The organism is Acetobacter sacchari (assembly GCF_017377715.1).
Classification (GTDB): Bacteria; Pseudomonadota; Alphaproteobacteria; order Acetobacterales; family Acetobacteraceae; genus Acetobacter; species Acetobacter sacchari.
The window spans coordinates 1-57,067 of record NZ_JAFVMF010000004.1; the positions used below are offsets into that span (position 1 = coordinate 1).

General features: G+C 60.8%; 54 protein-coding genes and 2 tRNA genes. 27 read left to right on the plus strand and 29 right to left on the minus strand.

The genetic code is table 11. From position 1 onward, the window contains the following. Positions 1–77: 77 nt before the first annotated feature. From J2D73_RS04180 to J2D73_RS04190, 3 genes are all read right to left on the minus strand, one after another. Positions 78–1,052 (minus strand): polyprenyl synthetase family protein, encoded by a 975-nt coding sequence (locus J2D73_RS04180; protein WP_207879707.1) that lies wholly within the window; start codon positions 1,050–1,052, stop codon positions 78–80. A 7-nt stretch (positions 1,053–1,059) separates the two neighbouring features. Next, on the minus strand, positions 1,060–1,293 hold the full coding sequence (locus tag J2D73_RS04185; protein ID WP_086644806.1) for an exodeoxyribonuclease VII small subunit: 234 nt from the start codon (positions 1,291–1,293) through the stop codon (positions 1,060–1,062). Between the two features lie 157 nt (positions 1,294–1,450). Next, positions 1,451–1,681, minus strand: a complete 231-nt coding sequence (locus J2D73_RS04190; protein WP_207879709.1) for a sulfurtransferase TusA family protein — start codon at positions 1,679–1,681, stop codon at positions 1,451–1,453. 143 nt (positions 1,682–1,824) lie between these two features. On the opposite strand from J2D73_RS04190, the gene J2D73_RS04195 reads away from it, so the two are divergent. The 4 genes from J2D73_RS04195 (at position 1,825) to J2D73_RS04210 (ending at position 8,432) form a co-directional block, all read left to right on the plus strand. Next, positions 1,825–2,751 carry an ROK family protein gene (locus J2D73_RS04195; RefSeq protein WP_207879711.1) on the plus strand — a complete coding sequence of 309 codons (927 nt, stop codon included), beginning with the start codon at positions 1,825–1,827 and terminating at the stop codon, positions 2,749–2,751. Next, a complete protein-coding gene (locus J2D73_RS04200) occupies positions 2,718–4,028 on the plus strand; it encodes a DNA polymerase IV (RefSeq protein WP_207879712.1) in 1,311 nt (436 codons plus the stop codon). The genes J2D73_RS04195 and J2D73_RS04200 overlap by 34 nt, the downstream gene beginning before the upstream one ends. A gap of 239 nt (positions 4,029–4,267) precedes the next feature. Then, positions 4,268–6,883, plus strand: a complete 2,616-nt coding sequence (locus J2D73_RS04205) for a TonB-dependent receptor (RefSeq protein WP_207879715.1) — start codon at positions 4,268–4,270, stop codon at positions 6,881–6,883. Positions 6,884–7,445: 562 nt separating this feature from the next. After that, positions 7,446–8,432, plus strand: coding sequence for an ABC transporter substrate-binding protein (locus tag J2D73_RS04210; RefSeq protein WP_207879718.1), 987 nt, complete (start codon positions 7,446–7,448; stop codon positions 8,430–8,432). 44 nt (positions 8,433–8,476) lie between these two features. On the opposite strand, the gene J2D73_RS04215 is transcribed toward J2D73_RS04210, so the two are convergent. Both J2D73_RS04215 and J2D73_RS04220 read right to left on the minus strand, forming a co-directional pair. Beyond that, entirely contained in the window at positions 8,477–9,247 is a 771-nt protein-coding gene (locus J2D73_RS04215) for an ABC transporter ATP-binding protein (protein WP_207879720.1), read from the minus strand. Next, positions 9,244–10,080: an ABC transporter permease gene (locus tag J2D73_RS04220; RefSeq protein WP_207879722.1), complete on the minus strand. Its 837-nt coding sequence runs from the start codon at positions 10,078–10,080 to the stop codon at positions 9,244–9,246. The genes J2D73_RS04215 and J2D73_RS04220 overlap by 4 nt, the downstream gene beginning before the upstream one ends. A 175-nt stretch (positions 10,081–10,255) precedes the next feature. Here J2D73_RS04220 and J2D73_RS04225 point away from each other — a divergent pair, with 175 nt between their 5' ends. From J2D73_RS04225 to J2D73_RS04240, 4 genes are all read left to right on the plus strand, one after another. Beyond that, a complete protein-coding gene (locus J2D73_RS04225) occupies positions 10,256–11,206 on the plus strand; it encodes an aliphatic sulfonate ABC transporter substrate-binding protein (RefSeq protein ID WP_207879724.1) in 951 nt (316 codons plus the stop codon). Then, positions 11,203–12,849 carry an FAD-dependent oxidoreductase gene (locus J2D73_RS04230; protein ID WP_207879726.1) on the plus strand — a complete coding sequence of 549 codons (1,647 nt, stop codon included), beginning with the start codon at positions 11,203–11,205 and terminating at the stop codon, positions 12,847–12,849. The genes J2D73_RS04225 and J2D73_RS04230 overlap by 4 nt, the downstream gene beginning before the upstream one ends. Then, positions 12,846–13,187, plus strand: a complete 342-nt coding sequence (locus tag J2D73_RS04235) for a 4Fe-4S dicluster domain-containing protein (RefSeq protein WP_207879728.1) — start codon at positions 12,846–12,848, stop codon at positions 13,185–13,187. Before J2D73_RS04230 ends, J2D73_RS04235 begins: the two co-directional genes overlap by 4 nt. A 189-nt stretch (positions 13,188–13,376) precedes the next feature. Then, a complete protein-coding gene (locus J2D73_RS04240) occupies positions 13,377–14,537 on the plus strand; it encodes an acyl-CoA dehydrogenase family protein (protein ID WP_207879730.1) in 1,161 nt (386 codons plus the stop codon). 241 nt (positions 14,538–14,778) lie between these two features. On the opposite strand, the gene J2D73_RS04245 is transcribed toward J2D73_RS04240, so the two are convergent. Further along, positions 14,779–15,159 (minus strand): MerR family transcriptional regulator, encoded by a 381-nt coding sequence (locus J2D73_RS04245; RefSeq protein WP_207879732.1) that lies wholly within the window; start codon positions 15,157–15,159, stop codon positions 14,779–14,781. A gap of 80 nt (positions 15,160–15,239) precedes the next feature. On the opposite strand from J2D73_RS04245, the gene J2D73_RS04250 reads away from it, so the two are divergent. The 10 genes from J2D73_RS04250 (at position 15,240) to J2D73_RS04295 (ending at position 23,429) form a co-directional block, all read left to right on the plus strand. Next, positions 15,240–16,058, plus strand: coding sequence for an oxidoreductase (locus tag J2D73_RS04250; RefSeq protein ID WP_207879735.1), 819 nt, complete (start codon positions 15,240–15,242; stop codon positions 16,056–16,058). Between the two features lie 46 nt (positions 16,059–16,104). Then, positions 16,105–16,497 carry a VOC family protein gene (locus tag J2D73_RS04255; protein WP_243429638.1) on the plus strand — a complete coding sequence of 131 codons (393 nt, stop codon included), beginning with the start codon at positions 16,105–16,107 and terminating at the stop codon, positions 16,495–16,497. Between the two features lie 551 nt (positions 16,498–17,048). Further along, entirely contained in the window at positions 17,049–17,942 is an 894-nt protein-coding gene (locus J2D73_RS04260) for a LysR substrate-binding domain-containing protein (RefSeq protein ID WP_341535017.1), read from the plus strand. 97 nt (positions 17,943–18,039) lie between these two features. After that, positions 18,040–18,738, plus strand: a complete 699-nt coding sequence (locus J2D73_RS04265) for a peroxiredoxin-like family protein (protein WP_341535018.1) — start codon at positions 18,040–18,042, stop codon at positions 18,736–18,738. Continuing rightward, on the plus strand, positions 18,728–19,273 hold the full coding sequence (locus J2D73_RS04270) for a flavin reductase (protein WP_207879739.1): 546 nt from the start codon (positions 18,728–18,730) through the stop codon (positions 19,271–19,273). The genes J2D73_RS04265 and J2D73_RS04270 overlap by 11 nt, the downstream gene beginning before the upstream one ends. Before the next feature lie 20 nt (positions 19,274–19,293). Beyond that, complete coding sequence (locus tag J2D73_RS04275; RefSeq protein WP_207879741.1) at positions 19,294–20,340, plus strand: ABC transporter substrate-binding protein; 1,047 nt, start codon at positions 19,294–19,296, stop codon at positions 20,338–20,340. Beyond that, positions 20,337–21,329 (plus strand): ABC transporter permease, encoded by a 993-nt coding sequence (locus tag J2D73_RS04280; protein WP_207879743.1) that lies wholly within the window; start codon positions 20,337–20,339, stop codon positions 21,327–21,329. Before J2D73_RS04275 ends, J2D73_RS04280 begins: the two co-directional genes overlap by 4 nt. After that, positions 21,323–22,096 carry an ABC transporter ATP-binding protein gene (locus J2D73_RS04285; protein ID WP_207879744.1) on the plus strand — a complete coding sequence of 258 codons (774 nt, stop codon included), beginning with the start codon at positions 21,323–21,325 and terminating at the stop codon, positions 22,094–22,096. Before J2D73_RS04280 ends, J2D73_RS04285 begins: the two co-directional genes overlap by 7 nt. Before the next feature lie 579 nt (positions 22,097–22,675). Beyond that, a complete protein-coding gene (locus tag J2D73_RS04290) occupies positions 22,676–22,894 on the plus strand; it encodes a hypothetical protein (RefSeq protein WP_207879746.1) in 219 nt (72 codons plus the stop codon). A 235-nt stretch (positions 22,895–23,129) separates the two neighbouring features. After that, positions 23,130–23,429, plus strand: a complete 300-nt coding sequence (locus J2D73_RS04295) for a hypothetical protein (RefSeq protein ID WP_207879748.1) — start codon at positions 23,130–23,132, stop codon at positions 23,427–23,429. A 1,285-nt stretch (positions 23,430–24,714) separates the two neighbouring features. Here J2D73_RS04295 and J2D73_RS04300 read toward each other — a convergent pair. After that, positions 24,715–24,894, minus strand: a complete 180-nt coding sequence (locus J2D73_RS04300; RefSeq protein WP_207879750.1) for a hypothetical protein — start codon at positions 24,892–24,894, stop codon at positions 24,715–24,717. A gap of 694 nt (positions 24,895–25,588) precedes the next feature. Here J2D73_RS04300 and J2D73_RS04305 point away from each other — a divergent pair. Continuing rightward, positions 25,589–26,077, plus strand: a complete 489-nt coding sequence (locus J2D73_RS04305) for a DUF3828 domain-containing protein (RefSeq protein ID WP_207879752.1) — start codon at positions 25,589–25,591, stop codon at positions 26,075–26,077. Between the two features lie 378 nt (positions 26,078–26,455). Here the strand turns inward: J2D73_RS04305 and J2D73_RS04310 are convergent, their stop codons facing one another. Together J2D73_RS04310 and J2D73_RS04315 are read right to left on the minus strand one after the other, a co-directional pair. Next, a complete protein-coding gene (locus J2D73_RS04310) occupies positions 26,456–26,893 on the minus strand; it encodes a hypothetical protein (RefSeq protein ID WP_207879754.1) in 438 nt (145 codons plus the stop codon). A gap of 376 nt (positions 26,894–27,269) precedes the next feature. Continuing rightward, positions 27,270–27,345: transfer RNA gene (locus J2D73_RS04315), tRNA-Asn, on the minus strand. Positions 27,346–27,489: 144 nt separating this feature from the next. Here J2D73_RS04315 and J2D73_RS04320 point away from each other — a divergent pair. Continuing rightward, positions 27,490–28,536: an ABC transporter substrate-binding protein gene (locus J2D73_RS04320; RefSeq protein ID WP_207879756.1), complete on the plus strand. Its 1,047-nt coding sequence runs from the start codon at positions 27,490–27,492 to the stop codon at positions 28,534–28,536. Between the two features lie 47 nt (positions 28,537–28,583). Here J2D73_RS04320 and J2D73_RS04325 read toward each other — a convergent pair whose 3' ends face one another. From J2D73_RS04325 to J2D73_RS04365, 9 genes are all read right to left on the minus strand, one after another. Further along, positions 28,584–29,447: an aromatic ring-hydroxylating oxygenase subunit alpha gene (locus J2D73_RS04325; protein WP_207879758.1), complete on the minus strand. Its 864-nt coding sequence runs from the start codon at positions 29,445–29,447 to the stop codon at positions 28,584–28,586. A 131-nt stretch (positions 29,448–29,578) separates the two neighbouring features. Further along, the gene (locus J2D73_RS04330; RefSeq protein ID WP_207879760.1) at positions 29,579–30,517 is read right to left on the minus strand and encodes an ABC transporter permease; all 939 of its coding nucleotides are present in this window, start codon (positions 30,515–30,517) and stop codon (positions 29,579–29,581) included. Beyond that, positions 30,514–31,578: an ABC transporter permease gene (locus tag J2D73_RS04335; RefSeq protein WP_207879762.1), complete on the minus strand. Its 1,065-nt coding sequence runs from the start codon at positions 31,576–31,578 to the stop codon at positions 30,514–30,516. The genes J2D73_RS04330 and J2D73_RS04335 overlap by 4 nt, the downstream gene beginning before the upstream one ends. Next, positions 31,575–33,152, minus strand: a complete 1,578-nt coding sequence (locus J2D73_RS04340; RefSeq protein WP_408736820.1) for an ABC transporter ATP-binding protein — start codon at positions 33,150–33,152, stop codon at positions 31,575–31,577. Before J2D73_RS04340 ends, J2D73_RS04335 begins: the two co-directional genes overlap by 4 nt. A gap of 22 nt (positions 33,153–33,174) precedes the next feature. Continuing rightward, complete coding sequence (locus J2D73_RS04345) at positions 33,175–34,218, minus strand: BMP family ABC transporter substrate-binding protein (protein WP_243429661.1); 1,044 nt, start codon at positions 34,216–34,218, stop codon at positions 33,175–33,177. 255 nt (positions 34,219–34,473) lie between these two features. Continuing rightward, positions 34,474–35,055 (minus strand): nicotinamidase, encoded by a 582-nt coding sequence (locus tag J2D73_RS04350; protein WP_341535019.1) that lies wholly within the window; start codon positions 35,053–35,055, stop codon positions 34,474–34,476. Positions 35,056–35,128: 73 nt separating this feature from the next. Next, on the minus strand, positions 35,129–36,100 hold the full coding sequence (locus J2D73_RS04355; RefSeq protein WP_207879764.1) for a 2-hydroxyacid dehydrogenase: 972 nt from the start codon (positions 36,098–36,100) through the stop codon (positions 35,129–35,131). A gap of 127 nt (positions 36,101–36,227) precedes the next feature. Beyond that, positions 36,228–37,964 (minus strand): gamma-glutamyltransferase, encoded by a 1,737-nt coding sequence (ggt, locus tag J2D73_RS04360; RefSeq protein ID WP_207879766.1) that lies wholly within the window; start codon positions 37,962–37,964, stop codon positions 36,228–36,230. 127 nt (positions 37,965–38,091) lie between these two features. Beyond that, positions 38,092–38,310 carry a hypothetical protein gene (locus J2D73_RS04365; RefSeq protein ID WP_207879768.1) on the minus strand — a complete coding sequence of 73 codons (219 nt, stop codon included), beginning with the start codon at positions 38,308–38,310 and terminating at the stop codon, positions 38,092–38,094. 204 nt (positions 38,311–38,514) lie between these two features. Here J2D73_RS04365 and J2D73_RS04370 point away from each other — a divergent pair, with 204 nt between their 5' ends. After that, complete coding sequence (locus J2D73_RS04370; protein WP_207879770.1) at positions 38,515–39,345, plus strand: creatininase family protein; 831 nt, start codon at positions 38,515–38,517, stop codon at positions 39,343–39,345. Between the two features lie 118 nt (positions 39,346–39,463). Here the strand turns inward: J2D73_RS04370 and J2D73_RS04375 are convergent, their stop codons facing one another. The 3 genes from J2D73_RS04375 to J2D73_RS04385 form a co-directional block, all read right to left on the minus strand. After that, entirely contained in the window at positions 39,464–40,312 is an 849-nt protein-coding gene (locus tag J2D73_RS04375; protein WP_207879777.1) for an alpha/beta fold hydrolase, read from the minus strand. A 100-nt stretch (positions 40,313–40,412) separates the two neighbouring features. Beyond that, entirely contained in the window at positions 40,413–40,598 is a 186-nt protein-coding gene (locus tag J2D73_RS04380; RefSeq protein WP_207879779.1) for a hypothetical protein, read from the minus strand. A 49-nt stretch (positions 40,599–40,647) separates the two neighbouring features. After that, positions 40,648–41,469 (minus strand): SDR family NAD(P)-dependent oxidoreductase, encoded by an 822-nt coding sequence (locus J2D73_RS04385; protein WP_207879781.1) that lies wholly within the window; start codon positions 41,467–41,469, stop codon positions 40,648–40,650. A 118-nt stretch (positions 41,470–41,587) separates the two neighbouring features. Between J2D73_RS04385 and J2D73_RS04390 the strand changes: the two genes are divergently transcribed. Further along, positions 41,588–42,523 carry a GlxA family transcriptional regulator gene (locus tag J2D73_RS04390; RefSeq protein ID WP_207879783.1) on the plus strand — a complete coding sequence of 312 codons (936 nt, stop codon included), beginning with the start codon at positions 41,588–41,590 and terminating at the stop codon, positions 42,521–42,523. A 200-nt stretch (positions 42,524–42,723) separates the two neighbouring features. Here J2D73_RS04390 and J2D73_RS04395 read toward each other — a convergent pair. The 4 genes from J2D73_RS04395 to ypfJ form a co-directional block, all read right to left on the minus strand. Continuing rightward, a tRNA-Val gene (locus J2D73_RS04395) sits at positions 42,724–42,798 on the minus strand. 127 nt (positions 42,799–42,925) lie between these two features. Continuing rightward, entirely contained in the window at positions 42,926–44,893 is a 1,968-nt protein-coding gene (locus tag J2D73_RS04400) for a M61 family metallopeptidase (protein WP_207879785.1), read from the minus strand. A 146-nt stretch (positions 44,894–45,039) separates the two neighbouring features. Next, positions 45,040–46,344, minus strand: coding sequence for an MFS transporter (locus J2D73_RS04405; RefSeq protein ID WP_243429639.1), 1,305 nt, complete (start codon positions 46,342–46,344; stop codon positions 45,040–45,042). A 113-nt stretch (positions 46,345–46,457) separates the two neighbouring features. Further along, positions 46,458–47,345 (minus strand): KPN_02809 family neutral zinc metallopeptidase, encoded by an 888-nt coding sequence (ypfJ, locus tag J2D73_RS04410; RefSeq protein WP_207880052.1) that lies wholly within the window; start codon positions 47,343–47,345, stop codon positions 46,458–46,460. A gap of 628 nt (positions 47,346–47,973) precedes the next feature. On the opposite strand from ypfJ, the gene J2D73_RS04415 reads away from it, so the two are divergent. Beyond that, a complete protein-coding gene (locus J2D73_RS04415; RefSeq protein WP_207879787.1) occupies positions 47,974–49,269 on the plus strand; it encodes a hypothetical protein in 1,296 nt (431 codons plus the stop codon). Positions 49,270–49,309: 40 nt separating this feature from the next. Here J2D73_RS04415 and J2D73_RS04420 read toward each other — a convergent pair whose 3' ends face one another. From J2D73_RS04420 to J2D73_RS04430, 3 genes are all read right to left on the minus strand, one after another. Further along, positions 49,310–50,425, minus strand: coding sequence for a glycosyltransferase (locus tag J2D73_RS04420; protein WP_207879789.1), 1,116 nt, complete (start codon positions 50,423–50,425; stop codon positions 49,310–49,312). A gap of 21 nt (positions 50,426–50,446) precedes the next feature. Then, positions 50,447–51,115, minus strand: coding sequence for a glutathione S-transferase family protein (locus J2D73_RS04425; protein WP_207879791.1), 669 nt, complete (start codon positions 51,113–51,115; stop codon positions 50,447–50,449). Between the two features lie 291 nt (positions 51,116–51,406). Continuing rightward, on the minus strand, positions 51,407–52,336 hold the full coding sequence (locus tag J2D73_RS04430; RefSeq protein ID WP_207879793.1) for a helix-turn-helix domain-containing protein: 930 nt from the start codon (positions 52,334–52,336) through the stop codon (positions 51,407–51,409). Positions 52,337–52,413: 77 nt separating this feature from the next. On the opposite strand from J2D73_RS04430, the gene J2D73_RS21000 reads away from it, so the two are divergent. From J2D73_RS21000 to J2D73_RS04445, 4 genes are read left to right on the plus strand one after another with little or no spacing between them, the layout of a single operon-like run. Continuing rightward, positions 52,414–52,539 carry a hypothetical protein gene (locus J2D73_RS21000; RefSeq protein WP_279380889.1) on the plus strand — a complete coding sequence of 42 codons (126 nt, stop codon included), beginning with the start codon at positions 52,414–52,416 and terminating at the stop codon, positions 52,537–52,539. A 17-nt stretch (positions 52,540–52,556) separates the two neighbouring features. Further along, complete coding sequence (locus J2D73_RS04435; RefSeq protein ID WP_207879795.1) at positions 52,557–53,522, plus strand: thiamine pyrophosphate-dependent dehydrogenase E1 component subunit alpha; 966 nt, start codon at positions 52,557–52,559, stop codon at positions 53,520–53,522. 30 nt (positions 53,523–53,552) lie between these two features. After that, positions 53,553–54,581: an alpha-ketoacid dehydrogenase subunit beta gene (locus tag J2D73_RS04440; protein WP_207879797.1), complete on the plus strand. Its 1,029-nt coding sequence runs from the start codon at positions 53,553–53,555 to the stop codon at positions 54,579–54,581. A gap of 3 nt (positions 54,582–54,584) precedes the next feature. Next, positions 54,585–55,718 carry an acetoin dehydrogenase dihydrolipoyllysine-residue acetyltransferase subunit gene (locus J2D73_RS04445; RefSeq protein WP_207879799.1) on the plus strand — a complete coding sequence of 378 codons (1,134 nt, stop codon included), beginning with the start codon at positions 54,585–54,587 and terminating at the stop codon, positions 55,716–55,718. A 293-nt stretch (positions 55,719–56,011) separates the two neighbouring features. On the opposite strand, the gene J2D73_RS04450 is transcribed toward J2D73_RS04445, so the two are convergent. Continuing rightward, positions 56,012–56,791 (minus strand): acetoin reductase, encoded by a 780-nt coding sequence (locus J2D73_RS04450; RefSeq protein ID WP_026398214.1) that lies wholly within the window; start codon positions 56,789–56,791, stop codon positions 56,012–56,014. Positions 56,792–57,067: the final 276 nt, after the last annotated feature.

A 57,067-nucleotide genomic window follows, 5' to 3' on the forward strand; every position in this document is an offset into this window, starting at 1 on the left:
AAGGTCAACAGGAACGTCAACACGGTCCAGCAACGGAAAACGACCCACCGTGGGGCAAGACGACGCGTTCATGACTGCTAGCTCCTGCGCTCGACGACGTAACGCGCGAGATCGCGCAGGCGTTCAGCTTTTTCACCAAACGGGGCGAGAGCCTCCGCCGCTCGGAGCGCCAAAGCCTCGGCTTCGCGCCGGGCGCCGTCGACGCCGAGCAACGCGACGAAGGTCGATTTTTCGGCGGCGAGGTCCTTGCCGGCGGTCTTGCCGAGTTCTTCGGCGCTTGCCGTCGCGTCGAGCACGTCGTCGGCGATCTGGAAAGCCGCGCCGATGTCGCGACCATAAGCCGCAAGACGTTCCCGCTGCTCAGCCGTCGCCTGTCCGAGAATGGCGCCAGCTTCGGCTGAATACTGGATCAGGCGACCAGTCTTCAGCGCGTGCAGATGCCGGACTTCGTCAAGGGAAAGCGAACGCCCCTCCCCTTCCATGTCGATCATCTGCCCGCCGACCATGCCCGCCGCGCCCGAAGCGCGGGCGAGGGCCAGCACCAGATCGGTCCGCACCACGGCGTCGCTGTGCGTGGCCGTTTCCGCCAGAATTTCAAAGGCGCGCGTCTGCAGGGCGTCTCCGGCCAAAATCGCAGTCGCCTCGTCGAACTTACGGTGCGTTGACGGTTGGCCACGCCGCAGATCGTCATCATCCATTGCAGGCAGATCGTCGTGCACCAGAGAATAGGCGTGCAGCATCTCCACCGACGCCGAAACGCGGTAGGCGCGCGCATCGGCTTCCGCGCTTTCGGCGAACAGAGCCGCCACTTCGGCGACCAGATAGCCGCGCAGACGCTTGCCGCCGCCGAGCGTCGCGTAACGCATGGCGTCGACCACGCGCGCCTCCGGCCCCGGCATTGCGGGAATCAACGCATCCACGGCAGCTTCGATCGCCGCCGCCCTGTCGCGCAGGGAGGCGCGCAGGGCGACGCCGTCTCCCGCGCCGTTTCCTTCGAGGCCCTGACTGGCCACAGGGGAAGCTGTGCGCTGAACCGCGCCGGTGATGGTCATAACCCGTTCAATCCGCTATTTTTTTTGTATCGAGAGCGCCGTCCGTGCGCTGGACGATGGCCTGCACGCGCGCTTCGGCCGCACGAAGCTTGCTCTCGCAATGCTCGCGCAACGCGGCGCCGCGTTCATAGGCGGTGATCGCGTCTTCCAGCTTGAGCTGCCCGCCCTCGAGGCCCTTTACGATGCGCTCCAGCTCAGCCAAAGCTTCTTCGAAAGACATTGAGGCAATGTCGCCGCTCATTTCCGTCCAACCATTCCGGATTGCGCTCCGCCATTCGTCAAGCCGTTGCCCTTACTCCCCGCGATCCCTCAAACGCAACCCTGCGGGGGTGGGAAACAGTCCAGCCATGCGTGCTTCAGCGGCCGACGCCGACACCTGAACGGGCCACAGCTGGCTCTCAGTCCGGCTTTCTGCGAATTACAAAAGAAAGAACGCCGCCCTCTTCGCCAAACGCAACCAGCGCGTGCCCGCTCTCCCGACAAAACGCCTGAAAGTCGGACACGGAAGCGCGGTCCGTCGCAAGCACCCGCAGCCTGTCTCCAGCGCCGAGGCCACGAAGAGCCCGATTGGCTTTCAACACGGGCAACGGGCAGCTGAGGCCCCTTACATCCAGAATTGTCTCATTCACGACGCGCGATCCATCTGCGGCAGATTGCGGCAAAGGTAGACATAAGAACCATCCTGCGCGATTCCTTACAATCCGACCTCCCCAATTCATGTGAAGTGGCCGTGCGCGGCAGAGCTTCCTACAAAAAACGAGGCTGAAGAGCTATGAACGACTGGCGGCTTGGAATCGATGTTGGCGCCACGAAAATCGAAATCGTGGCCCTCGACCGCACAGGAGAGATGAAGTTGCGTCGGCGCGTGCCGAATCCGGGGCAATATGACGCACTCCTCACTACAATTCGCGACCTTTCGAACTCGGCCGCCGACGAACTGGGCGCATCTTCCTCAAGCACCCCGCTACCAATCGGCGTAGGCATTCCGGGATCGACGGATGCGTCGAGCGGCCTTGTGAAGAACGCCAACGCCACATGGCTTAACGGCAAGCCTTTCGAGCGCGACCTTCCTGAAGTCGCGGGCCGTCCTGCCCGCGTCGAGAACGACGCGAACTGTTTCGCGCTGTCGGAGGCCATCGACGGTGCGGCTGCGGGAAAGAACGTCGTGTTCGGCGTGATCATCGGGTCCGGCATGGGCGGCGGTCTGGTGGTGAACGGCAAGCTGGTTTCGGGCCTCAACCATATCGCCGGAGAATGGGGCCATACGCCCCTGCCCTGGCCACGTCTGGAAGAGTTCCCCATGCCAAAGTGTTTCTGCGGCAACGAAGGCTGTCTGGAGCGTTTCCTGTGCGGGTCGGCGCTGGCCGAAGACTGGCAGGGACCGGGCCATCGTAGCGTGGAAGGCATTGAAGACGCCGCTGCGAATGGAGACGCCAGAGCCGTCGCGGCGATCGACCGCTACGTTGATCGGTTCGCCCGCGCCTGCGCGATGCTGATCAATATCCTCGACCCCGACGCAATCGTCCTCGGCGGCGGCGTGTCCAATCTCCGCGCCGTGCGCGAGCGCACGCAGGGGCTGTTGCAGCGCCACGTCATCACCCCCGGCTGCAAGACTCCGATTCTCGGCAACAAGCACGGAGACAGCTCCGGCGTACGGGGAGCCGCGTGGCTGTGGGAGCCTGCCGAAACGACCCGCTGACGAGCGGAAGCGCTCCGGCGTTATGCCGGGATTGCGCCTCACTTCTGCCGCGCAACGCGCGTGTCGCGCGTTGCCCATCGTGTGGCTCGCGCAGAATTGTATCGCACCCGGATCTTGAGCGGCTGTCCATCGTCCATGTCGACTGCGACGCCTTCTTCGCCAGCGTCGAGAAGCATCGACGGCCGGAACTGGCGGGCAAACCCCTGCTGGTCGGCGGAACCGGCGATCGGGGCGTCGTCAGCACCGCCTGCTACATCGCACGTCTGAGCGGAGCGCGGTCGGCGATGCCGATGCGGCAGGCGCGGCAGCTTTGCCCTGACGCCATCGTTCTCGAACCGGACATCGCCGCCTATCGCGCGGTCGCGAAGACGATGCGCGAGATGATGAGTGCGCTGACGCCGCTGGTCGAAGCCAAATCGATCGATGAAGCCGTGCTTGATTTGTCGGGAACGATGCAGCTTCACGGGGCTCCGCCCTGCGTGGTGGCCGCCCGCCTTGCCCTGGCGGTTGAACAGGAGCTGGGCGTTTCGATCTCCGTGGGGCTCGCCGAGAACCCGATGATGGCCAAGCTGGCCGCCGAAATCGACAAGCCGCGAGGATATGGCGTCATCGGAGCCGAAGCGCCGGAGTGGCTCGCCCCGCGTTCAGTCCGCACCCTTCCAGGAGTCGGAGCCGCTCAGGAACGAGCTCTTGGCCGTGCAGGCTTCACCACGCTCGGCGCCATTGCCGCACTAAGCGACCACGACGCTGTGCGGCGGCTTGGCCCTCATGGTCCATCGCTCGCTGCGCGCGCACGAGGCGAGGATGCAAGGCGTGTGACCCCGTCTCGCCCCGCCAAATCGGTCAGCGTCGAAACAACGTTCGCAACAGATATCTCCGCTGTTGCGGAGCTGGAGCGCCGCCTGTGGCTGCTTTGCGAACGCCTCGGGGCGCGACTTCGCAAAGGCGAACTCTCGGCGACAGGGATTTCGCTGAAGCTCCGCACCAGCCGTTTCGAGACGCGGACACGCGCTGCGCAGCTTTTCACGCCTACGATCTTGCCGGAGCGTCTGTTCGCGCTCGCTCGCGAACTGCTGACGAAAGAAATCGATGGCTCGGCATACCGCCTGCTGGGGATAGGGACCAACGGGCTGGCTCCATTGGCCGCAGCGGACCCGCCTGACCTCGCTGACCCGAACTCAGGCCGCCGCGCCGCCATGCAGAACGCCATAGATTCGATTCGGACGCGCTTTGGCGACACGATGCTCAATCGGGGGCGAGCGCTGGACCGCAAGTGACCCCGGCCCGGCAATACACAATCTGGCCGCGCAGACGTCCACACCCGGAGCGCGCGCACGCCGCGCGTCGGAAAAAAACGATGCGAAAACGACACAATGCGAGCCTAACCGAAAAATTCACACTCATTTCGATACAATAACACTTGCGTGCGCCACTGCACGATTTCGATACTGGCGCGAGTCAGACACTGGCAGGCACACCCGCCAAGCGAAGCCGGTGAAAACGAAATGGAGTGTTCATGGTTCGCCGCCTTCTCCCGCGCAATAAAGTATCCCGCATAGCGTTGTGGAGTTCGGTATTTATCGGCAGTTCCACTTTGGGAGGGCTTGCGGCGAATGCTGCTGCCGACACTACGGCGGTGAAGCATGTCGCACGTCACGGCAAAACACGATCAACGCATGGCGGCGTGGTCACGCCTGCTGCGTCAACCGGTTCAGTTCAGCGTCAGGCAGGAGTCGCTCCGGCCAAAAGACCGGCGCACCTGGTCGCCAATGGCGACGAAGCTGTCGCCGTAACGGCGCAAAGACATATCTCGCACAATTCTGAAGTAGTGGTCGGACGAGCTGAAATCGAGCAGATGGTGTCCGGCTCCAATGTGCTTCGCATGCTGGCGCAGGTTCCCGGCGTGAGCTTCAGCGCAACCGACGCCCTTGGCATCGACACATGGGGCGCCAGCATCTACATGCGCGGCTTCTTCATGGACCAGTTGGGCGTAACCGTCGACGGAGTTCCGCTGAACGACCAGACATACACAAATATCAACGGGCTCAACGTCAACAACGCCGTCATTTCCGACGATATCGATCACAGCAGCATCTCGCAGGGCGCTGGCGCCGTCGATCTGCCGTCGAACACCAATCTTGGCGGGACGATGCAGTTTTTCATTACGCCCCCGAAAGACAAGTTTGGCGGCAAGGTGCTACAGGGCTTCGGCAGCTACGGCATGAAACGCACCTACGTTCGGATTGACAGCGGCATTCTCAACCCCAGCGGCACGAAGTTCTTCGTCGATTATTCACGGAGTTACGAGAAAAAATACGACGCGCCCAGCCCCGCCTTCATGCAGCAGACCGACGCCAAGCTTGAGCAGCCGATCGGCGAGCGCAGCAAGATGACGGCGTTTTTCAACTGGACCAATGCTCAGGTCTGGGGATATGCGGACAAATCTCTTGATATTCTGAACACGGTCGGATGGCGAACGGAATCGTTCTATCCGAACTACGCTGGCGCCTATGCGGCCGCGCAGTGGAACTGGGCCTGCTCCGGGCTTTCCAATCCTGGAAATTCCTGCGCCTCAAGCGGACCAATCACGAATCCTCTGACCGGGCAACCTCTGGCGCAACGCGGCCCGAACCAGTTGCCCGCTGGCTGGGAGAATACGAACGAAACCGCTGGCGTCGCATATTATGACGCAGGGCAGGCGTCGACGGATTATATCGGCGGCATGACATTCGATCTCGCGCTTACCGACAGGTTACGCTGGATTACGACGCTTTACGGACACAGCGACACATCCTACGCCACCTATGGCGACCCCTACGTACCGTCGTTGACCGGAGCGCCATTGTCCGAGCAGGTCTGGCAGTATCGACAGGAGCGTTACGGCTTCAATTCGGCGTTCGAGTACAAGATCGGAAAACATACGATCAACACCGGCGCCTGGTATGAAAACAACAATCAGTGGGCCGGACAATTCTGGTATAACGAACCTGTTCTGGGCGAAGGGTCGCCGCTGAAGACCGTTGGCCCTTACACAACCTACGGCCCGGCCTTCGCCCAGAATTATGGATTCCAGTGGAACACCAACACGTTTCAATATCACGTCATGGACACGTGGCGTCCTCTGAACAACCTGACTGTGCTGCTTGGGTTCAAATCCATGTTGCAAACCACGTCTGGCGGATCAAACTACACAAATCAGGAATCGTACGACGGCACGCTGCCGACGTACGAAGGGAATTTGCCCAACGGTTCGATGACGGCAGCGTCTGCTTTCTTGCCGCATATCAACGTCAGCTGGCATTTCCTTCCGGGGCATGAACTCTACTTCGATATTGCGGAAAACATGCGCCCCTACACCGTGGCGCCCACCGGCGGCAGCGCATCGCCCTGGGCGATTTCGAGCCCTTCCGGCTCCGGCGTCACGAACCAGCAGCTTTTCGACAGCATTCGTCGATCCGTTCGACCCGAGCGAGACTGGATCTACCTGGTGGGATATCGTTACAACTCTCGCCTGCTGACTGCTTCGGTCGACGCGTATCACGCAGACATCTCTCATCGCCTGATCTCGGCTTCGGTCGGCTCGCTCAACAACCCGCAGACATCGCTGCTCGACACCCGCAAGGCGACGATGTACGGCATGGACGCATCGGCGACGATACGGCCGTTCGCATCTGGACCGCTGCGTGGACTGTCGATCTACAACTCAGTCAGCTACAATCACTTCACATACAGTAAAAACGTCAGCATCATGGACGGAAACGGGGATTATCACGATCTCCGTGGCGCCAAAATGACCGGCTATCCGCAGGTGATGTACAAGGCGAACGCCAGTTACTCTTACAAGCGCTTCAACGTTCATTTTGACGTCAATTATTATTCAAAACGCCCGTTCACGCTCATCAATAATCTTTATGTTCCGGCGTACTGGCTGGCCAACACAGGCGCTCAATATTCTTTCGGCGATTACTGGGTTCTGAAAAACGTCACGTTCGGTTTCAACGTCTATAATCTCTTCAACGCCAAATACATCGCCATGATGGGCGAGAACGGATTCCCTGTGTCCACCGATTACCAGTCGATGGAGCGCGGCTCTGTCCGCGAATATTTCGGCACGGTCAGCACCGAGTTCTGATCTCAGCACTTCTCGCTTTTCAATGCAGGGGCGGCGTCCGAGCGGCGGCCGCCCCCTCCATGAACGGCGCCGGGCTTTACGCCCATCGCGGCGCTCAGACCTCGCATACTCACGATCGTCTCAGATACTTATTTTCTGAACTCCGCTAGAGAGCCACCTGGCCCATAGCGCCCCCGGGGCCGGCACCCTGGAAATTTCCCTGAATGTAATTTGCGCTCACGGCTCGCGACGTGGGTCCCCTCGCCTTCGCGAGAAACTTCCGACGCCTATTCGTTGGCCGCCATCCGAAATACGCTCAATATGTCAATTTCAACATCCCCCTGACCTCGTGAGCGCTTGACGCCAACAACTGCGCGCTCACGCACCTGAAGCATCCGTTACAATATTGAATATGATGCTTTATATTATTTACACTTTCCACTCATTGAATCACCGTCTCTCTGGCGCCATCGTTTGGTCTGCGCCAAAGAAGAAGCGTCTCTGATTTCGAAATATTCGTCACGAGCCGCCAATACTCGCATTGCGCCGCGCGCTCCTTCCCGTCATCCAAGAGAACACTTTCATGCCAGAAATTTTAGCAACACCCATCAAACGTCGACAATTTCTTGGGGCGGCCGCACTGACCTGCGTTGGCGGAGCTTTGGGCGGACAGGCCCGCGCCGCCAATCCAGGCGTTACGTTGAGGGTGGCGACTTTTCGCGGCATGGACTCCACACTACTACCAGCGGCGCACGTCGCGGATTTCCCTTACACCGTGGCTTACAGCGAATTCAATTCCGGCAACCTCATCGCGCAGGCCATCAACGCCGACGCCATCGATCTGGGCGGCTGGAGCGAGATTCCGATGGTGTTCGCCGCAGCCGCCAAATCGAATGTAGCCGTCGTGGCTACTCTCGAAGGTCCGACGACCGATCAGGCGGTGCTCACGCCCGCCAACTCTCCCTATAAATCCATCAGCGATCTGCGCGGCAAACGCGTCGGATACATCCGCGCCACTACAGCACATTACTTTCTGATCCGGATGCTTGAGCAGGCCGGGCTTTCATGGACGGATATCCAGCCCGTCGCCCTTTCGATGAGCGAGGGATTGACCGCTATCAAATCCGGCAGCCTGGATGCGTGGGCGACATACGGTTACGCAATCCAGATACTGGAAGCCGCTGGCGCGGCGCGGGTTCTGCAAAGCGCCGCCGATATTCTTTCCGGACATTACTTCATCGGCGCCAACCCGCGCAAATTGGGGGATCCGGCTTTCCGCGCCGCCGCCGCCGATTATCTTGACAGACTCAACCGTGCATACGCCACGCTCGCAGCCGACAAGGCGTTATGGGCCAAAGTCGTCTCGCCTGTCATCCACGTTCCCGAAGATGTCGTGCTCGCCTATTTGCGCGCGCAGAACCGGCCATATCGCGCCCGAGCCTGGCGACAGGACGATATCGTCAGCGCCGACGCAGTAGCAAGAACGTTTGCAAAAGCAGGTGTTTTACCGCAAGACGCCAACGTCGCCGCAGTTTTCTCACCCGCGCTTTCAAAGCTTCTTCCGGCTTGACGGTCTGCGCGCCGCCACGATCGCGGCGCGCAGATTTAGATTTTCTAAATAGAAACACCAAGTGATTTAAGAAGCGTCTCGCGCATATCTTCAAAGACAGGATCGACGTGTTTACGGGGCCGCTCAAGGGCCACAGGCATATCCACCCTGATCCTGCCACGCTCCAGAACAACAGCGCGGTCGGCCAGCAATAGCGCCTCGTCGACGTCGTGAGTCACGAGCAGAACGGCACAGCGACGGCGCTTCCACAGCTCTCCAACCAGCCCCTGCATTTTCAGACGCGTAAGGGCGTCCAGCGCGGCGAAGGGCTCATCCAACAGCAAAAACCCAGGCTCCCGCACAAGCGCGCGCGCAAGCGCTGCGCGCTGCGCCTCGCCGCCAGAAAGGGTAAGCGGCCACGCGTCGATCCGGTGCGCAAGTCCGACCTCCTCCAGAATCGCCGCCGCGCGATCTCGCCCGTCCTTTCCCTCCTGTCCCAGAACAACGTTCTCCCAGACGCGCTTCCATGGAAGCAGACGATGCTCCTGAAAGACGACCGAAACTTCCCGAGGACGCGACACCGCGCCTTCGACGACAGGATCGATACCCGCCAATGTGCGCAAGAGCGTCGATTTACCCGAACCGCTATGTCCCAGAAGCGCCACGAACTCACCAGGAGCAATGGCGAGATCGAGCCTGTCCAGCACGGCGGGGCCATCCCCAAAACGCCGCGTCAGCCCTTCCACGATTACCGCGACGTTACCGTCCTCATGGCTCCCGGCATGGACGGCTACAGTTGCAAGCTCGCTCTGCGCACGCTTCAGCACCGCGCTCATCGTGCCGCTCCTCGCGCCAGCGGACGCCAGACGAGAAGCTTCGCTTCAAGGAAACGAACGATCTGATCGGAAAGCAAACCGAGGACGCCGTAAACCAGCAAGCCGACCATAATGATGTCCGTTCGGAGGAAGTCTTCCGCGTCCATCATCATATGACCGATGCCGCTTTCCGCGTTCACCTGTTCGGCGACCACCAACATCAGCCACGATACGCCGACAGCGTAGCGAATGCCGATGAGAAGATCTGGTAACGCGCCCGGCAAAATCACGTTACGGATCGTGTCCAGACGGGAGAGGCCCAGCGTGCGGGTCATTTCCAGCAACTTCGGATCGATCGACCGCACGCCCTTGTGGAGGTTCAGGTAGATCGGAAACGTGGCCCCAAGCGCGACGAGGAGCACTTTCGGCGTCTCACCGATGCCGAACCACAGAATGAACAGCGGCACGAGCGCCAGTGCGGGTAACGTGCGCATGATCTGCAGCGGCGCATCGACCAGATCCTCCCCGACGCGCGAAAGTCCGGAGAGCAGGGCCAACGTCACGCCGACGACCGCCGCAATGCCGAACCCGGCGCCCGCGCGCAGCAGGGAGACGCCGAGATTCGATGTCAGCGTCCCGTCAGCGATGAGAGAGGCGGCGGTCTGCGCAATCTGCCACGGCGACGCGACGAGGCGCGTCGACACGAAGCCGGATGCGCACGCGGCCTGCCATACCGCAACAAGAAGCAGAGGCGACAGGTACCGACGAAAGCGCCCCAACTCCCGAAGGGCGATCCGCCCACTTGCGCCTTGAGATCGTCCTCGGGACGCGAGGCTTATGAGGGTTTCCGACATGTTTCGCGCTCCGATTTCCACGTTCAGGGCGCGAAGGTAGTGCATTATATACAATATCGAATGTTAAATTAATTAATCACATCCATTGATGTGTTTTATTTGCCCCCCTTCCCGTCGGTTGGCACTCTCTCCGCTGCAAGCCGCCCACAGCTGGAACAATTCAGGACCGCCCTTAATGCCGCGCCCATTCTTTCATGCAGCCAATTTCTTCCTCGCCATCGCGGCCGCTCTGACAGTTACAGCGACAACGGCGCGCGCAGAGGGCGAACTGGTCGTCGCGGACCAGAGGGGGCTTCAGAAGGCGGTCCTGCAGGCGTCGAAGGCCGATCAGAATCTGCCGTACCGCGTGCGTTGGGTCGAATTCGACGCCGCAGCGCCGCTGCTGCAGGCGTTGGGCGCAGGCGCGGTGGACACGGGTGTCGCCGGCGACGGGCCTTTTCTCTTTGCGTGGGGCGCCGGGCAACCGATCAAGGCCGCTTACTGGCTCCCGCCGCGGGGTGCGGGCCATACGACCGCCGTCGTGACAGGCGAGCATTCCCCGATACGCACAGCAGCAGACCTGTCTGGCAAGACCATCGCGACGGGGCGCGGCTCCATCGGTCATTTGTTGCTGCTGCGTCTGATTCAGACCGGCGCGATTCCGGCTCCCGCCCCCCGTATCGTGTTTCTGCCTCCAGCGCAGGCGAAAGCGGCGCTGGACAGCGGCGCAGTCGACGCGTGGTCGACGTGGGAGCCGTATGTTTCCCTCAACCTTGTGCAGAATCATGGACATGTGGTCGCCGACGGGCAGACTGTGCTGCCCAACAACGGTTTCCTTGTCGCGACTGACTCCGCCCTGAAGAACAAGCGGGCCTTGCTGGCGGATTTCTATCGGCGCGTCAGCGACGCTTCGCGGTGGGCGGAGAACCACCAGAGCGAATACGCGGCCATCCTGTCCCGCCAGACGGGAATGCCGCAGGACGTTTCCGTGGCTGTGGCGAAGGAACTGATCTCCACCCCCGGCCCCGTCAACCCTTCCGTCGTTCAGGCCGAACAGGCGACGCTGGACGCCTATCGCGCCGCCAATCTTGTCGACCATGGCGGTTCGGTCGCCGCCGCATTCATCACCGGATTCGCAGCGCCGTGACCGACCGGGTCCGAACATATGACACGGACGTCCTGATCATCGGCGGCGGCCTGGCCGGATGCTGGACCGCGATCTCGGCGAGGCGGGCCGGAGTCCGGGCCATCGTCGCAGAAAAAGGGTATTGCGGCACATCCGGCGTGGCCGCCTCCGCCGGTCCCGGACACTGGTTCGTTCCTCCCGAAGCGCGGTTGCGGGAAGAGGCGATCGCTCGTCGGATGGCGGGCGCCCAGGGGTTGGGCGACGCGCGATGGATGGAGCGCATCATAGACCGAACGTATCGGACTCTCCCCGATATCGGCACGCATTATCACTACACGCCAGACGATTCCGGCGCCGTTCGGCGGCATGCCTTGCGCGGGCCGGAATATCTCCGCGCCCTCCGCGAGAAAGCGCTTGCTGCAGGCGCCGTCCTGCTCGACCACAGCCCTGCCTTGCAGCTTCTTGGACACCGTGACGGCCGCGTCTCCGGCGCGCAGGGCGTCTCCCGGCAGGGCGACGGCGACGAGTGGCTGGTGCGCGCCGGCGCGGTGGTTCTCGCAACAGGCGGCTGCGCGTTCCGCTCGCACCTTCTGGGCGGTTCGAACAATACCGGCGACGGCCTGCTGATGGCGGTCGAAGCCGGAGCGGCGTTGTCCGGGATGGAATTCTCTTCCTTCTTTACTGTCGCCCCTGCAAACACGCCGTTGTCCCGCGCGATGATTTTCAGTTTCGCACGATATTACGACACGCAGGGGCGTGAGATCGCCAAACCCGCAGCGCCAAACGATCACAGCGCTATCGCCGTTGCGCTGCAAGGCGGGCCGGTCCTGTGCGACCTGTCAGCGACGCCGGAGATCGTCCGTCGTCAGCTGCCGCAGATCTCTCCGAACGTGACGCTCACATTTCGCAGGCTCGGTATAGATCCTTTCACGCAACGCTTTCCAATCTCGTTGCTGGGCGAGGGAACGATACGTGGCGTAGGCGGCGTGCGCGTCACAGGCGAAGACGCCGGAACTGACGTGCCCGGCTTGTACGTGGCGGGCGACGTCGCGTCGCGAGAGCCCGTAACAGGACCGGTCACCGGCGGAGGCGCCGTCAACGCCGCATGGGCTTTGGCGTCAGGTTGCATCGCAGCCGAAGCCGCTGCTCGCAGCGCGCTGGAAAACCCTTTGGACCAGCGATCGATTTTAGAACCTCTGGGTGACGCCGGGTTGTCGACGCGACGTGACCGCACGAATTCGTCGACGACGCGATCCGCGTTTGCGAACACGCTGTCGAAAGGCCCGACGCGCCCGGACGCCAGCGCTTCGAGCGAAGTCGAGATCGTGCTGCGTGAGGAAATGCTGTCCCCGACGCGCCAGTACTTCAGAAACGCCGATACGCTCGCCGCAGCCTCCGCGCGCCTCTCCGCCGCATGGGGTGCATTACGCGACGCGACGCCTCCTTCAGCCGGGCCGCGCGAACGCCAGCGGTTTCGAGAGCTTGCCGCCATGACCGCAACCGCGCGCTGGTGCACCGCAAGCGCCGCGGCGCGCACGGAAAGTCTCGGCATGCACCGCCGCACCGACAGCAGCACTAACGGAAGCGACGTTCCGGCTTATGTAATTTCGGGCGGCGCAGACACCGTCTGGACGCGTCGCCAGGCTGCCGGAACCGTCTCATGATTACTTCTCTCGACACCGAGCGTTGCACCGCCTGCAATCAGTGCGTCGCAACATGCCCACGTGACGTCTTCGAAAAGACCGAACACATCCCGACGATCGCCCGTCCGCAGGACTGCCAGACGTGCTTTCTCTGTGAACTCTATTGCACGGCGGACGCACTTTTTGTTCATCCTGAAGCTGAACCCGCGATGGCGGCGCGCCTCACGCCGTCAGACATCACGCCTCTGCTCGGCGAATACCGGCGGGAGTCGGGATGGGACGAATGGAGCGAGAACCCGCGCTACGCCAACCAGCACTGGCGTATGGAGGACGTGTTCCGGCTCGCCCGCGATGGATGACCTCTTACCGATCAGCCGCGCCGCCCTGCAACATGAAGCGCCCGTCGTCGACGTATTCTGTTATCGTCCCGTCTGCCCTGCTTATCAGCAATAACTGCTCCGGCCTTTCATCATGACCTTTTGGAACGTCACAACCACCGTCCTTCACGCCCGCGACACGCGGGCGGCGCGACACGAGGAGATCACTCGATGAATGTGCTCACGCCCCGACCACATCGCCCGTCGGACGCGATCGAAGCTGCGTTGGACAGGCTGGTTCCGATCTTCGCTGAACGTGCTCCAGCATACGACCGTAGTGGAACGATTGCGCTCGACAATCTTCTCGACCTGAAGGAAGCCGGACTGCTCGCTCTCGCGCTGCCGCACGATAAGGGCGGCGCTGGCATAGGCGTGGCCGAAATCTCGAGGATTGTGGGACGCGTAGCGACCGGCGATCCGACGACGGCGCTGATCCTTGCGATGCAATATCTTCAGACGGGCGCCATCGCGCGGGCCTCGGGCTGGTCGGAGGAGGTTCGTGACGAGCTGTTCGCCAGCGTCGTGCGCGACGGCGCTCTGGTGAACGCACTGCGTGTCGAGCCGGAACTTGGCACCCCCGCACGGGGCGGGTTGCCCGCCACAACGGTCCGCCGTGAAGGCGGGCGTTTCCTGATCAGCGGTCGCAAAATCTTTTCCACCGGATCGACCGCCCTTCGCTGGGGCGTCGTCTGGTCCCGCACCGACGAGGAAACGCCGCGCGTGGGGCAGGTTCTTGTGCCGCTGGACCTGCCGGGCGTGCGGATCGAAGAAAGCTGGCGTCATATGGGCATGCGCGCGACCGCCAGCCACACGATTGTTTTCGAGGACGTGGAAATCCCGGAACGTTACCTCGTGTCGCTGAAGGCGCCGGGCGCGTCCGTCGACGAAGCCGTCGCGTTGGCGAGTTGGCACGCCATCGTCATCGGCGCGCTCTACGACGGCGTGGCGCGCACGGCCCGCGACTGGCTGATCGGCTATTTGAAAGAGCGTACCCCGGCCAATCTAGGCGCGCCTTTGGCGACCCTGCCGCGCTTTCATGCCCTGCTGGGCGAGATTGACGCATTACTTCTCACCAATCGCGCATTGATCGAACACGGGCTGGCGCGCGAAGCCGCTGGAGAACGAGGCGACGCCGACGCTGGCCTGATCAAATACACGGTGACGGAGAACGCCATCGCCGCCGTCGGCAAGGCCGTCGCGGCGATCGGAAATCCGGCGCTCAGTCAGGACAATCCACTCGAGCGCCACTATCGGGACGTGCTGTGCGGACGCATTCACACCCCGCAGGGGGATTCAGCGCTCGGCGGGGCGGGGCGGCTCGCTCTCACCTGATACACAGTGGGCAATCTTCGCCGCGCTGGGCGCAGGTATAAATCAAGACATGCGTCGGACGGTTTTCAACACGGAGCCGGGCCTACTCTTCGAACTGGTCTAAGACTGACACTTCGCGCGCCCGGTAACGTCCTGAAACCCGGCGAGAATTATCCTCGACGTCAGTGCCGAAGCTTGAGTCTGACGGGTATCGATCCATCGTGCACAATGAGGCCAGCTTTTGTTAAACACGGCGACTGCGCTATATTTTTTTGTCAGATCTCGATAATTTCTCCTTTTTGTAGTGATCGAGTTTTGTCTTTATAAAAGCCTCGACCTCATGAAGAACTTTCAACTTACCCCTGATTACGTCGAGCCGCTCCTCAAGAAAGACGACCGTTTGTTCAGGCGTAAGGTTCGCAGCGCCATGCGCTTTCAGCAGCGGCCCAATCTCCTTGAGCGAAAAACCAAGGCGTTGCGCCTGACGCACTTTTTCGATCGTGGTCAGCACGGCAGGGTCATATTCGCGATAGACGCGACTTCCGGCTCGCCGCTCGGTCGAGGCGATCAGGCCCATCTCTTCGTAATGACGGACGCCATCCTTCGACAGGCCAGCGATCCTCGCCACTTCACTGATCAGCATTGCGCGCCTCTTGACTGTGGGGTTTCCCCACAGATTATCTGAATGGCCATGTGAATAAAGCCGCATGGAGCGATACTGACATGGCCAATGTTTCCAAACCCGTCGCCCTCGTATCGGGCGCATCGTCCGGCATCGGCAAGGACATAGCCCTGCGCCTCATCCGGGAAGGCTACGTCGTCTACGGCGGCGCACGCCGCGTCGGAAATATGGCGGATATCGAAGCCGCCGGCGGTCACGCCATTGCTCTGGACGTCACCGACGACGCTTCAATGACGCAGGCGGTCGACCGGATCATGCGCGAACAACGTCGCCTCGACGTGCTGGTCAACGGGACCGGTTACGGCCAATACGGAGCGCTGGAAGACGTGCCCATGGCGGAAGCCCGCCGTCAGATGGAGACGAACCTGATCGGAGCCGCCCGGCTTGTTCAGCTTTGTCTTCCTCATATGCGCGCCGCTGGCGACGGCGCGATCCTCAATATTTCCTCGATCGGTGGAAAGTTCGCGCTGCCGCTCGGCGGCTGGTATCACGCATCCAAGTTCGCCCTTGAGGGATATTCAGACGCGCTGCGGAACGAAGTGCGCCAGTTCGGGATCGAGGTGATCGTGATCGAGCCGGGCGGAATTGCCTCCGAATGGGAGAGCATCGCAGCGGATGAAGCCGCACGCCTTTCGGGCGGCGGCGCCTACGCTGCGATGGTCGAGAAATTCCGCAACATGCGGGGCAAGCGTCAGGCCCCGCCGCCCGCAGTAGTGTCCAATCTGGTTGTCCGAGCGTTAAACGCACGACGCCCGGCCACCCGGTATAGTGGCGGGCTTATGGCGCGACCGTTGTTGTTCCTGCGGCGTCACCTGTCCGACCGGATGTTCGACCGCCTTATCATGTCAGCTTTTCGCTGACTCGCCCCCGCGGCGGCGCATACAAAACCGAACAAGGATATGAACAATGATCCAGATTGATCGCCTCGATCACCTGGTTCTGACCGTCGCCGATATCGAAAAAACATGCGCGTTCTACCGGAACGTTCTCGGCTTCGAAATCGTCACGTTCGGAACGGGACGCAAAGCCCTGAAATTCGGACTCCAGAAATTCAATCTTCATCAGGTCGGCCATGAATTCGAGCCAAAGGCGCACAAACCCACATCGGGTTCCGCCGATCTTTGCATCATCGCCACAACACCCATCGAGGAGGTGATCGTCGAACTGATCAGACTGAAAATAGTCATCGAGGAAGGCCCGGTGGAGCGAACAGGGGCCAACGGCCCCATCCGGTCCGTGTATATTCGTGACCCGGATCTAAACCTGATCGAAATTTCGAATTATCGGCTCGCGACGTGACCCGGCGATGACGGTGCAGGCAGGTCGTCCGAGCAATTTCGACATACCAACTCTCCTCCCGTCGCCAAATCGCAACCGGAATCGTAAAATTCAAGACGATCACTTGAGACGCCGCTCTATAAATCAAGCCACATTCAACGAAGAGACGTCATTGACCCAGCAGGTTTTGATGTCCAGCTGTCCCTGCTGAGAGACCCATTCCGGCTTTTCAAATCGCTCGGACCTGCCTGACGCAGGCATGCTCGAACTTCAGTAATGGCCTCTTCCCAGCTCCCAACCGGCGCTGAGGTCCAAGCCAGAGGCGCGCGACCGTCGCGCAGCACACATTCAACGAGGCTCGAACGTCGCGCCGTATTTGCCCTCCTGCCGTTCGGAACAAATTTCTTTGTTTAGCAATACGTTAATGCAAGAAATTCATTTTCACTAACAAAAATAGTTAATTATATAAACACTTGTTAAATGTATTAATTTGGTCCATATATATTTATATAACTTATATTTTTAGTGAATTATCCGACGCGCGACAACCCGCGTCATCAGGAGACGTCCCCGTGTCGCAATCGTCCCAGTCCACGCTCCCTCAACGGATGGCGCGCAATGTTCCTACGGAACTGTTGCGATCGTTCGTCGCGATCGTCGAGGCTGGCTCGATGGCGCAGGCGACGGAGACAATTTTCCTCACGCAATCCGCCCTGAGCCTGCAGATGAAGCGGCTTGAGGATGTGCTGCAACAGAAACTGTTCCGGCGGGACGGGCGTCGCCTGACCCTCACGGCGCCAGGCGAAGAACTCATCTCATACGCGCGCCAGCTTCTGGCGCTCAACGACCGGATCATGCACACGCTCGGACAGAGCGTGGATGAAGACCCGATCACCGTGGGGATGGTGCAGGATTTCGCCGACACGGTTCTTCCCGATGTGCTCAACCGTTTCCGCCTCGAACACCCCCGCGCACGCCTTATCGTCCGCGTTGGCGGGTCGGCGGAGCTTCTGGAGATGTTCGACCGCTCCCGCCTCGACGTCGTGCTGTGCCTCGGTCAGCACGGAGATCGACCGGGCGCGAGCTGGCGCGTCGTTGGCCACGATCAGATGGTCTGGCTGGGCGATACCGCGTTGACCGAACTCGACGAACTTCCGCTTGCCCTGCTCGAACCGCCGTGCCGTTTTCGTGACGCTGCGCTACGGACTTTGACGGAAGCGCGACGTGATTACCGGATCGTGCTGGAGACGCCCAACCTCCCGGCGATGCGCGCAGGGGTGCGCGGACGCCTTGGCCTGAGTTGCCGCACGCGTCGTTTCGCCGCCGCCGAAAGGCTGCCGATCATGGCTCCGGATGCTTTGCCGCCATTACCGGAAATCGAAACGGTGCTGGTCGAACGGGAAGGTCTATCGGAAGCCGCGCGCGATCTCGGCGACCTTCTCGCCCGCACAATCGGCAATCGTTGAGCTGGGCCCAAGAGCGTGATGACAAAAACTTCGTGGTCCGTGCGCTCTTCGGTCCTTCATAAGAAATGGCGCGAAAACACCGATCAGGATGAACGCCGTGGCCAATAACCAGAAAGACAGCACCCCGAGCCTCAACGCCCTCTTCCGCGAACTCGACGCCGAGCGCCGCAGGACATGGGCTCCGGAGGCTTTGGCGATCAACGTCAACCAGCGCGCGACGCTGCGCCGCGACCACGGCGCGTCTCCCCATGTGCAGATTGGCGACACGCTGGAGCCCGCCACGCTGCGCAACGCCGCTGGAGAATCCGTTTCCCTGGACTCGCTGACCGAAAAAGGGCCTGCCGTCATTGTCCTGTTTCGTTTTGCGACCTGTCCGGCGTGTAATATCGCCCTCCCGTATTATCGCGATACTCTCTGGCCGTCGCTTCAGGCCGCAGGGGTCGCGCTCGCGGCGGTTTCGCCGCAGCCCTTCCCGGCTCTGAACGACATCGCCACGGCGCATGCTTTGCCGTTTCCCGTGCTGTCCGACCCGCAACTTGCTTTCGGTCGGGCCCTCGGCGTGACCTACCAGTTTGACGACGCATCCCGCGCGGCTGCGGAAGCCAAGGGGGGGACGCCGCACGCGCTCAACGGCGTCGACATATGGGAACTGCCGAAGCCCGCTGTCCTGATCATCTCTCCGGATCGCAAGGTTCTGTTCGCCGATGTTTCTCCGGACTGGATGGAGCGAACGGAGACCTCGACGATTCTGAAGGCCCTCGGCCTGACGCCAACGGAAATATCCCATGCTGCGTGATGCGGACACGCCCACCGCCACAATTTCTCCCGGCGATGTAACGCAAGACGATTTTCGGCGCGCCATGAGCCTGCTCGGCGCGCCGGTCGTACTGGTGACGACGGATGGCCCGCACGGGCGGCACGGGCTGACGGTCTCGGCCATATGCAGCGTCAGCGACACCCCGCCCACCGTTCTGGTCTGCCTCAACCGGTCCAATCGGTCGCACGCCGCCTTTCTGCTCAACGGCGCGATCGGGATCAGCCTGCTCGCCGAAGGACAGGAAGCGATCGCGGGCGCGTTCGCCAGCAGTCGCCTGAGTTCGGAAGAACGTTTCGCCAATGGCGTGTGGCGCGTGGGCGCAAGCGGCGCGCCCCTGCTCGAACAGGCGGTCGCGACGCTCGATTGCGCCGTTGCGTCTGTGCAGACCTCCGGCAGCCATGACGTTCTGTTCTGTCGCGTCAACGCCATCGCTCACCCGTCGGACGACGGACACGGCCTTGCCTGGTTCGACCGTCGCTTTCACGTCCTTCCCCGTTTCACGACGCAATTTTGAAGACACAGGTTCGGTCGACGATGAAATCTTCCTATGCTCTTTCCCGCCGATCGACGCTCGGCCTGCTCGCGGGCGCGGCGCTCCCCTTCGCCGCGCGCGCCGATGGTCCCCACGACATGAACTGCATGCCGGCGTCCGGCGACAGCCCGGCGCCTGCGCCATCCGGCCCGCCGCGTAAGGTGACGATTGCGTGGAACGAAACTGCCGTCTGCACGGCCGCCGTTCCGGTTGCGAAGGCAAAGGGATTTTTCGCGCGTCGTAATATCGACGTCGATTACGTAAATTTTGCAGGATCCACCGATCAGTTGCTGGAGGCGCTGTCCACCGGCAAGGCGGACGGAGCGCCGGGGATGGCCCTGCGCTGGCTGAAGCCATTGCAGCAGGGATTCGACGTCAAGCTGGTCGCGGGGCTGCACGCGGGATGCATGTTCCTCATGACCACGCCGACCTCGGGCCTATTCAAACTTCAGGACCTGCGTGGGAAGACCATCGGCGTCACAGATATTGGCGGCCCGGATCGCAACTTTTTCTCCATTCGCCTGAAAGAGGCGGGCGTCGATCCGGAAACGGACGTGCAGTGGCGGCAGTTTCCGGTCGACCTGCTGCCCGTCGCGCTGCAACGCGGCGAGGTGCAGGCCTTTTCTGACGGCGATCCGTTCTCGACCATGCAAAAGAAGCAATTCGGACTGATCGAGATCGACAGCAATATGCGCGACAAATGGGCGCACACGACATGCTGCGTCGTCGGATTGCGCGGGTCGCTGATCCGGGATGACCCCACGACCGCCACGGGCGTTGCACGCGCGATTCTTGAAGCAGGCGCCTGGCTCTCCTGCAATCCGGACGAGGCTGCCGAAATCTTCAAGCCATACGCGCCGAAAGCGAACGCCGCCGATCTGGCTGCCATCATCCGCGCGCAGGGCCATCATCACCAGACGTCGGGCGCAGCTTTCCGGGACGAGATCGTGCTTTACGCCGACGCTTTGAAGCAGGTCGGCGTCTTCCGACCGTCGCTCGACTCCCACCGCTACGCCGAGCGATTTACTCAGGATCTGTTCAGCTCATGAGCCAGCGCCTCGCCTCATCCGTCCGGTTCGTACCCTCCCCGAACGCCACGACCGTCCGGCGTGCGTTTCCGCTGGCGCAGACGCTCCCATGGCTCGCCGGTCCGGTGTGGCTTGTGGCGGCGCTCGTAACGTGGCGCGTTCCCGACGCAGACGATTTTCCCGCCACGAATGACCTCGCCGTTCTGTTCGCGGCCGTCGGCGTCGTCCTTATGGTCGCAGCAGCTGGTCGCCGCCTGTCCGCCCGCGCGCCATGGGCCATCGCGCTTGGCGTAGGGTTCGGATTGTGGGAAGTCGCGCAAGCCAAGCTGCTCTGGCTTCCCCGCCCCTTCTTTGGAACGCCTCAGGACCTGCTCGACGTGTTTCAGAGCGACTGGCGCAAGCTCGGCGATAGCCTGCTGCATTCGCTCGCATTGCTGGCGACAGGATATCTGGGTGGGGCGACGCTGGGGATCGCCGTCGGCGCTGGACTGGGGCGGTCGCCGCGCTTCCGCTACTGGGTGCGTCCGATCATGCGGTTGGTTGGGCCGCTGCCGCCGGTCGCCCTGTTGCCGCTTGCATTCGTCCTGATCCCATCGAGCAGAGTTGCCGGAGACGCGTTGATGGCGCTTGCGGCTGGATTTCCGGTCGCGGTGCTCACATGGTCCGGCATCGCCGCCGTGGACCCGGCCTATTATGACGTGGCCCGCACGATGGGCGCGAAACAGCGCTTCCTGCTGTTTCACGTCGCCTTACCCGCGGCTACGCCGCAGATTTTCGTCGGGCTGTTCATGGGCCTCGGCGCGTCTTTCTCGATGCTCGTCGTCGCTGAAATGCTGGGTGTGAAATCCGGCCTCGGGTTCTATCTGCAGTGGGCGCAGGGATGGGCGGCCTATCCGAACATGTATGCTGCGCTGCTTGTCATGTCGTTGATGTGCTCTGCATTGATGACGGTTCTGTTCAAACTGCGCGACCATTTGCTGAACTGGCAGAAGGACGGCCTGAAATGGTGATCTCCCCCAGCCGGACGACGCCCCTCGCCCTGCGTCTCGAACACGTAAGCCATGCCTTCCATTCGGACGGCGCGGTCGTCCCTGTTATCGACAATGTATCGTTGCAGGCGGCGCCTGGAGAGTTTGTGGCGCTTCTCGGACCGTCCGGGTGCGGCAAGTCAACGCTGCTGCGTCTGATCGCAGGGCTGGAAGCCCCTAAGGAAGGGGCAATCTATGGCGACGACTCGCCCGTGACAGGCCCCGGCCCCGATCGCATCATCATGTTTCAGGATCCGACGCTTTATCCGTGGCGGAGAGTTCGCGGCAATGTCGCGCTGGGGCACGACATAAACGGACGCGCCGACGACGAAGCAGTCACCACTGCGCTGAAACTCGTCGATCTGCTCGACTTCGAACGCGCATGGCCACACCAGTTGTCGGGCGGCATGGCTCAGCGGGTGGCGCTTGCCCGCGCGTTGGTGAATGACCCGCGGTTGCTGTTGCTCGACGAGCCTCTAGGCAAGCTGGATAGTTTGACGCGCCTGACCATGCAGACAGAGATTCTGCGCGTTTGGCGTGAAAAGCAGTTCACGGCCCTGATGGTCACCCATGACGTCGAGGAAGCGTTGTTGCTGGCGACAAGAATCGTCGTATTCAGCCCCAGACCGGCGCGTGTGCTGGCGGATATCCCCGTATCTCTCCCCGAGCGACGCCATCGCGACGATCCTAAACTTTTATCTCTCAGGAAAGATATTTTAGCGCAGCTAGGACATCGGGAAGACTGGTAGGCCGCTCAGGATTTAGCTGCCAGATTCGTCAATCACCAGACCCGACGACGTCAGTTCTCGCGAAAACGTCGGGACTGGTTGCAGGACGCCCCGGCGCCTTCGCGAGATTCTGCGGGAAGGTGTGCCCGTGGGTTAAGGCACATTTTGTATATATGTTATTCTAATTCGGTTTAACAGCGATTAATGGCGCAATCGCGATAGCGTGATGGTCGCGGCGAGGCCGCCATAAGCGGCGCTTTTTGGACGGTCAGGAGTCCAAAAACAAACTTCGCCTTCAGTTTCGCCTCACATGCCGAAGACGGACTGGCCGTCATCTTTCCTCTTTCAGCGAGGGAAGTTTCCGCTAACCGGCGAAAGCGCATAAAACTGCCGCGACAACCTTCTATAGCACGGCCATCTCGAATCGTGTTGCGCCTGACATCCGCTGCTCTCGCTGAAAAAGATCTGCGCTCAGAGCAGCGAGCCCCTGCGAAACGCCCAAAGCAGGCTTTCAGTCGTTGCATTCCGTGACAAGCGCCGACGCGCCGCCGCCACGATTGTATTGCAACGATGCGCCGGGATTAAGCGAAGGATGATTCTATGAAGAAGATAATTGTGCTGGCTCTCGCGACTCTCAGCCTCGCCGCATGCTTCCCGCCCGGAGGCCCGGGGGGGCCCGGAGGCGGTGGCCCAGGTGGTGGAGGCGGTTACGGTCGTGGGCAGGGCGGCGGAGGCGGCTACGGTGGAGGAGGACAAGGGGGTGGCCAGGGTGGCGGCTACGGCGCCTACGGCGGCGGCCAACAGGGCGGCGGTTACTGATCCACCGTCATATCTATAACTGTGTGGGCCCGGCGCTCAGTCGGGACCACGCGGTCGCCAGATGTCTAGCGGGCGCTTCATCACACACATGCTGACGAGAACTGCCCCCAGCCCCTGGCGCGCACATCGACCGTCGCCAGCACGATCACCCCCTCGGCGCGCATTATCCAGAACCCAAACATTACGGACAGGATTAATAATTCCCGATTGCGCTGATGCTCGGGCGCCCGTTGGGGTGGGGGGGTACAGACCAATCGTCCACCGCCGTAACCTGATCGTCCTCCAGTTGGGCGACGAACGCGGATACCGGCAGGCTCCTGCAACCGAAATCCTGATTTTCAGTTCGCTGCCGCATCGCGCGGCGGCGGAGGTGGGGGACACCCATCTCGTGGCGGCGGCGGAGGAGGACGACCATTCCCGGAAGGTGGCGGCCCTCCGTCAGGCGGTGGCGGCATATCGCGACCACCGGGCGGAGGTCCGCGCTTTCCATCTGGCGGCGGTGGCGGGCGTTTGCAGCGCCCTTCCCCGTGCCTGAACCCTGGTTGCGCTTCTCCAGACGCCGCCGACTGCGCGGACGTGTAATTCTCCCCGTTGTAGACGGTACTCGTCTGCGCCGAAGCGACGCTGCTCAGTGCTACAGTTTGCGCGCCGAGCAGGCTGACCGTTGCACAAACACCCAATACGCGCTTCATCTGAACTCCGCCGGGGAAATACTCCCGGCACGTTGCCCGCATCGCGGCGGGCGCGCGAGTTACGAAGAGCAAGTGTCGGTAACATCGCGTGATGCGATGACGGTGACGCCATTAGCAGATGTCTAGTAGGAGTCGTTCGTTATAAATTTCATCCGCCAAACGACAGACGGAACAATCGTCTCAAACTCTGCTGAAGCAGGCTCACTCTATACTGAAGCCCGCGCCTGTCGTCCGCCTCAATTTTCTGTGACACAGGCGCTAGTAGCGGGAACTTCAGGGAGCGGGCCAATGCAGCCAGCGAGCACTTGACCAAAGCTTTCAAATAGCGAAGAACGCGGAATAATTATTATAAAGCACCTTTTTATAACAAAGAAAATTATAAACAATCCAGATTCATGACTATAAGTGTTCATGCGACCCCGAGCATTGACAGCCGGATTAACGGCTCCCTCCATTTGCCGAAGCAAGCAACAAAAATACTGCTTTCCCGGCAGTTTAAATCATTGCGATTTGCAAACAAATATCACACCATGCTGCGGGCGACGCAGCAAATCGGGGATGGATCGCGTCGCCCGCCCGAACCCCGGCGCAGTCACAGCGTTGAGGGGTTCAGGACGGCGCCAGAATATGCCTCATCTGTCACCGGCTCACCGGCGTCGTCCAACAAAAAAACTATACATATGACCGGCAATGGCCATTGGGTGCCTTCGAGCATATTTTCAGTTGACTCTAATTGAGAATGATATACGTTCTCAACTGTCCCCGACAGGACATCGACTTCCCTCGGCAGTAAAGATGCCGCAAAGGTTAGCCTTTGCGGCATCTTTGCGTGCGTCTCTGTAGAGGCGTAAATGTGAACGCGCCGGATCAGCGGCGGGCTTCATCTCCGACTCAACAAATCGCCCCGACATCTGGACGCTTCGAAAACTTCCAGATGGATTGAATCCAACAAAAAATTCCAATAAATCACGACACAGGTTCAAGCGAAAAAGAGAATAACGACCTGAAGGTGGCAAAGCTTTAAAGTGGATCGTCGCAGGACGAAATTTCGCGAGTTTGAGCGCCTGTCAGGTCAAGCACGAAGCCCCAAAAATCAACTGCGGCTCCTCACCTCTCCACCGCCAACCATCACAGTTCAGTCGCCGCATTGTGGTGGTGAGGCGCGACCTCATGTTTGTAGTAACCTATCGCCCATAGAACCAATATCACTACCAAGATCGGCTTCCACAGCACCCGCAGCGCCGCGAACAGAACCATGGCCAGCAGGATCGAGATGGTGAGGGGAATTATGATGAAAAAGAAGAGCATCTTGCCGCCGTGCCGGGAGTAGTGAATCCGACGAGCATCCTACCTCGAAAACACACGGCTCAATAGGCTTTGCTTATTCTTGTGTGCTGGACTACAGGGGCCGCCGGAAGCCGTTGGTCCAGTCACGTGTTCACAGATAGCGCGCTGAAAAGACATTGTTGGCAAGCGACCGGGTCGCACCTCCGGCGCCACGTTCCTGCCGAGCAGAGAGCCGCCTTGGGAGCCAACCTGCAAGATACACCCGACTTAGATCGTTCTCAGAGCGATCTGGGCTCTGCGCGGTTCATGAAACCAGGGAAAGCCTGCGGTTAATCGAATTCACAGGCGAAAGAGGATGGCTCCGGGTCAGGCTAGGTGTGCCGTGACCAGACATTTGCACGAGCTCTTCTCAATGCCGCTTGATCTTCACGGCCTTCCATAACTCGCGGATATTGACAGAGATAGACGCCACGATCTTGCTGATGAGATTGAGGTTTCGCGCGTTGCGCTCTGGACTGGCCTCCCGACGTCGACAGTTCCTCAAGCTGGCGACGTGGCGGTGATCTAGGCAGTTGAGAGGCATCCTGCCGGTCACGCTTGCATGTATGACGGCAAAATATGGATATCGAATTTCAAACAGCTTCATGGCCTTTATCCAGGACCGGCTTACCGCGCCAAGAAGCCCGCTTACGTGATCTACAGGCACAGGTGAAAAATGAGAGCGTCTGTTTTATCTGCTTTGGCTATCTTGTGCGGCGGGGCCTTGGGATCGCCAGCTATTGCGAGTGAGGCGTCTCCGGCCACGCAGGCATCCGACTTCTACCATTGGTATCTTGCCCAGCCCGGCGCGGCAGAGCCCGCATTTATGGAAACGAAGATTAAAGAATTCGTGACACCTGAACTGGTGACGAAGCTCCGCGCAATCTACAAGGCAAATGACTTTGCCGAGGGGGCAGACTACTTTTTAAAGGTTCAAGACTACGATGAGAAATACTGGAAGAAGCACATAGACGTTTCCACACCAATAACATCGGGCCAGCAAATCTTGGAACTGGTAACGCTAGGGAGCGTCGGAAAAGCGGCACTTTGCGTCCATTTCCGCAAAGTGGGCACCTCATGGAAGATCTTCGGGGTTGATGAGCCTGACCTAAAGACTGCGCCGGCAAACTGTCGCACACACATAACGGAAGAGCCCGCACAATAACGGTGCCGGGCTTACTCGCGTTCGTTTAATGCTTCGGTCACGGTGCGACTTGAAGGGTTCTAAAGGCTTCTGTCTTCAGTCATGTCCGAATTATAACCAATAAATATTGCTGCTGGCACCAGAGTCTCGACGAAGAGACCTGTTCGAGAAACGGCGGGAGATGATGGGGGAGCCGGGCACTCTCATCATCGAAAAGGCTTCGACCTAATGAGTTTTTGCATGCAAAAAATCGAGGCTGGAATTCAAGACTCCACGCACTTGAACTGGGTATCCACGGTGACGCCGGAAGAGCGGAAGCAGGATAGGCCGAGGCCACGATGCCGGGGCGGTTCGCACTAGGTGTGGCTCAAGTCACACGAGGCACGACTTGATAATAGCTTACTTCAGTTCACCAGGGGTCGAAGACACTTTAACCACGCCATTAATTCGCGACATTTTCAGAAAAGCACAGTCTGGTGGAAATTCCATCCGCTGCTCTCCAAAATCAAAATCCGCATTCATAGCTGCCCTGACAATCGAGTCGGCGATATACGCGAACAATTCTCTTCCTTCAGAGGTCGTTTTCCCGCCGTCATTGAAGCCATTTCCGTAATTTTCAGTTCGAAAGAAAAAATTATTGCCTGCTCGAATTTGCATTTGGATCTGCGTCCAGTGTCCCGGCAGGCCCCGTGCGGTTAGAAACAAATCGGCAATACGCAAGGTAGATAATTCGCGCGCCCAGAGACCTGAATTTTGCTCAACGGCTGTCGGTAGATGGCGATCTCCACTGGACGCCTCGTGTCTAGCCGCTCTGACGCTATCCGGTTTTCTTGCCATATGCATTTCTCCCCGAAAGCTTGATTGAAAGGAATCCAAATTGTTTCATATAGTTATATCTCGTTTACCAAGAAGAACCAGATAAAACCACAAAAAGCTGTGCTGAAGTCCCCCATGCAGTATCGTCGGGGGTATCCTAATTACGCAAGGGACACAGCGTGGGTAGCGCCGATCGCGCCACAGAAGCCCGTCATGGCCGGTGAACCACATTTTGGTCCGCGACGCGAACAGTAAAAGCGCGATGCAACCCGGATCGCACGTCAGAGGGGCGAACGGACGCTCCCCAAAGCGCAATCAGCATGAGGGACCACATGGGGAGCGAGCAAGCGAACGAAATCGCCGATTTTTTGATCTTATAATATATTTTTGGAGAGGCTGGCTCCCGAAGTAGGACTCGAACCTACGACCCAGCGATTAACAGTCGCTTGCTCTACCAACTGAGCTATTCGGGACCAGCGGGGCACCGTATAGCCAAGGCAGCCCGGCGCCGTAAAGCCCCTCTGGCAAAGATTTTTTCACCCGGCGTTTTTGACATCCGGCGCGGCTGAGGGCAGCAAGGAACCTGCAGGGCGCAGCCGGAGACGCATCAGAAGCCTATGACCGCGCAGGACGGAAAGAAACCGGCGACCGGACGCAGGCGCGCCTTAATGCTGGCAGGCGGCGTAGCTGGCGCGGCGGCGGCGTATGGCGTGGCGACGCAGTGGCGCCACCCGACGAAGAGCCACCGTGAGCCGGATGGCCGCTTCAGGACCCTGACCCTGCACTGGCCACACGCGGATCGCGATCCGGTGCTGATCGTCGCGCGAGAGCGCGGGTTCTTCGCGAACTACAGCCTCGACGTCAAAACGCCCGGAGAGACACCCACGGGCAACAGCGCCATCAGCGAAATCGCTCAGGACCACGCGATCGGCGCGGTCGCCCCCGCCCTCTCCTGGCTGCCCCGGTTGCATGACGGAATGCCGGCAAAACTGGTCGCTGGCCTTACGGCGGGCTCCTTCCGGGTTCTTGTCCGTGTCAAAAGCGGCGTGACGCGTCTGGAGAGCATCGTCGGGAAGACGATAGCGACGACAGACGAGGACAGCGCCGACCGGCGTTTTTTCTCGGTGCTGCTCCGCCGCAAAGGCATAGACGCAGACCGGAGCGTGAACTGGACCCTGCTCCCCATGAACGAGGTGTCGGGCGCCCTTGCCTCGGGAGATGTCGACGGCGTCGTGGCGCATGATCCGTTCGCCTGGACGCTGCTCACCGCGCCGGGCGCCGGGCTTAAGGAACTGGCGGGTTCAACCACTGGATTGTATGCCGAGCGCGTAAATCTCGTGCTCGGCCTTACGGACGAATTTCTCGACAGCGACCCGGACGGAAGCGTCGCCCTCACCCTTGCGCTACGCGATACCTGTCGATGGATCGCGGCGCATACGGACGAAGTTTCCACGCTTCTCTCGCATCACCTGACTGACATGGATGACGACGCCGTCGATGCGATGCTGGCCCATGAACCTCGGCCGGTTCATCTGCTTGGGCGATGGCTGCGCGACCAGATGGCCCAGTACGCGGACGAACTGAAGCTGATCGGTCGTCTCCCTGACGCTCTGGATTCCGGCGCATTCGCGAAATCGATCTGCCGCAACGTCCTGCACGTCTGAGCGCAACTCCGGGCCATAGCCGGATGCGGCCCTGCACCGCGACCCGATTAGCCTACGGCTCCGTAACGCACGCCCGCGGCCTTGAGCCAGCGGCGATAGGCGACTGAAACCGAGTCGGCGCGGGTGGGAATCTCCGCCTTGGGCGAAAGCGGCAGGCGCGCGGGGCGTTGGTTTTCCAAGATGATCCGGTCCTGCACGAAAATACGCTGCTGGAACTGCGCCAGTTCGGCTTGTGAAGAGGTTCCATCGATCAGAAACATCACCGGATAGGCGACCGAACGCTCCTGATCGACCGGCCTGACGAACAGACAAATCACATCCGGACGCGTCGGGTCGTTCGGGCAGGATTTGTAAAGCAAGGTCAGAAACGGCGCCGCCACGCGATAGGCGTAATCCGTGGTCATGCCGCCAACCGACGACCGCGCCGCCTGCGGCTGCTCGAACCGACACTCCGTCGCCCAGATTTCATCGACGTCGACACGGTGCTCCGTTCGGTAAGGCGCGACCTCGGTGATTGGCTCCGCGCCGAGGATATTGGTGTGGACGAACGGAAAATGCGCCATGTCGAGAAAATTCTCGACGACCCGCAGGCCTGACGTCCGCACATTGATGGCCCCACAGGGCACGACGCGACGATCGGGTTCCGCAGCTTCCGCAATCTCGACGACATCACCTTTCGGTCGCCCCAGCGTTGTCCACAGACAGGCGTGAGCCTTGCGCGCTGGCAGTAAAGCGGCCGTGCCCGCGCGCCGCACCGCGACCCCATCGTCATCGCCTGAAACCAGAAGATCGTAGCCCAACAGACGAACACTCGTTTCACTCGCCTTCAGGGATGCGAGAAACGCAACGGGATACCATTGGTCCAAAATCGCCCTGTCGTCATCTTCCGGTCGCGCCGCCAAGTCGGTCATCGTGCGTTCTCCCTGTCGGTGATCGGCCTTCTGCAACCGCTTAGACTCCCTCCGGCCCGCTGTCGGCGACGACGCGCCCCGAATGACACGCCCCAATGACCTGAATAGCCGGCCCGCGGATGCGACGCCCCTTAGCGCACCGAACGGTAATACGGGGCGCCAAGCGCTGCGGGGGCCGCCATGGCGCGACGCATACGTTTCCACAACACCACAGGAAGGATGATGAAAGCCAACGTGCCGAGATAAGGAAGCATGTTCAGCACCGGCGCCGCGATCGGCCAGCCGCGCGCCTGCCCCAGAAAGCCGATGGCGCTGATTAGCCCGAACAGCAATCCTGCTCCGGCGGCGTTGAATGGCCGGTAACCGGAGAAAATCACCAGCGCGACGGCAATCCAGCCGCGACCCGACACCATCCCTTCCGACCAACTCGGGATGACGGCGAGACTGAGATACGCTCCCGCCGCACCCGCGAATGCGCCGCCCAAGACCGTATACCAGAACCGGATCGCCTGCACCGGAACGCCCACGGCGTCCGCAGCCGCCGGATTCTCGCCAACCGCGCGCATGTTGAGACCATGACGCGTATGGAACAGCAGCATATGCAAAAGAGCTGGAAGGACCAGATAGATCGGGAACACCAGAAGGTTCTGTCCGAAAAATGCAGGACCGATCACCGGTATCGACGACAGCAGAGGAACGGGTTCAGGACCGAAAGTCACGGGTAGCGGCAAACCGGCCACTGAATGGCCGATCGTCGCCGACAGGCCAAGTCCGAGAAACGTCGTCGCCAGCCCGCACAGAACCTGATTGGCCCGCATGACCACGGTGGCGAAGGCGAAGGCCGCGGCGCCCGCAGCGCCGACACAAATCGCCGCCAGCAACCCGACCCACGGGCTCCCGGAGGCAATCGCCGCAAGCGCCGCCGTCGCCGCGCCGATCGACATCAGCCCTTCCACGCCGAGGTCGGTCACGCCGACCCGCTCCGCCAGCACCTCACCAAGCGCCGCGAGCGAGAGCACACCGCCCGCCAGCGCCGCCGTCGTCAGAAGACCAGTCAGAAGCATGATCATGCTGCAGCCCCCGATCGAGTAGACGAAGCGGGCGCGACCGGTCGGTAATGCGCCAGTTCGTCGCCAATCGCGATCAGCAACAGCACGAGTCCTGTAATCGCGAGGACCGCCGTGGCAGCAAGCTGCTGCGTCTGCAACACAATGCCCGCGTCAAGGATCAGCGCCATCAGCAACGCCGCAGGAATAACCGCGAGGCAGGACCGCCGCGCCAGCACCGCCACAACAATCCCGAGATAGCCGAAATTATCCGCCATTCCGCCCTGCAGCCGATGCACCGTCCCGGCGACCTCGAACATGCCCGCCAGCGCCGCAAGCGCGCCGGAGAGCAGCATCACGGCGATCACCCGGCCGCGCATCGGCATCCCGGCATAGCGTGCTGCGCCCGGATTGGCGCCGCTGACGCGCACTTCGTAACCCCAGCCAGTCCAGGTCATGATTGCCGCCAGCCCCGCCGCGATCGCCAGAGAAAGCGGAAATCCCCAATGCACGACGCCCCATAATTCGGGGATTGCGTCCGATATGCGGCCAGAAGACGCAAGAGCCCCCGTTACCCTGTCGCGCCATGGACCGGTCGCCAGCCAGTACGTAAGCAGCCCGGCCACGAAGTTGAGCAGCAATGTGGTGATGATCTCGCTGACGCCCGCATAAGCGCGCGCAAGGGTCGGCACGACAATCCACGCCATGCCACAGGCGATCGCGGCAAGAGCCATAAGCGGCAGCACGATGATTTGCGGGCCGGGCAGGTACAACCCCACGCCCGCCGCGCCGATCGCGCCAAGGTAGAACTGCCCCTCGCCGCCGATGTTCCACAATCCGATGCGGCTGGTGACCGTGACGGCGGCGCCGGTCAACACCAAGGGCGTCATGAAAAGCGCAAGATCTTCCAGCCCAAAACGGGAACCAACCGTCGAGCGCAACACCAGTTCGCCCAGAACGAACACATCGCGCCCGGACAGCGCCAACAACACGCCGACGATCAACGCCGCAGCGACAAGCGCCGCAGCCCGCCACGCAAGCACCAGCCGGGCTGGCGCTGTGGGAAATCGCTGAAACCGCGTCATCCCACGCCTCCTCCCGACGCCGCATCCTCGCCCACATTGCGACCGCCCATCAGCAGCCCGATCCGTTCGATATCCGCGCCCTCCGCGTCGAGCGTCGCCATCAACCGCCCGTGGAACATCACCCCGATCCGATCCGAGAGGTTGAGCAGTTCCTCCAGATCCTCGGAAACCAGCACAATGGCGACTCCCTTGTCCCGCAACTCAGCGAAATAGCGGTGCATGGTCGCGATGGCGCCGATATCCAGCCCCCGGCTCGGGTAGGCGGCCACCAGCACGCGGCTGGCGATGCGCATTTCGCGACGCGCGACCAGACGTTGCTGGTTGCCGCCGGACAGGTTGCGTACAGGAGCGCCGAAATCAGGAATGCGAACCTCCGCGAGGCCCGCGATCTCGCGCGCCAACGCAAGCGCCGCGTCAGCGCGAAAGAGCCCGGAACCGCCAATCGGCGGCGCCCGGTATTCACGAAGCGCCATATTGTCCGTAGTCCCCAGCGACGGCGCGAGGGCGCTGTGCAGACGATCCTGTGGAATATGTCCGACGCCGGATCGGGCGAAAGCGTCCGCTCCGGGCGGCGCCGTCCGGCCGCCAAGCAGCACCTCGCCCCGTTCCGGAGACAGCAACCCCGTCAGAACCTCGGTCAGTTCGCGTTGCCCGTTGCCCGCCACGCCTGCGATCCCGAGAATTTCTCCGCCGAACACGTCAAGCGTCACGTCCGACAGCGTCTCGACCCCGCGCTCGTCGCGGATCGAAACGCTGCGCAGGCTCAATTCCGGCGCGGTGCCGCGTCCTGCGGCCCCCTCGGCGCGGGCGCGCATGTCCTGGGGAACGATCTCCCGCCCGACCATCCTCGCCGCCAGCATGCGCGGGGAACACTCCCGCGTCTCCCACGTCCCGACATTGCGGCCACCGCGAAGGATTGTGACGCGGTCTGAAATCTCCATGACCTCGTCAAGCTTGTGACTGATGATGATGACCGCGTTGCCTCCGGCGCGAAACGCCCGCAGCGCCGAGAACAGGTCGCGCGCTTCCGCCGGGGTCAGAACCGCCGTCGGTTCGTCAAGGATCAGAAGCCGAGCCCGACGGGCGAGCACGCGCAGGATTTCGACGCGCTGCTGCTCGCCCGCCGACAGGTCCTCAACCCGCGCCGATGGGTTGACAGGAAACCCGAACTGTTCGGACAACGCCCGCGTTCTGGCCTCCAGAACGGCGGGGGATGCGTTGCGCGGCGTCTCCGACCAGCCAAGATGGATATTCTCGGCGACCGTGAAGGCGGGCACGAGCTTGAAGTGCTGATGCACCATGCCGACGCCTGCACGGATCGCCTCCTGAGGGGATGCGAACTCGGCGCCGTAGCCGTCCAGAATCATCTCGCCCGCGTCAGGCTGATAGATGCCCGTCACCACGTTCATCAACGTGGATTTGCCCGCGCCGTTCTCGCCCAGAAGAGCAAGAATCTCGCCCGGACGAACGTCGAGACTAACGTCCTCGTTCGCAATCACGCCTGGAAAATATTTGCATATGCCGACAAGTTGCAAAACCGGCGGTGTGCCTGGCGCAGCGGAAGGCATCTCCATCCCCGCCTCCTGCGCGGCCGTGTCAACCAAGGCCGGTCATCCCTTGCACGCCCCAATCCCATTGATAAATGGCGTCATCGTTCATCACCGTTCCCTCGGGCACGCGGATCGCGCCGGTGTTGTCGCGGATGGGACCGCGAAACGGGTTATATCCGGACAGAATGCGCTCGCGCATCGCATCCGCCCTCGCCGCGATGTTCGGCGGCACGGTCTCGCCCCATGCGTCGCGATCAACCCCGTCCGACAAGGTCAGGAAATGCGGCGCCGCACGCCAGGATCCGTTGAGCCGAGCACGGACCTGTTCAACGTAAAAACGAGAAAAATCCAGCGTGACCGAGCTGACATAGGCTTTCGGCCCGAACTGCCGCATGCCCAGATTCCACATCGCCGCCTTGATCCCGCGGGCCTCCGCCACGCGAAGATAGGCAGGTTCGTCCGTAATGCCGCACAGAAAATCGCATCCGCTGTCCACCAGCGCGCTGGCCGCCTGCGTTGCGGCCTGCGGGTCGAACCATGCGTTGATGGCTATGGCGCGCATCGTGCACGCCGGATTGACGGATTGCGCGCCCAGCAAGGTCGCATTGGCGCTTGCGTAGACGGACGGAATCGGAAACGTTCCGACATAACCAAGCTGATTCGTTTTCGTCATTAAACCTGCGGCGATGCCGATGATGTAGCTCGCATACCAGTGGGTGATGTAATACCACCCCAGATTGCCGGTCACCGTGTGCCCGTCGCACTCCAGAAATCCGACATCCGGCGCCCTGTCGGCCACGTCCTTTATGAAGTCGCCGTAGTTCGACGTGGAGATGACCAGTTGCGCGCCCTCGGCGACGAATTGCCGAAATATGCGCGTCGCATCCGCCGAGTAAGGGATACTTTCGACGAAAACCGTTTTCAGTTTTGGAAAAGCCTTGCGTACCGCCTGTACGCCAAGGTCATGCGCCGTCGTCCACCCACCATCGGTGATCGGCCCAGTGTGACCGAATGCGACCAGCGCATCCTCTTCAGCGACAGGTTTCAGGGGAGAGGCGCCGAACGCAGGACGCAGCACGCCCGGGATCAAGCCTGCGCCGAAACTCGCCGCAGCGCCGCGCAACAGGGAGCGGCGACCGGACGGCACAGACGACCCGTCCCAGGGTCCTCTCTCCACACCCTCTGGCCGACGACGCTCCGTAAAGACTCCCCCCGGACCCTTCACGCGCCGGCTTTCCGCTCAGAACGCATACTGTCCCCCTTGCCGCAACGTCGTCCCGGACTTAGCCCCCCGGCATGTCGTTCCGAAAACGTTGCGATCCCCTTGTTGCGACAATTAACGCGATCAGGCAAGCGCGGCGCTTTCGACAACGCCGACGCCTGCCGCCTCAAGCTTCTGCAGCGCTTCGTCGTAAGGTCCGATGCCGCGACAGGCGTCGACGATCACGACGCTTTCAAAGCCCGCGCTTTTCGCATCGATCGCGGTGGCCGATACGCAATAGTCAAGCGCGAGCCCGGTCACGAACACACGTTCGACGCCGACCTCCCGCAACCACGACGCCAACCCCGTGGCGCTGACCTGGTCGTTGTCCAGAAAAGCGGAGTAGCTGTCGACGGTCTTGCTGCGTCCTTTTCTCAGAACCAGCGCTACTGGAGCGGAAACGATTCCTGTAGCGAGGGCCGCCCCCTCCGTCCCTGCGACGCAGTGCTGCGGCCAGGGGCCGGCTGGCTCGCTAGTCTGAAACGACACATGGCCGGGCGGATGCCAATCCTGAGTGGCGACGACGGCGCCGAACGGCAGCGTCGCAAGGCGGTTGATCAACGGGATCACGGCATCTCCGTCGGGCACCGCAAGCGCGCCACCGGGAAGGAAGTCGTTCTGGACGTCGATGATGAGCAAGGCGTCGCGGGATGAGATCGGCATCATGACCCGAGTGTGTCGCCCTGCGCCAAAGCGCGTCAATCCGCAGCCCAGATTAAAGACGGAGCCAGCGCTTCCGTCAGACCAGCACGTCCAGTTCAGGCGGCTCCCGTCCCTCCGCCACACAGAGTATGTTGTGAAGCATACGCTCGACGTTGCCTGCATAGGCGTCCGCCGATATCGCACCGACATGTGGCGTGACGATCATTCGATCCACCTTCAGGAAAGGATGATCCGACCCGATCGGCTCGACGGAATAGACGTCGATCGCCGCTCCTCCGAGACGCCCATTACGCACTGCCTCTGCGAGGTCATCCTCGACGACGAGCCCCCCGCGCGCCGTGTTGACGACGAATGCGCCCTTCTTCATCCGCGCGATCGCGGTCCTGTCGATCAGCCCTTCCGTCTCCTTCGAAAGCGCGCAGTGCAACGAGATGATATCCGAGGTCGCGATCACCTCGTCGAGCGGCGCGTAGCGCACGCCGAGTTCACGCTCCTCGACCGAGGAGAGCGGCGTGCGCTTGTAATAGAGGACCGTGCAGGAAAATCCTCGCAAAAAACGGGCAAGTTGCTTGCCGATGTATCCAAGTCCGATCAGACCCACGGTTTTTCCCGTAAGTTGTCGCGACGTTCCGCCCAGTGCGCCCTTGAGCCATCGACCGTCATGCAACCCGACATGTCCTGCGACGATATTGCGTCCCAGCGACAGGATCAGCCCCAAAGCGGTCTCCGCAACCGCGACCGCATTGCTTCCCGTCGTGCGCATGACGCGCACGCCATGTTGGCAAGCGGCCTCAAGGTCGATGTTGTCGTAGCCGACGCCCCATTTCTGCACGCCCTTGAGCCGCGCAGCAGCGCCGACGCGTATCATGTCCGCCGTTACCGGAACGTCCCCTGTGATTGCGAAGTCAGCGTCCGCAATGGCCGCCAACTGATCTTCCACAGAGCGGCTCCTTGTTGTCGCAAGCGTAAAACCCTCTGGCAGATAACGAGAGAACCTGGCAATTCCCTCTTCCGGCATCGGGTCTAAAATCACGAGACGCAGGGACATCAGCTTCCGTATCTCCGTTATCAGACCGAAACCACATCGGCCTGAAAATTAAGAACTTTGATAAATATCTAAAAAGCGATCACAAGGCAGAACGACAGATCAACATTCCGTTCACATCAAAACGTTATCACTGCTTACCGGCCGAAGCGCCCGTCCCATCGTCCTCGGTCGTCTCCTTCGCGGCGCTTTCCGGCGCGCGATCGGGCCAGAAGCGCACGCCGGGTTTCGCAAGACCGCCGCCAAGCGCGATCGCCACGCCGTCCGCGCGCCAGCAGGCCGCGCCTTCCATAGCGCCGTCTGCCCTGAACCCGATTGCGTTCATCCCTCCGCCAATGTGCGGTTTCTGCCGCACGTCGTATCCGGACTGTGCAAGCGCGTCCTCCCGCAGCCGGTAAGCTGGCTCAATCTCGACCTCCGCCCCCTGCGTCCAGAGACGCGGCGCCTCGACCGCTTCCTGCAAGGACATGCCGTGATCGAGAAGATTGACGATGGCCTGAAACACTGAGGGAAAGATTCTCAACCCGCCTGGCATGCCAAGAGCGAAACGAGGAGCGCCGTCGCGCAACACCATCATCGGCGCCATCGACGTCGGAACGCGCTTCCCCGGCTGGATTGAAAGCGCATGCCCCGGATGAGGGTCGAAATTGCTCATGTAGTTATTGGGAATGATCCCCGTTTCAGGGTCCATGAAACGGGCGCCGAACAGACCGTTGATCGTATGCGTCGCCGCCACGACGTTTCCTTCCCCGTCCGCAACCGTAACGTGCGTCGTGTCCGCGCTTTCCCGTCCGTATGCAGGAATATCGGCAAGCGCACCGCCCGCGCCGTGAAGGCGCGCAACGCAATCGCGCGCGTAATCTTTGGCTGTCAACCGCGCAACGGGGACATCCACGAAAGCTGGGTCGCCGCTGAACCGACGACGATCCTCGAAGGCGATTTTAATGATTTCAGTCAGGACGCGCAGACTCTCAACACTGCCGAAACCCATGGCTGCAACGTCGAATTCCTCGAGCATGTTCAGCATCTGCGCGACATGCACGCCGGACGACGCAGGCGGAGGCGGCCCCACGATATCGAAACCTCGATACCGCCCGACGATCGGCGCCCGGTCTACGGTCCGGTAATCCCGCAGATCGGCCTCGGTCAGCCAGCCCGGATCATCCCCGGAAGCAATGCGCCGCACCAGCGCCTCGCCCAACGCCCCACCGTGCAGCGCCGAGGCCCCGTCAGCGGCGATCAGTTCAAGCGCCTCCCCGTAAACAGGCTGACGCAGGCGCGAACCGACCGGCAACGCCCGCCCGTCCGGCAGGAACAGCGAACGCATCACCGGGTCAGCGAGCAGATCCTCGCCGTTCTCATTGATAGCGCCTGAGAGATAATGCGTGACTTGAAAACCCGATTTGGCAAGCCTGATGGCGGGGGCGACAACATCCGCGAATGGCAGTTTGCCAAAGCGCGTCTGCATCGCGTGCCAGCCCAACAGATTTCCCGGAACGGCCACGGCGGTTGGTCCGACAAGATTGCGCCGCCCCACCGCATCCATATAACGCGGCCCCTCATCTCCCAGAGGCTCATAAATCTCAGGCGTCATAGAGGCAGCCGCGCAGGACAGCGCATCGATGACGATGTGTTCGCCGGAAGCCAGACGCAGATGCGACAGGCCGCCGCCCATCACGCCGACCATCATGGGTTCGACCACCGTGAGCGCCAGCAACGTCGCCGCCGCCGCGTCGAAAGCGTTCCCGCCAGCGGCGAGCATCTCCGCACCCGCCGCGGCGCCCATCGGATGATTGGCGACGACGACGCCCTTCTTTCCAACGACAGGAGTCTTGTCGCATGTGAAAAGTGGCGGATGAACGATCATAGGCGGTTCTCCTTGGGCCGTAACGCGTCGGAACGCCGTGCTTCCAATCCGTGACGCAGTTCACACTCCGGCGCGCTCATCCACTCGAACGAGCATCGACGGGCCGCATCAGTCGAAGCAACGGCAATTACCCCACCGGTCCGACACTCAACCAGCCGGCGGCGGGATCGCCATTCGCTTCGTTACGACGGTCGTGAATGTCGAGGGCGCCGAGCGCTTTGGTCAAGGGAGACGGCGTCGATTTTTCAGTTCGGCGCGAAAAAGCCCTGCTCCTTCGACCATGCCTCTCCTGCGCCTTCGTATCCGCCAATGCCTCGACCGGTCTGGCAAAAGCAGGGTAAAGCATGCTCCCGATCCTGTCGCAGCCCTGTGCGCCATGTCGCGCCGCACCAAGGAGAACCGTACGCAAGGCTCGCCAACGCCTCGGCAAGCTGGCCGGCGTCAGCGGCTTGCGCCCCTTACCACCTCTGACGGAATGACATTCGTTTTGGCGTCGCCACCTTCCAACCAGTCTCCCGCCCACCGTCACCTTTGAAACAAGGACTTCGCAATGCCTTCGTCGTATTACCTCGCCGAGCTCTGCGCCGCCGAAATGCGCGAAGCTGCAGCCCGCAAACCAGTCATCCTGCTGCCCATGGGCAGTTTTGAGGATCAGGGCCCCCACGCGCCCATGGGGGATTACCTCAGCGCTGCGAAAATCGCTGAAAAAATCGCGGAGCGCGCGACGCGGGACGGGCGAGAGACCTATGTCGCTCCGGTCGTCCCGTTCGGCGGAGAAGATTTCTTCGGCTATATGCCGGGAGGAATCTCTCTGTCGCAGTCAACGCTTCGCGCTGTGGTCGACGATATGCTGCGCTGCCTGCTCCGCCACGACCTTACGCGCGTCATCTTCATCAACGGACATGGCGGCAATTGCGGCGTGATCAACGACGCCACTCAAAAGGTCTGGCTTGAACGGCAGGTGATTATGCCATCCTTTTATCTCTGGCGCGTCGCACAAGACCTGTTGCCAGGCATCATCGGCGAAGAACAGGCCGCCAGATCAAGCGGCCACGGCTGCAACCCGCTGACCAGCGTCGTGATGCATCTTTTCCCTGATTTGATCAGGCCCGAACATCTCCACGCCGCCCGCACACCGAGTGACGTCTGGGGCCTGCCCGTCACCGGCTTTACGTCGCTTGCCATTGGCGACGGCGGCACAATCACAGTTCCTCTGGAAGGCGGCGACACGGTACCCGGTGGCGTGTGGGGAGGAGACCCTCGGCTCTGTTCCGCCGAAACAGGAGCGCAACTGGTCGAGAAACTGGTCTCGATCGGCTCCGAAATCGTGCAACATGTAACCGATCATTCCGACCCGCAGACAGGCAAGGCCATTCTATAAATATTCCTTGCGAAGAAAAGGAAAGATCGACGCTGCAAATGATCCGTCATTTGCGGCGTCGATCTTTCCTCAAGGGGCAGGCGAAATTTGGCTACGGACGCCGCCACACATCAGGGCGTCAAAAAATGGCGCCTGCGACCTCGTCTGGATTTTCCAACGAAGCGAAATGCCCCGTGTTTGGCAATATCCGCATATTGCTTCCACGTATCAATTTTTTTACCGCTTCGCGCTCGGATGGTTTCGACCAGTCGTGATCGCCATAGACCAACGTGACCGGAACGCTGATGCGCCCATAAAGCGCCCGGGCCGCCATAAAACTCGGAAGGCTTCTGAAATACGACGTTTCGACCGTCGGATAGCCACGCCTCTTCCCGCTTCGGATCAACTCCGACACAAAATCCGATGGCAATTTGCGCCGGTCGTAAAACCCGCCACCGAGAATGCCCGACAAAACCTGCTCGTTCTCGATACTCGAAATGACTTTTCCGACACCGGGAATACGCATTCCCTTGACGACGAACGACGCGAGAGCGTTCGCTCTTTCTACCCCTTGCGGATAATCATACGTGTTGACCGCTACGACCGAGCGGATACCCTCCCCCCGCTGCGCCGCGATGCTCAGCGCCAGCGTCGCCCCCATCGACTCTCCGGCGAGGACAAGATTTTTCAAGGACAGGCGGTCGATGAAATCGAGCACGTCCCGCCGTACAGAAGGCTCGTCATAAACTGCTTGAGGGCGGATGTCGGACCAACCCATGCCCGGCAGATCCACGGCGTAGACGGTGAAACGTTCCGCCAGAAGAGGTATAAGGCGCTGAAAATAATCCAGTTGCGTCCGCAATGTATGCATCAGCAGAAGCGGAGCGCCGCTGCCCGTCACAAGATATCGGATCCTGTTTCCGGACGAGAGAACGACATGGCGAACCTCGCCTTCTCCCGACCACCTAGGTGTGTATTCATCGCTCATTTTCGGAATCCTTCCCTGTTCACACAACCCGCCGCGGTCGCCGGAATACGTATCTGCAGCCCGATCCATTCAAGAGAAAATCGTCGGGCCATTTTTCATCTTACCTTTTCCAATCGTGCATTTGCTCGTAAACGGCATACGACATCGGCGTTGTGGCGGCGAAGGCCAGATCTTGCGTCGTCACACTACGAGGCTTGATGTCGGAACACGCCGCCAGCAGCAGGGAAGACAGAGAGGCAAGAACGAAAGCCGCATTTGCACGGCTATGATTTTTAACGCGTGACATTTCTACTATCCTTTACGATAAACGATGACATGAAGATGAGATTACGATCTCATTCGGCTCTGTGGCCGTCTACAGGCGTCGCCGCGTAACGAGCGGCAGGCGAAGAACGAGAAAGATTCGGCGCCAGGGTCTGGCGTGCGGCTTCATAGGCGCTCCAGTCCGCAACATCCGGCAGCGACGGGATCGTCACCAGTTCGCCCTGATCAAGCCCGGCCAACGCCGCGTCGACCATGTCTTCCGCTTTCATGACGATTTCAGACGGCAGATGCTCTACTGGCGTGCCTGCGACATTCCAGAATTCCGTCGCCGTAGCGCCCGGCAGCACCGCCTGAACCGTGACGCCGGTCTCCGACAGTTCCTTGTGCAAAGACTGCGTCAGCGCCAGCACGAAAGCCTTGGAGCCGCCATACACGCCGTTCAGGATTTCCGGAGCAATAGCCGCAATCGACGCAATATTGATGATCACGCCCCGATCCCGCGTGACGAAACCGGGCAGTGCGGCGTAGGTCAACCGCGTCAGTGCGACGACGTTCAGGTCGATCATCGCTTCCATAGCGTCGATATTTGACTGTAGAGCCGGCGCCGACGAGCCGACGCCAGCGTTATTGACCAGCGCGGTGATGCTGTGATCGGTCTTCAGGATATCCGCCACCCGGCGCACGTCGGCGCTCTGGCCCAGATCGGCCGCCACGACTTCGACGGACCGACCGGTCGCGTCCGTGATCCGCGCGGCCATTTCGTCAAGCCGCTCCCGATTGCGGGCGACCAGAATCAGGTCATAACCGCGGCGCGCCAACCGGTCCGCGTAGATCGCGCCAATGCCCGACGATGCGCCCGTCACCAACGCCGTTCCCAGATGTTTCGTTGTCATTGCCGTGGTTCCTTTTCGTTCGAAGGCCCGTCGCCTTCGTCTGAAGCAACCATAGGCGGGCTGGTGTTTGTCTTGAATGTCGTATATGCGTCTTTTTAGGACAAAGAGGATCGCAGCCATGCAGCGTGTCGGCTTCATCATCTATCCCGGCTTCCAGATCATCGGCCTCGCCGCCGCGACAGCGTTCGAAGTCGCCAACCTCGTCAGCGACCCGCCGGTCTACGACGTATCCGTCCGCTCGGAGGCCGGCGGCACGATCCGTGGATCAGACGCCGTGTCCGTCGACAGCGAGGCGTTGGACGACACGCATTTCGACACCCTGATCGTTCTGGGCGGAACGGGAATTCCCGTTTCTTCGCCCAATTTGTTGGAATATATCCGAGCCGCATCCGGAAGCGTCCGGCGCCTCGCCTCGATCTGCACCGGCGCGTTCGTCCTTGCCGACGCCGGATTGCTCGACGGGCGACGCGCGACCACGCACTGGCTCATGTCCCCCGAACTGCGCACCCGGTTTCCCGCGATCAAGGTAGAGGAAGACAGGATATTCCTGATCGACGGCGCGATCTGGACCTCCGCCGGGATGAGCGCCGGGATCGACCTTGCGCTGGCGATGATCGAAAAGGATCTGGGTCGCGACATCGCAAGATCGGTGGCGCAGAAACTGGTGCTCTACCACCGCCGCGCGGGCGGGCAGTCCCAGCATTCGACCCTGCTGGCGCTGGAGCCCAAATCTGACCGGATTCAAAGCGCTATGGACTACGCCCGGCGTAACCTGAGGAACACTCTGGCGGTGGAGGAACTCGCCGAGGCCGCGCATCTCAGTCCCCGCCAGTTCAGCCGCCTCTTCCGCGCTGAAACAGGGGACTCTCCAGCCAAGGCCATCGAAAAACTACGCCTTGAAGCTGCACGACTTATGCTGGAACAGGGACGGCATCCTATCGAGGTCATCGCGCGAGAAACCGGCTTCGACGACCGTAACCGCATGCGCAGGGCCTTTCTGCGGGCCTATGGCGTGCCGCCGCAGGATATCAGGCGCAATCTTGCGGAGGCGTAGTGGGGAGATTCGCAGGTGTCGGTCCATGAAGCCTCAGTTAAGGCTGTGAACGCACCTCAACGATGCGATTGGGCTTAAACTTGCTGAACAAGTGGCGCGTCGACCGGTTCAAGGTAGACTCGTTTGAACTAGAGTTAGCTATCTCTCTAGGCCAACAAAAAGCGAAACCGCGCCAACCAACCATTTTCTGAGGGAAACCGTGGTGGGTGCGACAGGGATTGAACCTGTGACCCCCGCCGTGTGAAGGCGATGCTCTACCGCTGAGCTACGCACCCGGTCTCGGTGAGGCGCTGTTTAGCCAGTTGAGACGCGCGACGCAAGCCGTCGCGCGTCATTTTCCTCCCCGCTCCCGCATCCGAAACCTCGGACCGTCATGAAACGGGGAACGGGGCCGGTTCCGCGTTACTTTCGCGCGGCGAGAATCGTCCCGAGCACATCGTCCTTACCTTCGAGTCGGACGAGGTGCGGATATCGCAAGCCGCCGTGGTAATCGATGGAGACCGTGCGGAACCGGTCGCCCGAACGAACGAGCAATGAGATCGGTGTCTTCCCGTCTTTCGCCTGCGCGATGGCGTCGGAGAGGTCGTCGGCGTCATACGCCTGCCCGTTCACCGCGACGATAGTCTCCCCGGCGGCAATCCCTGCCTTCCACGACGGGCCACCCCACAAAACGTTCGTCAGCATAGCTTTGCTGTTGATCGAGAAGCCGATGGAAAAGTCGAACAGGCGCATTTTTCGCATCGTTTCGTACGCCTTGATGTAGGGCGTCGGCTCGTCTGTGTAGGTCAGCGCGTAGCCGCCACGCGCAAGCCCGTCGAGCGGCGCATGGGCGCTGACGGCGTCCAGCCTCTGCCGCAGGAACGTCGCCCAGTCATAAGGCTGAACGCCGTTAAGCGCCGCGACCACGTCTTCGAACTTGTAAGTATGCGTGACGACGCTGCCGTTATCGACACCAAAGAACGCGCGGGCGAAGTCGTCGAGCGAGCGTTTGCCGCCCGAGAGCGAGCGGATCAGCGTGTCGGCGTCGAGCCAGACAAGCTGCCCCTCGGAATAATAATCCTCACTGCGCTGCCAGCTCCGCCACGACAGGGCGGCGCGCTGGGCGATGACCGGATCGTTGGTGGTGTCCTGCAGCGGACGCCATGTGCGTCCGGCGCGCGTGTCGTAAGTGGCGGCGACCATCGCGATCGCGTCTTTCGCCTGATCGGCGGTCATCAACCCGGCGCGCGCGGCCAGCACGTATCCCCAGTATTGGGTCTGACCTTCATAGACCCACAGCAGGGAGCCGCGTTGCGGCGTGTTGAAGTCCGGCGCCCACAGGTCGGCGGGGCGACGGAATTTTCCGTTCCAGCTATGGGTGTATTCGTGCGCGAGAAGATCGCGCGCCGGAAAGGTCTTGTCCCATTTGGTGAAATAGCCGGTGGGGCCGCTGTTCTCGCTGGACTGGTGATGCTCCAGACCGATCCGCCCAAGCTCGTTCGTCAACGCGAGCAGAAAATCGTAGTGGTCGTAATGATGCGAACCGAACAACATCTGCGCTTGCTCGACCAGCGCGCGGTGGACCGCGATCTGCTCGTCGGTCGCGGCAAGGTCTTCCGGTCGATCGGCCACAAGATCAAGCGACACGGGGGCGTCGCCGGTTTTGGTCAGCTCTATGTGACGGAAATACCGTCCCGCGAAAAGCGGTGAATCGACCAGGGTATTGAACGGAACGACGCCGAACGTGACCTCGTCTCCGCTGGCGGCCTGCGTTCCCTTGTGGGCGGCGTCCGGACGCAGGGCCGTCCCGTAGCCCCAGCCGTGTGGAAGCGTCAGGCTCGTGCGGAACGGAATGTCGCGCGTGTAGTATCCGGCCGGGTAAAGGGCGGTCTGGTTCCACTGCACGTTGACGATGGCCGGCGTCATCACGACGCGCCCTATTTCGGGCGTGATCGGGCTGAGCGTCTGAAAAGAAACGTCCAGCGCCTGTGCGCCCGCAGGAACCGCAATGTGAAAGGCGTTGACGTCCACCGTGTCGCGCGTCCAGGTCGCCGTTCTGGCGCCCGCTTTAACCACCAGACCGCCCAACTGCGTGATCGGGCCGGTCGGCGAGTGATTGCCCGGCAACCAGGAGGGATAGAGCAGGACCATGTCGCCGCCCCTGGCGGAGAGCGCCGCCGGAATCGGAACATGCTCGGACACTGAAAGAATATGCCGGTCGAGATCCGTCGCCACGACGTGCAGGTCGATGGTTCCGGGATAGGGCGCGTCCTGTGCGACGGGCGGCTTGGCCGGGAGAGGCAGTGGTTGCGGGCCATCGGAGGCGAAAGAGGCGGAAACTGGCGCCAGAAGGGCTGCCGAGGTCAGGAGGAAGAGTGCTCTCTTGCGCACAAGCGATCCTTACGCAGGTATTTCAGGTGCCGCATGCAACCACGCCACGACTCCCCGGGCAATGGAGCTGTTCACCCACCGACCAACTTCTCGCTGGACGGACGGCCTTTGAAAATCGCCGCTCGCGCCAGGTTTCACGAACCGGGTCAGCCCCGGTCAGGCGAAAACCACAAGGCGCACGCGCCGAACGCGGCTGTAAGCGCGACATACGCCGCAGGCGCGAGCGGCGTTTGCGGCGTCAACGCGGAAATCGCGGCGGGCGTTAGGCCGCCAAAGATCGCGTATGAGACATTGTAGGAAAGCGACAGGCCGGAAAACCGCACGGCGGCCGGGAACGCCCGGAGCATGCCCACCGGCACCAGCCCGACAAAGCCGGAGCAAATTCCGCTAAGCGCCGCCCACGCGACAAGCGATGACAGATGCGACGGCGCTATGGCGTATAACCCAAAGGCGCCAAGAACCAGTAACGCCCCATAGATCACCGCCAACAGCCGCAGAGGCAGCACGTCCGACAACGCTCCGGCGATGATCACACTGAGGGTTAGCGTGATCGTGGCGACAAGGCTGGCGGTCATCGTTGTTTGCGCTGGCGCGTGATGAAGCGTTTGCATCAGCGGCGGCATCATCAGGACGAGCACCACGATGGCCGCGGTCAGGGTCCAGGTCGTCGCCATTGAGCACAGGATGGCGCGGCGATGCTGGCGCAGCAGAATCGCGACGGGCAGCGTTTCGGCGGTCTCCGCACGCGCATGCATCTCGCGAAACACCGGCGTTTCGTCGAGCCAGCGACGCAGAATCATCGACCCCACGCCGAAAATACCGCCGACGACAAACGGAATGCGCCACCCCCACGCGGCGATCTGCGCGTCGGACATCACGCCGTGCAGCGCAAGAATCAACGCCGAACCAAGGAAGATGCCACCGGTCAATCCGCCGGTCAGCAGACCGATCCCAAGACCGGCCCGTCCCGGTCGCGCGTGTTCGGAGACGAACACCCAGCCGCCCGGCGCCTCCCCGCCGATTGCAGCCCCCTGCGCCATGCGCAGCACCAACAGCAGCAACGGCGCGCCGACGCCCAGCACGTCGTATCCGGGCAGCAGGCCGATCGCCAGCGTCGGCAGCGCCATGAGCAGAACGCTGAATGTAAAGACTTTCTTGCGGCCCGAAATATCACCGAAATGCGCCATGATCAGGCCGCCCAACGGTCGCGCCAGGTACCCTGCGCCGAACAACCCGAAGGTCTCGGTTTGACGCAGCCATTCGGCCTGACTTGCGGGAAAGAAGTGCGCAGCGATCACCTTCGCCAAAAAGGCGAAGATGACGAAATCATAGAACTCCAGTGCGCCGCCCAACGACGCGAGGGCGAAGGTGCGCATTTGCGACGCGCCGCCGGACATGGGTGAAGGCAGCGTCGTTGATGACGGGGGCTGCGCGCCCACGGTGCAAGACATGAAACCCGGTCCATTTCTACGAAAAGGCCGGGCTTGTGGCCCGGCGGGAAGGGGTAGCGCTTATAGAGGACCGGAACGCCTTTCGTCCAACCCCGCCCGCACGACGCTGCCGGCTAGAGGGTGGACGCGCTGAAGGTGTCGCATTGGCGGACATCGCCAGAGCTGAGACCTCGCCGAAACCAGCTCGCTCTTTGTGCGGACGTGCCGTGCGTGAAACTGTCAGGCACGACGTAGCCTTGAGCCTGCCGCTCCAGCCGATCGTCGCCAACGGCTGCGGCGGCGTTGAGCCCTTCCTCCACGTCGCCGGTTTGCAGGATGCGTTTGGCGTCATCTGCGCGACGCGCCCAGACTCCCGCGAAACAATCCGCCTGCAGTTCCGTGCGGACCGAAGTCCCGGTCGCGCCTTTCGCCGCTGCCCCGCTGCGATTCACCTGCTCCATGATGCCCAACTCGTTCTGGACATGGTGGCCGATCTCATGCGCGACGACATACGCCTGCGCGAAGTCGCCTCCGGCTCCCAACCTGTCCTTGAGCTCACGGAAGAAGGTCAGGTCCAGATACACTTTCTGGTCCGCCGGGCAATAAAATGGCCCGACGGAGGTTTCCGCGTAGCCGCAGGCAGAGCGGACGCCGCCAGAGAACAGCACCAGACGCGGATCGTGATAGGTTTTCCCCATCTGCTGGAAATAGGCTGTCCACACGTCCTCCGTAGACGCCAGAACGCGGGAGATGAATTGTTTCTGCGGATCGCTGGCCGGGGCCGTCGGCGACGGCGATGAGGCCTGCTGCTGCGCAACCACCGCTGGAGCGCCGCCCGATCCCTGATCGAGCAGATTGAGGACGATCCGCGGATCGACGCCGAAATACATCGCCCCCAGAACCAGCAACACCCCGCCTATGCCGCCAATCCGGATCGGCGTCCGTCCACGCCCGCCGCCTCCGCCGCCGCTTCCACGGATATCGTCGATGTTGTTGCTTTCACGTTCGTCGTCCAGACGCATGCCGTCACCCTGTGATGCCGTTGCAGACCGCATCGGGGCCTGTCGCATGGTTCATGCGGCGAGAAGGCGAAAAGTTCCACCACAATCGTCGTGCCCGAACTCCAGCCTGAGGGATGCTCACCGAACGAACCGGATTTACGAACGGTTGGCCTGACGAAACCCGTGGGCCAGGCAACGACACCCTCGCGACGGCTCAACCGCTTTGGCCGGGTCGTTTACGGTATAATTCGCCAGCAGCCGCTGCGCCTGCCTTTGGGCCTCCAACCTTACTTTGGTGTTGTAAGGGGTTAGAAGGCTTGAAGTTGATAGTGTTTAGATCACGCGGGTGAGAGCGACAGACGTCCGCAGGACGGTTCATGGCGACCGCTTGAGCCAAGCGGACAGCTACCAAAGAGGTCATAGCGTCTATTATTTGAGTACTAAATTAGCTAACTTCACAAATATTTATTGTGATTATCTCACTATATTTACCACAAACCAACAACCGCTTGTGGAGCTTTCGGCATCTTAAACACAGAAAAACGATTGACGATGGTTGCCCTCCAACTCATTTTCACTTACTTTTCATGTCTTTGCACCATTGACGTTCTGGTAATCGCCCCACCTCACGCGCGACCCAGATTATCTCATGATCACGCCTTCGCCCCACTTCGCAGCGACACACAATCCGTCCATCGCTGCTGACGCCACGCCACGGCGCAATCTGAAATATATTATCGATTTTCACGGGAAAATACTTTCAAACAAAAATAACGCACTTCATTTCTGCGAAATTGTCGATATCTGCGTGAATGAAGTCGATGGCGTTTTTCGCGCATTGGCGTCAAACGAGGACGGTCAACTGCTTCTCACGAAACTTCGCGAAAAATGGGAAAAGTTTCTTCCCACAACAGAAGACATGTTTTTGTTTCTTCGCTCCATATCTCTTCGTGGATTACATTACACCGACAATGACCAGATTATCGACAAGGGAAGCATAGAACTGAAATATTTTGCAATTCAGGATGGGATTAATAATTTTCCCATGGAATATAATCTGGATATATCCGTCAAAAACAGAAATATTTACATCGCCGATAAATTCGCCTGCATAAGAAAAATTTCTTTCAGAAATCCAGCTGTTTATTTTTGCGCTCTTTCGTCAAAAGAAATCCTCACTTCGGTATTTACGTCCATAGAATCTTATTCTCTTTACTCCGAAGTTGATTTTTCCTACGTGATATTTACGAATTTAGGAAACGTAAAAATACCACACGCTATTTCTCACAATCGTATAGAAATCATAAATGTCGAATCTATCGGCCTCATAGACCACGTATACAAAAGATATGAAAAAGAAGTGATTGAAAAAATGCATCTATATAATCCGGTCATTTACTCAGATGCAGACGTCGTGTGCAATAACTTCCTTAAAAACATCGAGAATTATCTGACAAAAACCGAAAATATAATCGTCAATACGGAAGATCGATACGACGCAGCGACTATAGAAAACAGCGGATGGTTCATCGCCAGTTTCAAGAAGGATGACGCACTTCTCCGCGATACCGAAATCGACGCTATCAATTCTGGATTTTTCGGATACTCATCCAAAGAAAACATGATGGATATTTCTCGCATGATCGGTATCATATCGAAGAATATCATCAAGAGGCACGGCCTGTCTCACTGGGCCTATGACCAATCCGCCTTCAATTATGCGATTATAAAAAATGGGAACTATGATAAAGAATACCTAAAACCCCTTGTGCAGAACTGGCCTTCGGAGAATTTTCACGAAATTCCGCTTTGCGGCCTCGTTCATTTTTGCGGGGGCGTTGGAAATTTCTCATCAAAATCAGAAAAAATGCGTTCTTATATGATGTATTTGAAAAGTATACACAAACGGAACCCTGCAAGCGACCCGCCAGCGCAACCCCAATAACCCGCTGACGCGGCATTTCGCCGCTAGCGGGCGCCGTCAGTCATCGCATCTCAGCCGCTGCGCGGCGCGCTCGCGCTTGCGCCAGATCGTAACTGGCCGCGCGCGCGACACCGCGCGCGGCTAAGTCCGCCCGCAAAGCCCGATCTCTGGCGAGACGCATGATGGCGTCTCTGAAAACGTCTGGACGATCCGGGTCCACCAAGATTCCAGCCTCTCCGACAACTTCCGGCAATGCTCCGCGATCTGACGCGATCAGCGCGGCGCCACAGGCCATCGCCTCCAACGCCACAAGCCCGAACGGTTCGGACCAACGGCTTGGCGCCGCCACTATCGCGGCAGAGGCCATCGCCTCCAACACCGCGTCGTGAGGTTTATATCCCGCCATGGCAACGCCCGCCGACGCGGCCTGCATGCGCAGGGTCGACAGAAACGGCGTCTCAGGCGAGTCCGGCCCAAAACGATCAGCGCCGATAATCTCCGCCCGCCAGCCCGGAAGTTGCGGCAGCGCCTCCGCGCAGGCTGCGACGAACGCATCCACCCCTTTATCGGCCACGACACGCCCGGCAAACAAAATCAACTTTTCACGGTTGGGTTCCACCCTCAAAGACGGCAGGGCCGCGAGGTCAACACAATTCGGCAAAACTGTAACATCAGAAACTGGCAAAGACGTTTCAGAAACATAACGGTCCCGGAGCCAGCCGGAAACGCACGCTACGGCGACCCGACGCGCAAGCGTCTCCCTGTCCAGTGCAGACCCCGCCTTCCGCATCCCCAAAGGGTCGTTATGCAGGACAAGACGCATCGGGATATCGGGAAACCAGCGTCGCAAGGCCAGGGCGATTTCGGGTCGGTTATGAATTTCAACGCCAGTCGGCCGTAACGTGTCGAGAACAGCCGCAACCGAAGCGGCGTATCGAAGCGGACCAAACCGGACGCCGAACGGCGGGGACAGCCGACGCGGCCACCGGGAACGCCACGGCCCCCGATCAATGGCAGCTAAAAATCGGACATCCTGAAACGGCCGTCCCGTGGTCGGGCCGCCAACAACAGTCTCGCCGGGCTCCGCAAGGCTACGCACAAGCAGCGCCACCGCCCCGGCTTCGCCCGGCGCAAAGCGTTCGCGTGGAGGAAGAACCGTGACAAGACCGCCAGACACGCGCGCCGCCGACCGCCGCCGTCAGTCAGCAGATTCGTAGCGTTCGGCAAGCCACTCTGTCGGCTCCGCCTCGGCTTCGGCATACCAGCGTGCGACGAGGGGATGCGCGCGCACGGCCTCCGCATAGCGTTGCGCTGTCGTCGACAAGGGAACGCCATAACTCAGGAACCGAGCGACGACCGGCGCGAACGCCACGTCCGCATTGCCGAACTCCGCTCCGAACAGATAATGGCCTCCGCCGCCAAAGCGATCCCGAGCTTCCGTCCACAATGCGTCGATCCGCGCGATGTCGGCGCTGACCGCGTCTGGAACCCCGTTGGCCAGCCCTCGCCCGCCACGGCCGAGATTCATCGGCATCGCCACACGCAGAGCCTGAAAACCGGAATGCATTTCTGCAGAGATGGATCGGGCAAACCCACGTTTCACCGGATCGACGGGCCACAACGACGGCTCGATGTCCGCGCAGTATTCGGCGATCGCCAGGCTGTCCCACACGCTGACGCCAAGATGCTCCAGATAAGGCGCCCGGGCGCTGGGAGACAGCGCAGTAAGACGCTCAGCGGTGTCAGGCTGAGCGAGCGCCACGAGTTCTTCTACGACATCCAGACCAGCCAGATGAACGGATAGCCATCCCCGCATGGACCATGACGAATAACGCTTCGTGCCGATAACAAGACGTCCGTCAGCCATGGCCGCGCTCCACTGAGGATTAATGCCGGACGACGTAATGCGTCCCGCAGACCGAACAGGATCAGTCCGCGTCGCTTGTAGCGCGGTCCTTGACGTTCCCCAAGCGGCAGACGCACGCTCAGGGCCTGTTTGGCTGCGCGCCAGCATAAAGAGAGCCGCCCGGCTCAAGCCGCGGCCAGCATGTAATTTCAAGCACCGGAATAGAGCCGTTTCGTTGATCGAGAGCGGCGAAGCACAGACAATGTGCCCGGATCGCCACCAGCGCACATTCCCAACTCGATTTTCTGACCGTCAGACTTGCTCACGCAACGCCTTTATTTTTCTGTGCAATGTGGAACGGCTGACGCCCAGAAGCCGCGCCGCCGGACTCACCTTCCCGCCCGCCATGGCCAGCGCGCCTTCGATTACCGCCCGCTCCGCCTCCATGAAATCCGGCGCCCCCATACCCCGGGCGCCGAGGTCGAAACACACGTCCCCGCCAGGACGGTCGCCCAGCCCCAGTTTGACGCGTGCGGCGTGCGTGGCGCCCACCACCACCTTCGCATCGTCCAGCGCGACCATCGGCAGGGACACTCCGTCGCCTTCCCCCAAAAGCACGATCGAGTGCGCGCTGAACGCCTCGATAAAGCTTCTGCGTTCGATGCGCCGCGCCGCGTCGATCAGCACGGCCTCCATCATCACCGCCACTCGTCCGGTTGGATCCGGCCGGATCGAACTCGCATCCAGCGCCCCGGCCACACGCCCGTCCGGACCAAAAAATGGAACGGCCGTGCACGCAAGATAACGCAGGCCCAGCCGCCAGTGCTGCTCCATATGCACCGTCACCGGCGCGCCCTCGACCAGACAGGTGCCGATTCCATTGGTGCCCGCCTCGCCCTCGCCCCAACGGGCGCCGGGCCACAGATGCCACCGGCGACACCCCTTTTCGAACGGACCATCGCCCCGTCGCGAGACGACGACCCCTTCCGCGTCCGACAGCAGCACCGTGTACTCAAGCGTCGAGACAATGCCATGCAGGCGATCAAGCTCCGGGTCGGCGGTTTTCATCAGTGCGCCCATCCGCGAGCAGGCCTGTCTCAACTCGGCGCCGCACAGAAGATCAGCCCCAACCTGATGCGCCGGATCCATCCGATAATCCCCGGCGCAACGGCTCCAGGACGCCCGAAGCGGCGGCTTCAGTCCTGCGAAGCGCTCCTCCGGGATCGTGATCACATCGTGCATTGCTTCGGTCCGTTCCTGACCCAAACCATGTGTGTCGCATATCCGCGACAGTTAGGGCCGCTAAAGGTCACATGCGCGTGACATTGATTATCCGGCGTCTTAACCGCGCCGCTTTGAAGTCGTTCACATCGCCTGACGCTGGCGCTCGTGACGAATTCATGGCGCAGCCGGACGACGCGGTCAATCGACCACCGAACCTCTGATGAATAAGGCGCAATCAATGCAAATCGCCAGAGATATACTTCTTCGTTCCTACCGATCCATGCGCACGATCCGCGATTTTGAAGAACGCCTGCATGTCGAGTTCGCCACGGGCGAAATCCCGGGATTCGTTCATCTTTATTGCGGCGAAGAAGCCTCCGGGGTTGGCGTCTGCGCCAACCTGACGGACACCGACACCATCGCCAGCACCCACCGCGGACACGGCCACTGCATCGCAAAGGGCGTCGGCGTGGATGGCATGATGGCCGAAATCTATGGCCGCAGCACAGGCGTCTGTCGCGGCAAGGGCGGATCGATGCACATCGCCGACCTTTCGCTGGGAATGCTCGGAGCTAACGGCATTGTTGGTGGCGGACCACCGCTCATCTGCGGCGCCGCCCTGTCGCACAAACTGCTGAAGGACGGCGGCGTGGCCGTTGCGTTCTACGGCGACGGCGCATCTAACGAAGGCTCGACGCTGGAGAGCCTGAATCTGGCGACGGTCTGGCAGTTGCCTGCGATATTTGTTGTCGAAGACAACGGTTATGGCGAAGCGACCGGCGCATCCTACGCCGTCGCCGGGACTCAGAAAGCCCGTGCGGAAGGCTTCGGCATGCCTTACTACGAATGTGACGGCACGGACTTCTTCTCAGTCTACGAGACCGCCGGAGAGGCGATTAGACGGGCACGTGCCGGCGAAGGCCCGGCCATGGTCCACGTCCACCTCTCCCGCTGGTATGGGCACTTCGAAGGCGATTCCATGAGCTATCGCATCGATGGAGAAGTCGCACGCGAACGCGCCGAACGCGACTGTCTGGTCAATTTCCGCAGGCGCACGACCGAAGCCGGACTCCTGGACGCCGCTGCGCTCGACGAAATCGACGCCGCCGTAAAAGCGGAAGTCGAACAATCCGTCATCTCCGCCAAAGCGGCTCCGACGCCGGAAGACGCGGATCTCCTTAAAGACGTTTACGTCGCCTACTGATTCCGCAGACGCACACGGAGACCTGAACCAATGAGCAAAAAAAGCTTTCGCCAGGCGATCAACGAGGCGCTGCGGCTGGAAATGCGACGCGATCCGCGCGTCATCCTGATGGGCGAAGACGTCGCGGGCGGCCGAGGCGGCACGTCCGGCGTGACCGACGCATGGGGCGGCGTGCTGGGCGTCACCAAGGGATTGCAGACCGAATTCGGCGAAGATCGCGTCTTCGACACGCCGATCAGCGAAGCGTCGTATATCGGCGCCGCAGCAGGCGCCGCCGCCACTGGATTGCGCCCGGTGGCCGAGTTGATGTTCGTCGATTTCGTCGGCTGCTGCCTCGACCAGATTATGAATCAGGCTGCAAAATTCCGTTACATGTTCGGTGGAAAAGCCCGCACGCCGCTGGTCATCCGCGCCATGTACGGCGCCGGATTCAACGCAGCCGCCCAACATAGCCAGGCGCTCTACCCGCTGTTCACGCATATTCCCGGCCTGAAAGTCGTTATCCCCTCGTCCCCATATGAGGCGAAGGGCCTATTGATCGAAGCGATCCGCGATGACGATCCGGTTATCTTCCTTGAAAACAAGGTCATGTATGATGACGAGGAAGACGTTCCGGACGGTTCCTACACCATCCCCTTCGGTGAGGCGAACCTGACCCGCGAGGGCGACGACGTGACCATCGTCGCGTTCGGACGCATGGTGAACTTCGCGAACGAAGCGGCCGATCGTCTGGAAAAATCCGGAATCTCCTGCACCGTTATCGACCCGCGCACGACGTCTCCGCTCGACACCGGAACAATCCTCGATTGCGTGGCGGACACGGGACGTCTTGTGATCGTCGATGAATCAAGTCCGCGCTGCAATCTGGCGACTGATGTCGCGGCCCTTGTCGCGGAAGAGGCGTTCGACGCCCTGAAAGCTCCGATCCGCCGCGTAGTGCCGCCGCACACCCCGGTTCCGTTCTCATCGACGCTCGAAGCGCTGTACATGCCCAACGCAGACAAGATCGAAGCGGCGGTGAAATCCGTCATGTCCTATCGGATGAAAGAGGAGGCGTAGTCCATGTCCGGCGCCATTACCCCCGTCACCATGCCCAAGTTTGGCCTTGCCATGACGGAAGGCAAACTTGCCGACTGGCTCATCCAGGTCGGCGAAACAGTCAGCGCAGGTCAGGAACTAGCCGATATCGAGACGAGCAAGATCACAAACGGCTACGAGAGCCCGGTCTCGGGCGTTCTACGGCGTCAGGTCGTCGCAGCAGGCGAAACGCTGCCGGTCGGCGCGCTGCTCGGCGTTGTGGCGGACGCCAGCGTCGCTGACGACGCCATCGACGCGTTCATCGCCGAATTTCAGGCCAATAATGCCTCTGCGGACACGGAAGCGTCCGCCGCCGACGCCGAACCCTCTGTCGTCGCCGTCGACGGGCTCGACATTCGTGTGAAAGACGTGGGCGCGGCCGAAGGGTCGCAACTCCCCGTTCTTCTGATCCACGGCTTCGGCGGCGATCTGACCAGCTGGATGCTGAACCAGAGCGCTCTTTCCCATGACCGTCGCGTAATTGCCTTCGATCTTCCCGGTCACGGCGAGTCCAGCAAGAACGTCGGCGAAGGCAAGCCCTCCAGTTTCGCCGGAACCGTCGCGAAGCTTCTGGAAACTCTCGACGCAGACAAAGTTCACGTCATTGGTCACTCCCTCGGCGGCGCGATCTCGCTGGAGCTGGCGCGACTTGCCCCTGAAAAAGTCGCCTCCCTGTCTCTGATTGCCCCGGCCGGGCTTGGTCCCGACGTGAACATGACGTTCATCAACGGCTTCATCTCGGAAGATCGACGCAAAACCCTTGAGCCGATCCTTCAGCTTCTTGTTCACGACAAGTCACTGATTTCGCGCCGTATGATCGAAAATATCATACGCTTCAAACGACTGGACGGCGCAACAGGGGCGCTGCGCACTATCGCAGACGCATGCTTCCCCGACGGAAAGCAGGCCGACAATCTCCGCGCCACCCTTGAAAACTACCCGGGCCCTGTGCAGGTCATCTGGGGCGAGAATGACGAGATCCTGTCATCGGCGCCAGCGCAGTCGCTGCCTGACAAAGTCGCCGTCAGCGTGCTGTCCGAAACCGGACATATGCCGCAGATGGAAAAAGTCAGTGACGTCAACAAGGCGATCAGCGCCTTCCTCGAAAAGAACGACTGACGAGAACAGCCCCCTCTCTCCATATTTGCTATGGAGAGGGGGGGGGCCAACGCATCTACTTTGGGGATGCGTCGATCCTGCGATGAATAAAGCGACACAACCGCTGGGAATATTTTCAAAATAACCTTTTGCGAATTTTCCTTGACTCTACAGGCGACGACGACGCCGCGGTCCGTTGAGATTCATTCCCTCCAGACATTTGGCGCACTGAAAACGGGAATGAAATATCAAGAGAACATAGCCTTCGTCCTGATATTCCAAAAATCAATGCCGTCGGCCCTTATCGTCGCGCGCTAGCGATAAACCAATCCGCCATCGCTAATGATCGCCTGACCAGTGATGTAATCAGAGTCCGGACCGGCGAGAAATGAAACCAGCGCGGCCACGTCGTCCGGCGTCTGGGATCGACCAAGCGCAATTCCGGAAACATATTTTTCGTAGGTGGAACCCAGGGGAGCGCCGGTAACTTCGGCGAAGCGGCGGTCGATCTCGACCCACATGTCGGTGCCCACGATACCAGGACAATACGCCGTCACTGTAATTCCGTCCGACGCATATTCACGCGCCGCCGCCTGCGTCAGCCCACGCACTGCGAATTTCGTCGCAGAGTAAACGCCCAACATCGCAAATCCGTCGTGACCGGCGACCGAAGACGCATTGATGATCTTGCCCTTCTGTTTACGCGCCTTGAACTTGGCCGCAGCCGCCTGAATGCCCCAGAGCACGCCAAGCATGTTAATGTGCAGAATCCGTTCGGCCTCTTCAGGTTGTACGTCCGCGACCGGACCGACAAGCGCGACACCAGCATTATTGACCATCACGTCAAACCCGCCGAGTTCCGCCTCGGCATGCTCGATTGCAGCATATACCTGCGCCCGATCACCGACATCAGCCCGAAATGTCGTGGCTTTTCGACCCAAGGCGCGAATTTCGTCGGCAACCGACTCAGCCTTGTCATCCTTCATGTCGATGATCGCGACATCGGCGCCATCTGTCGCGAGACGCAATGCGATACCGCGTCCAATACCCTGCGCTCCACCAGTAATAACAGCGATTTTTCCAAGTAGAGACATGATGACGCTCCCCTGCGCGCGCAGCCATGGACACCGACTCCTCGCGATCAATCTTGGGCGGCCATTAGAAAATCCACCGAAGACACTGCCGAAGTTTCAATGAAACATGGGATGTAGAATCAAATTTATTATCACTTACATCTTAGACGAGATGACCATACGCCAGGTGACGAGTCCATACCTTTCTTAACTCATCAACATTTTTGTCAAAGCTTCTCACACTTCACGTTAAATAACATCACCACAAAACAAACGGCGCAACGCAAAACTTCTGAC

Bases quoted from the DNA above. Each gene is read 5' to 3' on its own strand.
- J2D73_RS04310 (WP_207879754.1), bottom strand. From the start codon at position 26,893: ATGGCAAGAAAACCGGATAGCGTCAGAGCGGCTAGACACGAGGCGTCC.
- ggt (WP_207879766.1), bottom strand. From the start codon at position 37,964: ATGATCGTTCATCCGCCACTTTTCACATGCGACAAGACTCCTGTCGTT.
- J2D73_RS04300 (WP_207879750.1), bottom strand. From the start codon at position 24,894: ATGCTCTTCTTTTTCATCATAATTCCCCTCACCATCTCGATCCTGCTG.
- J2D73_RS04450 (WP_026398214.1), bottom strand. From the start codon at position 56,791: ATGTCTCTACTTGGAAAAATCGCTGTTATTACTGGTGGAGCGCAGGGT.
- J2D73_RS04195 (WP_207879711.1), top strand. From the start codon at position 1,825: ATGAACGACTGGCGGCTTGGAATCGATGTTGGCGCCACGAAAATCGAA.
- J2D73_RS04215 (WP_207879720.1), bottom strand. From the start codon at position 9,247: ATGAGCGCGGTGCTGAAGCGTGCGCAGAGCGAGCTTGCAACTGTAGCC.
- J2D73_RS04335 (WP_207879762.1), bottom strand. From the start codon at position 31,578: ATGACGCGGTTTCAGCGATTTCCCACAGCGCCAGCCCGGCTGGTGCTT.
- J2D73_RS04245 (WP_207879732.1), bottom strand. From the start codon at position 15,159: ATGCTGATCAGTGAAGTGGCGAGGATCGCTGGCCTGTCGAAGGATGGC.
- J2D73_RS04240 (WP_207879730.1), top strand. From the start codon at position 13,377: ATGAATGTGCTCACGCCCCGACCACATCGCCCGTCGGACGCGATCGAA.
- J2D73_RS04250 (WP_207879735.1), top strand. From the start codon at position 15,240: ATGGCCAATGTTTCCAAACCCGTCGCCCTCGTATCGGGCGCATCGTCC.
- J2D73_RS04320 (WP_207879756.1), top strand. From the start codon at position 27,490: ATGACCGCGCAGGACGGAAAGAAACCGGCGACCGGACGCAGGCGCGCC.
- J2D73_RS04340 (WP_408736820.1), bottom strand. From the start codon at position 33,152: ATGGAGATGCCTTCCGCTGCGCCAGGCACACCGCCGGTTTTGCAACTT.
- J2D73_RS04430 (WP_207879793.1), bottom strand. From the start codon at position 52,336: ATGCACGATGTGATCACGATCCCGGAGGAGCGCTTCGCAGGACTGAAG.
- J2D73_RS04255 (WP_243429638.1), top strand. From the start codon at position 16,105: ATGATCCAGATTGATCGCCTCGATCACCTGGTTCTGACCGTCGCCGAT.
- J2D73_RS04445 (WP_207879799.1), top strand. From the start codon at position 54,585: ATGTCCGGCGCCATTACCCCCGTCACCATGCCCAAGTTTGGCCTTGCC.
- J2D73_RS04270 (WP_207879739.1), top strand. From the start codon at position 18,728: ATGCTGCGTGATGCGGACACGCCCACCGCCACAATTTCTCCCGGCGAT.
- J2D73_RS04365 (WP_207879768.1), bottom strand. From the start codon at position 38,310: ATGCTTTACCCTGCTTTTGCCAGACCGGTCGAGGCATTGGCGGATACG.
- J2D73_RS04350 (WP_341535019.1), bottom strand. From the start codon at position 35,055: ATGATGCCGATCTCATCCCGCGACGCCTTGCTCATCATCGACGTCCAG.
- J2D73_RS04210 (WP_207879718.1), top strand. From the start codon at position 7,446: ATGCCAGAAATTTTAGCAACACCCATCAAACGTCGACAATTTCTTGGG.
- ypfJ (WP_207880052.1), bottom strand. From the start codon at position 47,345: ATGCGTCTGGACGACGAACGTGAAAGCAACAACATCGACGATATCCGT.
- J2D73_RS04380 (WP_207879779.1), bottom strand. From the start codon at position 40,598: ATGTCACGCGTTAAAAATCATAGCCGTGCAAATGCGGCTTTCGTTCTT.
- J2D73_RS04290 (WP_207879746.1), top strand. From the start codon at position 22,676: ATGAAGAAGATAATTGTGCTGGCTCTCGCGACTCTCAGCCTCGCCGCA.
- J2D73_RS04435 (WP_207879795.1), top strand. From the start codon at position 52,557: ATGCAAATCGCCAGAGATATACTTCTTCGTTCCTACCGATCCATGCGC.
- J2D73_RS04370 (WP_207879770.1), top strand. From the start codon at position 38,515: ATGCCTTCGTCGTATTACCTCGCCGAGCTCTGCGCCGCCGAAATGCGC.
- J2D73_RS04425 (WP_207879791.1), bottom strand. From the start codon at position 51,115: ATGGCTGACGGACGTCTTGTTATCGGCACGAAGCGTTATTCGTCATGG.
- J2D73_RS04440 (WP_207879797.1), top strand. From the start codon at position 53,553: ATGAGCAAAAAAAGCTTTCGCCAGGCGATCAACGAGGCGCTGCGGCTG.
- J2D73_RS04205 (WP_207879715.1), top strand. From the start codon at position 4,268: ATGGTTCGCCGCCTTCTCCCGCGCAATAAAGTATCCCGCATAGCGTTG.
- J2D73_RS04280 (WP_207879743.1), top strand. From the start codon at position 20,337: ATGAGCCAGCGCCTCGCCTCATCCGTCCGGTTCGTACCCTCCCCGAAC.
- J2D73_RS04220 (WP_207879722.1), bottom strand. From the start codon at position 10,080: ATGTCGGAAACCCTCATAAGCCTCGCGTCCCGAGGACGATCTCAAGGC.
- J2D73_RS04235 (WP_207879728.1), top strand. From the start codon at position 12,846: ATGATTACTTCTCTCGACACCGAGCGTTGCACCGCCTGCAATCAGTGC.
- J2D73_RS04325 (WP_207879758.1), bottom strand. From the start codon at position 29,447: ATGACCGACTTGGCGGCGCGACCGGAAGATGACGACAGGGCGATTTTG.
- J2D73_RS04180 (WP_207879707.1), bottom strand. From the start codon at position 1,052: ATGACCATCACCGGCGCGGTTCAGCGCACAGCTTCCCCTGTGGCCAGT.
- J2D73_RS04405 (WP_243429639.1), bottom strand. From the start codon at position 46,344: ATGTCTTGCACCGTGGGCGCGCAGCCCCCGTCATCAACGACGCTGCCT.
- J2D73_RS04285 (WP_207879744.1), top strand. From the start codon at position 21,323: ATGGTGATCTCCCCCAGCCGGACGACGCCCCTCGCCCTGCGTCTCGAA.
- J2D73_RS04415 (WP_207879787.1), top strand. From the start codon at position 47,974: ATGATCACGCCTTCGCCCCACTTCGCAGCGACACACAATCCGTCCATC.
- J2D73_RS04225 (WP_207879724.1), top strand. From the start codon at position 10,256: ATGCCGCGCCCATTCTTTCATGCAGCCAATTTCTTCCTCGCCATCGCG.
- J2D73_RS04355 (WP_207879764.1), bottom strand. From the start codon at position 36,100: ATGTCCCTGCGTCTCGTGATTTTAGACCCGATGCCGGAAGAGGGAATT.
- J2D73_RS04390 (WP_207879783.1), top strand. From the start codon at position 41,588: ATGCAGCGTGTCGGCTTCATCATCTATCCCGGCTTCCAGATCATCGGC.
- J2D73_RS04385 (WP_207879781.1), bottom strand. From the start codon at position 41,469: ATGACAACGAAACATCTGGGAACGGCGTTGGTGACGGGCGCATCGTCG.
- J2D73_RS04275 (WP_207879741.1), top strand. From the start codon at position 19,294: ATGAAATCTTCCTATGCTCTTTCCCGCCGATCGACGCTCGGCCTGCTC.
- J2D73_RS04185 (WP_086644806.1), bottom strand. From the start codon at position 1,293: ATGAGCGGCGACATTGCCTCAATGTCTTTCGAAGAAGCTTTGGCTGAG.
- J2D73_RS04330 (WP_207879760.1), bottom strand. From the start codon at position 30,517: ATGATCATGCTTCTGACTGGTCTTCTGACGACGGCGGCGCTGGCGGGC.
- J2D73_RS04305 (WP_207879752.1), top strand. From the start codon at position 25,589: ATGAGAGCGTCTGTTTTATCTGCTTTGGCTATCTTGTGCGGCGGGGCC.
- J2D73_RS04375 (WP_207879777.1), bottom strand. From the start codon at position 40,312: ATGAGCGATGAATACACACCTAGGTGGTCGGGAGAAGGCGAGGTTCGC.